Raw genomic sequence first — 43,835 nt, 5'->3', positions numbered from 1 at the left:
CCTTCGTCATCGCCCTCAACGGCTTCGACGGACACCAGCCCTACACCCCCGACGAGGTCCGCGAGGCCCTCCAGATCGGACCCGACACCCCGATCCTGACCACGGACGCGCGCCACCGCGCCGACGCGAAGAGCGCGCTGATCACGCTCGTCGAGCACGCGCTCATGGCACGGCTCCGCTAGGACCGGTCCGGATGCACGGAAGGGCCCCGCACTCCGGACGGAGTGCGGGGCCCTTTCACGCCTTGCGTATCAGCGCTGCCAGGAGTGCGGGGCGTGGAAGCCCGGGCTGCGCTCCAGGCGGCGCCATCCGGCGGTGCTGCGGCCGCGGTGGGCGGGGGGCGCGGTGGGCTGGGCGGCGGCGCGGGCGAGCAGGACCGCGGTTATCGCGGCCAGTTCCTCGGGGTCGGCGAGGCCCTTCTCGACACGCAGCACGGACTCGGCGGCAGTGGTCATGTGGTTTCTCCGTCTTCTCGGCAGGCAGGTCTTCGCGGGCCCGGCAGGGGTGCTGCGCGGCGTGCGGACTACTGCGGGGGGTTGCCGTGCTTGCGGGACGGCAGGTCGGCGTGCTTGGTGCGGAGCATGGCGAGCGAGGCGATCAGCACCTCGCGGGTCTCGGCGGGGTCGATGACGTCGTCGACCAGGCCCCGCTCGGCCGCGTAGTACGGATGCATCAGTTCCGCCTTGTACTCCTTGACCATGCGCTTCCGCATGGCTTCCGGGTCCTCGGCGTCGGCGATCTGCCGACGGAAGATGACGTTGGCGGCGCCCTCGGCGCCCATCACCGCGATCTCGTTGGTCGGCCAGGCGTAGGTCAGGTCCGCTCCGATGGACTGGCTGTCCATCACGATGTACGCACCGCCGTACGCCTTGCGCAGGATCAGCGAGATCCTCGGCACGGTGGCGTTGCAGTACGCGTAGAGCAGCTTCGCGCCGTGCCGAATGATTCCACCGTGCTCCTGATCGACCCCGGGCAGAAAGCCGGGTACGTCCAAAAGAGTGATGATGGGAATGTTGAATGCATCACACATCTGGACGAATCGAGCGGCCTTCTCGGAGGCCTCGATGTCCAGGACGCCGGCCAGGGACTGCGGCTGGTTGGCGACGATGCCGACGACCTGGCCGTCCATCCGGGCCAGGGCGCAGACGATGTTGCGGGCCCAGCGCTCGTGGATCTCCAGGTAGTCGCCGTCGTCGACGAGCTCCTCGATGACCTTGTGCATGTCGTACGGGCGGTTGCCGTCGGCCGGGACCAGGTCGAGCAGGACGTCGCCGCGCCGGTCGGCGGGGTCGTCGCTGGCGACGACGGGCGGGTTCTCGCGGTTGTTCGAGGGCAGCATCCCGATCAGGTACCGGACCTCGGCGATGCAGGTCTCCTCGTCGTCGTACGCGAAGTGCGCGACGCCGGAGGTCTCCGCGTGCACATCGGCGCCGCCGAGCCCGTTCTGGGTGATCTCCTCGCCCGTCACCGCCTTGACCACGTCCGGGCCGGTGATGAACATCTGCGAGGTCTCACGGACCATGAACACGAAGTCGGTCAGCGCCGGGCTGTAGGCCGCGCCGCCCGCGCACGGGCCGAGCATCACGCTGATCTGCGGGATCACGCCCGAGGCCCGGGTGTTGCGCTGGAAGATGCCGCCGTACCCGGCGAGCGCGGAGACGCCCTCCTGGATTCGGGCGCCCGCGCCGTCGTTCAGCGACACCAGCGGGGCACCGGCCGAGATGGCCATGTCCATGATCTTGTGGATCTTCGTGGCGTGGGCCTCGCCCAGCGCACCGCCGAAGATCCGGAAGTCGTGCGCGTACACGAAGACCGTACGGCCGTCGACCGTGCCCCAGCCGGTGATGACACCGTCGGTGTACGGCTTCTTCTCCTCCAGGCCGAAGCCGGTCGCCCGGTGCCGGCGCAGCTGCTCGACCTCCTTGAACGAACCCTCGTCCAGGAGCAGCGCGATGCGCTCACGCGCCGTCAGCTTGCCCTTGGCGTGCTGCGCCTCGGTCGCCCGGTCACTCGGTCCGCGACGGGCCTGCTCACGCAGTGCCAGCAGTTCGGCCACACGGCCACGGGTGTCGCTCGGCTCGCCCGGGGTTTCGTCCACAACGGTCATGTACCGACCCTACGAAGCCGGGCAAGTAAATCCTGCCGTCGACTCCGTACAGTCTCCTGACCCGTTTCCTGGTGGAGCCCGACAGAAGGTGAGCCGGATGCAGGCGAACTACCAGCCGGTACGGGGCACTCTTTGTGCGAGTCCGACAAAGGCTCACTGTGGTCTGCTGCACACCCCGGTCAGCCTCCGGGTGTGGTCCGGTTGGGCGTTCTGTACTCGTTGGACGTCGTCGAGCCGGGTCTTCACCGGGGCTCCGGGGTCGGCGATGGTCAGCAGCACCGCCTCGTAGAAGGCGTCCCGCACGGCGGCGGGCATCACGTCCGACGCGTCCAGGCAGAGCGGCACCCGCTGGTCGGTGAGACGGCCGCTGATCTGCTTCTCGACCGTCCCCTTCCTGGCGGGGACGTCGGGGTCCGGCGAGAATACCCCGGCCCTGCGGCCCCACTCCTCCTGCGCCGGGCGCGAGGTGAGCCGGGTGAGCAGATCGCGGGCCTGTCCGGAGTCGCCGAAGAGCGCGGCGAAGTCGGCGGACACCTCGCGGCCCTTGAGCGTCGGGCCCGAGGGCAGCAGCGCCGCGGAGTCCGTGAAGGCGGCCAGCCCGCTGCGGTCCCGGTAGAAGGACCGGGCGAAGGAGCCCTGGTGCTCCAGGACGCAGCCCTTGTCGTCGAAGAGCAGTCCGTGCTTGCCGGGCTCGCCCCGGTGGTCGTCGAGCAGGGCCCGGCGGGCGGTGTCCGGGGCCTGGGCCAGCAGGCCGGCCCACAGGCTCCAGGCATGGACCACGCGGGCGTCCGTCCAGCTCAGGTCCCCGGTCGCCCAGCGCTCGTACAGCACCGGGCCCGCCGTCTGCAGCATCAGGTCCTCGATCCAGTCGCTGCCCGGCCAGCCCGAGGCCCCGTCGTCGCCCATGCCGATGCACCAGGAGGTCAGCGGCGCGGGGCGGGAGGGCGGCGGCCGGTCCTTGCGGTACCAGACGATGCTCTTGAGGTCTGCCTTGAGCGGCACCCAGAGGTCGGCCTTTATGCCCTCCGCCTCCGGCTGCCAGGGCCTGCCGTACTTCGCGCCGGCGCCCTTGCCCAGCGGGCGCAGCCGCTTTTCCGCGGCGTACTCGACGAGGTCCCCGACGCCGGGCAGGATCGCGATGTCGGGCGGATTGCCGGCCTGCACGGCGGCGAGCAGGACCTCCCGGGTGGCGGCGGTGCCCTGGTAGGTGTAGGGGGTTCCCAGGGTGTCCAGGACGGCCTGGAACTGGGCCTGCTGGTCGTCGGTCCACGGCCCGAGGATCGTCACCTTCGGCTGTTCGCCGCCGCCTGGCGCGGCGAGTCCGCAGCCCGCCGCGGCCAGTGCCAGACACAGGACGAGCAGGACGGCGCGGGCGCGCAGCATCATCCGGTCCTCCAGTAGTCGGCGTTCAGATGCCGGCCGATGCCGACGGCGGGCAGCAGCACGAGCAGGGCACCGACCGCCAGCGCCCCGTAGTAGACCCCGCTCTGCCAGCCCTCGGCGGCCAGTCCGGCACGCGCCCTGGTCGACTCGCCGGTGACGGCCTGCTGGGCTCCGGCCAGGGCGTCGAGGTCGTGGGTCCGTCGGTCGGGGTCCTGTTGTCCGTGGGCCCGCTGTTCGATCCGGATCAGCCGGTCACGGGCGGTGGCCAGCTGGTCCTGGGTTCTGTTCGCCGCGATCAGCGGGACCGTCGCCAGGAGGACGACGGCCAGCAGCGAGAGCAGCAGGCAGGCGTCGAGGCTGTGGCCGCAGCGGGTGCGCAGCACCCACAGCGCGGAGAGGGTGATCAGGGCCATGGCCAGCAGGCCGAGCTCGGCAACCGCCCAGCCGGACCACCGCAGGGGACTCATCGAGGTGAGCGTGCCGATCCGGTCCATCTGGTGTCTCTGGAGGACGTCCAGACGCGGCACCACACCGGTGCCCTTGCGGGTGAGGAGGGTCTCGGCCTCGGTGAACTTCTCGGTCTGCATCGGTTTGTCCGACACGTACTTCACCGCACCGGGGGTGATGGAGCTGCTGTACGAGGTGAGCAGCCCGTTCACGGTTTCGAGCACCCCGCGCCCCCGGTCCCCGTCGATCTGCACGTCGGAGAGCCGGGACAGGCCCTGGTCGGCGGCGGCCAGCTGGTTCTCGTAGCGGGCACCGGCGCCGACCACATCGGCGATGCCGCTCTTCACGGAGAACTCGGCCTCCCCGTGGGCGCGCAGCAGGGCGAGCTGGGTGGCGGCCACGCCCTGCACGGCCGGGGCGCCCCGGTCGCGCATCTCGCCCGCCGAGATCTGCACCTCGCGGTACGAGACGAGCAGGGCGCTCATCGAGACCACCGCGGTCACCAGCATCGCGGCCAGCTGCCGCTCCAGCAGCCGCCGGGTCCTGGAGCGGTAGGCGCGCTCGCCCGGTCGCCGTCCGAACCTCACAGCTGCCTCCCGCAGTGGATGCAGAACACGGCCGCGGGTCCGGCCGGACGGTCGCAGTACGGGCATCGGAGTACCGGTCCGTCCGGGGGTGGCGGGGGCAGCTCCATGGGGTGTCCGGAGGTGATGCTCAGCATCCCCTCCCGGACGGCGCCCGGGTCGACGGACGGCCCGATCCGGATGATCCCGCGAGGACCGTCCACGATGCGGGCGACCTTGCGGACCTCGTCCAGGACCCAGTCGGCGGCGATCTCGGTGGCGAGCCGGACGGCCAGTCCGAGCCGCGCCTCGGCCCGCTCGCGGCTCCCCAGGTCGAGGGCGGCGTACCCGTCGTTGAGCGCGGTCCGCATCCGTGTGGAGACGTTCATGGTGTGGATGTCGCGGCCCGCGGCGCCGGAGATGCGGGCGGTGGCCGCGGCGGTGCCCGACGGCAGCCAGCGGACCACGACCGCTTCGGTGGCGCCGCCGACGGTGACGGCGGCGAGCTGGAGGGGAACGCCCAGCGGGTCGTTGCCCGCGTCGGCCCGGAGGGTGAGCAGGTAGTCGCGGGATTCCGGCTGCCACTGGTGGGTGCGGAACTCCAGCCGTCGCGGGTCGTCCCGGACCGGTTCCGCCGCCAGCCGCTGCTGGTGCGGTGCGGTCTCGATCAGTGTCGCCTCCCGTACGTTCGGACGCATCGTCACCTCGATGGGCAGCTCGGGGCTGCGGACCTTGCGCAGCCTGCCCAGGGCGGTCGCCACGGCGGGGGCGAAGGCGTCGGGCGAGGAGGCGGCGGCGCCGTGCAGCCGTTTCGCGACGGCGATCAGCGGAGCCGGGTCCCAGCCCGCTCCCGGGGCGATGACATCGGCCGTGAACTCCCCTTCGCAGCGCGCCAGTTCCATGCTCAGGGCGCTGTCCGGGCGGGAGGCGTCGCCCTCGCCGGCCCGGCCGGCGCCGTCGGTGACGAGCACGAGATGCCGTACGGGGAGGGCGCGTTCGGCGAAGAGTTCGCGGGCCCTGGCCAGCCAGGTGGTGTATCCGGCCGACGGCTGCCCCTCGTCGGCCGCGGCGATCCGTCCGACGCTGAAGGCGGCGTCCTGACGGTCGGCGGGATCGGCGAGCGCCCACCGGCCGCGCAGCGGGTAGCACTGCGAGGCCCCGCCGCCCAGCACGGTGTAGGAGATCCCGTCGGGCAGGGCTCCCACCGCTTCGGTCAGCGCCGCGACGGCCGCGTCACGCCGCCCGGCGGCCACGTCCACCGCGAGGACCAGGGCGATGTCGACGGCGGGAATCCGGTCGCGCGGCCCGACCGCGACGGCCCGGACCCGCACATGGGCGTCGATCCGGGCGTCCGGGGCCGGCCGCTGCTTCTTCGTGGCCTGGACGGACAGGCTGATCCCGAGGCCGGCCAGCGCGGCGGTGCGGCCCATTCAGCTGCCTCCAGGGGTACGGCGCCGGGGCGGCAACCAGAAACGGGTCTGCGGGCGGACGGCGTGGGAGAGGTCGATGAGCTTCTCGTGGTCGGCGGTGTCCTTGCACTGCCGGGCCATCCAGCGGTAGCACCGGGCCAGTTCCTCCCGTACGGCCCGCTCACCGGGCACCGGTGCCGGTGGCAGTCCGCGCCGCCACCAGCGGCCGTCGGGCCCCGGGCGGCCCGCCTCGGCCCGGACCGCGTCGAGCTTCCACTCGTACAGTTCGGTGCGCAGCAGCCGGGCCGGCTCGTCGCCCGTCACCACGGACGCCGGATGCGGGCCGGGGCCGCCCTCGCGCAGCGGGACGGCGGCGAGCACGGTGTCGATCCGCCGCTTGCCGGGCAGCGGGTGCCCGCCCGCCGCGAGCCGGGCCGCCCGGATGCGCAGCGCGGCGATCCGGGCGACGGCGTGGTCGCGCGACTCGTCGGGCACCAGGTCCAGGACCTCGGCCGCCGCGTCCCGGTCGCCGCGGGCCAGGGCCAGCCTGGCCAGGCCCAGCGCGGCGCCGACGTGGGAGGGGTTGCGGGCGTGCACGGCCCGGAAGAGTTCGTACGCCGAGGGGACCGTACCGGCCGGGCGGTCCGGTCCCAGCTGCTCCGCGGCGTAGGCCAGGGCCAGCTTCGCGGCGTACTCGCCGGGCAGTGCCCGGTGGACGGCGGCGAAGTGTTCCAGGGCGGCCTCCAGCTGCTGCCGCCGCTCGTCCAGGACCTCCGCGCCGCGCAGCGCGACGAGTCCCCGGTGCCAGCTGAGCCGCCACTGCCGCACCGGTCCGGGGCCGGGTATCGCGTCCGCCGCCTCCACCTGTTCGCGCGCCCGGGCCAGCGCCTCGCCGCCTTCCCGGCCGAGCAGCAGCCGGACGTTGTGCAGGCAGATCTCCACCGACCGCTCCCCCTCGGCGGGCTGGGCGAGCAGCCGGCCGGGGTCGTAGCTGCTCACCAGGAACCGGGCCGCCTCCGGGTCCCCGGGGTAGGGCCTGGGGACCGGCAGCCGCCGCGCGATCTCGGTGGGGGTGGGGAGCCCGGGGTCCAGGACGGGCGCCTCGGGCGTCTGGTCGCGGCGGTGCGGGGCGCGGTCCAGCCAGTGCGCGTACTCGGGCACGGTGCCCAGCCGGGCGCCGAGCAGTTCGGTGGACGGGGTGAAGTAGGCGGACGGCTCGGTCCGGTCCCGTTTTCCGCGCAGCGCCCGGATCTCGCGCAGCACTCCGCGCAGCTGGCCGGCCATCTCCTCGGCGTCGGCGAACCGTCGTTCCGGGTCCTCGTCGGTCGCCCGCTCCACCACCAGGCGGAACGAGCTGGTGCCGAGACCGGGTACGTCGTCGCCGACCGCCCAGCCCGCCAGTTCGGCCAGGGTCACCCCGACGGTGTGGATGTCGTGGGCGACGGTCAGCGGAGTGCCGCCGGCCGTCTCGGGCGCGGCGTATCTGGGGGTGATGACGGGCGGCGGCCCGGCGGCACCGCTCTTCCGTACCCCGCCGAGGTCGATGACCTTGACGCCGTCGTACTCGTGGACGACGTTGGACGGCTTCATGTCCCCGTACAGGAATCCCATGCCGTGCAGATGGTCGAGGGCTTCGAGGATCTGGCAGCCGTAGGTGATGACGTGTTCGATGTCGAGGACGAAGTTGCCCTGCCGGGTCGCCTCGATCACGGCGGAGAGCGTGCGGTCGCCGACGTCCTGCATCACGATGTAGCCGCCGGAGACCGTGCCGTCCGCGCTGCTGGTGCTGACGAAGTCCCGGATCTGGACGATGCGTTCGTGCCGGATGGCGACGAGGCTGCGGCGCTCCTCGGCGGCTTGGGCGGCGCCCCGTTCCGCGTACCGGTTCAGCATCCCCTTCACGGCGACGAGGTCTTCCAGATGGGTGTCGCGGGCGAGATAGACCCAGCCCTGGCCGCCGTGGGCGATGGGCCCGAGGATCCGGTACTGGTCCTGGAGGAGCGGCCCGTCCCGGCTGAGCTCGGGGCGGTAGGAGTACGGGGCGCCGCACTTGGGGCAGTGGCCCTCGTCGGGCGGCGGGGCGGCGGTGTACGGGGCGACGAAGTACGTGGCGCAGGACTTGGACGAGCAGCTCATCCGCACCTGCGCCTGTGTCACGGCGGCGCCCAGCCGCTGCTCCGGGGTGCTCGGGCTGAGCGGGGGCAGTTCCAGCAGCCCCTTGGGTCCGCACCGGTCGGGGGCGGTGGGCAGTGGCGGGAGTCCCGGGCCGTCCTCGGAGCGGCCGCAGGCGTCGCAGTAGCCGGTGGACAGCACGGCGCCCTCGCAGGGGGCTCCGGTGAACCGGCGGTGCGGGCAGGGGATCCTCATCGGCTGCCCGCCCGGCCCTGGTCGCCGCGTGGTCCGGGTACGCCCGCCCGGCCGTACCGCTCCAGGTCCGCCCGGAGTTCACGCAGCAGGGCGCGCAGGCCGCGGAGCTGCTCGTGCGGGTCCGGGGCGGCGCGCAGTCGTGCCAGCTGATGGCGGCGGCGGGCCGCGCCGGTGCGTGGCAGGGGGATCAGGGAGCCGGACTCCACCAGGCCGTTCAGCCCGGCCCAGTCCGTCTCGATCGCCTCGACGCGGCGGACCAGCCGTTCGGCCCACTCGTCGAGGGCGGGCGACAGCAGCTGCCGCGCGACCTCGGTGACCTCGTCGCCGTGGCTGTCCCGCACGATGACGAGCAGCCGGAAGCCGAGCGTCCGCACCCGTGCGAGCAGGGGCACCAGCCCGAGCGGGCGCGGGTCCTCGTCGAGTCCGATCACGGCGAGGGTGGGCCCCGCGCCCCCCTGCTCCCCGTCCGCCGGCCGCTCGGGCGGGGTGCCGCCCGTGAGCAGCCACTCCCGGTAGGCCCGGGCGAGGTGGCGGGGCGGTCGCAGCCGGGTCACCAGCTCGTCGGTGAAGTCCTCGGGGGTGGTGCGTCCGCCCCGGTAGACGAGGTGGGCGCGGTGCAGGTGGTGCTTGAGGGTGCGGTCGCGGCCGCCGCCGTGGGGTACGACACTGAAGCGCACCGCGGGCTCGTCGCCCCCGGCGAACCATCTCCGCAGCCGCCGGTCCAGCCCGTGGTCCCATCCGTCCGGGCCGCTCAACTCGGCGACCAGCGGGACGAGTTCGGCGACTCTGTCGATCGGGATCATGTACGAGAACGCCAGGTCGTTGTCGGCGGGCAGCGCCAGATCGAGGTCGCCGCGCCAGCTGACGACCATCCCGACGACCCGCTCGGGCGGTCCGGCCGGCCCGCCGCGCACCTGCACGGCGGCCCCGCTGAACCCTTTTCTCACCACTTGCTCGTTGCGCCCGGCGTCGAGCTGGATCCAGGCGCCGTGCGCTCCGCTGATCCGCCCGGTCAGCCACATCCCGTCGGCGAAGGACCGCGCGTACCCGCCGATCCACACCTCGTCGCCGCGCTCCAGGCTCCGTTCGAGGGTCGCGGGGGTGGCATGGGGGCGTGGGCTGTCCAGGGCGAGTACGGCGATGTCCTCGCCGTTCGCCCCGAGTCCGGGCAGCCAGCCCCCCTCGGCCACGCGGGCCCCGACGGGCGCGATGGCGGGGTTCTCGGCGAATTCCACCCAGATCCGGGCGTCGGGCTCCTTCACGACGTGCGCGCAGGTCAGTGCCCGGTCACGGGTGAGCAGCACCCCGGCGCCGCAGACCTGCCCGTCCGCGCCGCCGCACCGTAATCGGAGCCGCCAGTCCGCCTTCAACTCCCCCATGCCGCAAGAGAATACGCGCGTAGCGGGTACCGCTCCCAGCCTTCGGACACACTCCGGTCACCTGAGGTCCACCGAATGTCACGACCGGAGGCTCCGTTGCCGCACGCGTGTGCGGGGCGGGCGCACCGGTCGGGTGCGTCCGCCCCGCGTCGGGAGGCTTCAGCCGCCGCAGTGGAAGCGTGCGTCGCCCCAGTCCGCGTGGTCGTTGCCGTTGCCGTCGCCGCCGTCGCCGACGACGAGTTCGACGTACTTGGCTCCGGTGACGTCCGCCGTCAGCGACCAGGCGCTGTCGGCCGCCTTCAGCACGGGCGACTTCACCTTCTCGGTGCCGTCGGCCCTGACGGAGAACTGCACGCTGCCGGCGGTCTTCTGTACGTCGTCCACGCCGACCTGGGCGGTGAACGAGGTGCACTTGCCGCCCAGGTAGTAGCGGATCTTCGCCGGTGCGTGGCTGCCGAGGCCCTTGGCGTAGACGGTTCCGCCGATGGTCAGCGGGGAGCCGTCGCCGGTGCCGGTCTCACCGTTGGAGAGGTCCTTCTCCACCGGGCCCCAGCCGTTCTCGGCGGCCGTCCAGTCCAGGTCGCTGGCCCAGCTGTCGGTGGTGGGCGGCGGCGGCAGGGTCCTTACGGAGGTCTGTGCGCCGAGGGTGCGCCGGGCTCCGCCGACGGTGTACGCCGCCTCGGAGGTCAGGCCGTACGTCCGGTACTCGGCGTCGACCGGCGGGGTGACCTGCCAGCTGCCGGTGGCCTCGGCGCCCGCCGCGACCGAGTCGAAGGTGACGGCGCCGGAGGGCTCCGCCTTCCAGCCCTCGGGTACGGACAGGCTCAGGGTGACACCGGTCGCCGCCGTCGCCTCGTAGTTGGTGAACGAGACCTTGACGGTGTTGGCCGTGCCCGGCTCCAGGGTCTCGGCGGCCGGTTCGACGCCGAGGGTGCCGCAGGCGGCCTGCTCGGAGTCGGGCGCCGGGCCGAGGTCGGTCACGGTGAAGGAGTCGAGGACGAAGTCGGCGCCGTCGGGGGCGTCGTCGCGCTTGCGCAGCCCGGTCCAGGTGTCGCCGCAGCCCGCGGTGACGGTCTCGGCGAAGTGGCCGGTGGTGCGCTGCTGTCCGATGGCGGTGGTCCGGGTCTCGACCGAGTCGGGCTTGCCGTCGGCGGTGATCCGGTCGTAGCCGTCGACCCATTCGTAGGCACCGGCGTGGCTGGACTGGTAGTCGTACTCGACCTTGTAGCGGTGCCCGTCGGCCATCGGCACGGTCCACGGGGCGGTGCGGTAGACGAGTCCGGCGTTCTCCTCGTGGGACTTGAGGGACTCCTTGCCGCCGATCACGTCGTCGATCAGCTTTCCGTTCCACCCGGCCTGGGTGTAGGGGGCGTGCAGCTGGGAGATGACGGTGCGGGGGTCGGTGGAGCCGCCCGCGTCGCCCTTGAGGAAGGGGCCCCAGCCCTGGTCCACGGCCTCGAAGTCCTCGTAGGAGAGGGTGTTCTCCTTGGCCTTCGGGGCGTTGGCGACGATGCGTACGTCATCGGCCCGGACGCTCGCGGCACTGCCTCCGGCCGCCTCGATGCGCAGGGTGGTGCGGCCGTTCGCGGGGGCGGTGAAGTTCACCTTGGCCCGCTGGAAGTACGTACCGTGCCGTTCGGACGCGGCGACGTAGTCCTTCGCGGTGGAGCGGTCCACCGAGACGGACTTCCCGCCGGCCGAGAGCGTGGTGTGCCGGGTCTTTCCGGGCTGGACCTCGATGAGCGCGGAGGCGGTGTAGCGCTTGCCGGGGGTGAGGCCGTCGATGCGCTGGGAGAGCGCGGCGGTGCCGCTGCCGGAGAGCTCGGCGCTGTTGAGGCCGTTGGCGTCGGTCTCGCGGGCGACGGTTCCGGTCTTCGACCAGGCGGTCAGCGCCTTGTCGTTGAAGCCCGGGTCGTCGACCGGGGTGCCCTCGCCCCACCGGGGATCGGCGGCCTTCGGCGCCTGCTTCGGGTAGAGGACGTACGGCTGCCCGGCCTTGGCGGTCAGCGTGATCCTCCCGTCGACGGGCTTGACCGTGCCGGTCCTGACCCGCCCGTTGTCGGTGAGCTCGTAGACGGTGTACGTACCGTTCGACGGCACCGCCCAGCTGCTCGTGCCACCGGACCTGCTGTAGTGGTAGAGCTTCTTCCCGCCGTCCCACGGCAGCAGGTAGTCGGTGCCGCTGAGGACCTTGCGGCCGTGGTCGTAGAAGGTCCGCCTGCCGTCCTCGACCGTGCCCCGGACATCGCCGGTGAGGGTGATGTCATTGCCGTCCCAGCGGGTGATCTGCTGCTGCTGGAGGTACTTGGCGGGCAGGTTGCGCTGCCAGATGTTGTCGTAGAAGGCGTTCCAGTCGGTCTCGTTGGTCCAGCCCTCGAACTCCTCGATGGCGCTCTGGCCGAGGACCGGGTCGTTGTTCCAGACGTCCTTCTCGCCGTTGCGGATGAACCGGATGATCTTCGAGTTGAGGCCCTTGTTGGTGGCGCCGCCGTAGTCGAGGTCATTGGCCCAGTGCGACCAGAGCGAGCCGCGCTCGAACTTGTCGGCCCACTCGGTGGCGACGTTCCAGCCCTGCTTCTGCACGGACTGGAGGGTCTTGTCGGCGATCCAGCCGTGCGTGTAGTAGACGTCGATGTAGAGCAGGCTCAGGTTCGGGTCGGTCTCGTCGCGCAGCTGCTGGAAGCGCTTGGCCAGGTCGCCACTGTTGATGTCGCGGCGCTGGTCGATGTAGTAGCTCTGGCCCAGCCAGTTCCAGCCCGGCTTGGTCTTGTCGACGAGCTTCTCGTCGAAGGCCTTGGCCTCCGGGTACGCCTCGGTGGCGTTGACGTGGACGCCGAAGGTGGCGCCCCACTTCTTGCCGTCCTTCAGGAGCTCGTTGAGGTCCTTCAGCCCGCCGGCCCGCTTGTTGTAGTCGCCGCCGTAGTCGGGGTGGGCGGAGTCGTGGCCCTCGGAGGCGTACCCCTTGAGGAGCGCCAGCTGCCCGAGGCCGTCGGTGGCGAGGGAGATCCGCTTGACGTCGTCGAGGGTGCGCAGGAAGGGGTGGGTGGCCTGGCTGGCGAAGTTGAACGGGATGTGGGTGACGACCCGGTCCGGGGTGTCCTTGCTGCCGGGCGCCTCGACGCCGATGGAGCGGAACGCGACGGCGCCGTCCTGCCAGTCGACCGCCTTGTCGCCGTTGGCGTCGGGCGTGACGACGACCTTCGCCCAGGGGAGGTTGTCCCCGCTCTCCGGCTTCGGTGCCCCCTCGCCCCGGTAGGTCCACTGCCCGGACCAGACGCCGACCCGGACGCCGCCGTTGTCGGCCTTGCGGGCCTGGTGCCAGAACCGGGCGTCGTCGCCGCCGGTGGCGCCGGACGGCTTGTCGTACGAGGAGTTGGACTCGACGGCGGCGGCGAGCGCACCCGTGTTGACGATCGCGTACGAGGCACCGACGGGCGCCTTGTCGGCGGCGGTGTCCGCGGTGACCTTCGAGAAGACGTCGGCGGTCTTCGTCGAGTCGTTGTCCAGCCGGGTGAAGGCGGTGGCCCCGCCGGTGTCGGTGGAGCCCACGGAGACAAGGTCGTGGCCGGGTATGTCGATGGTGCCGACGCGGAAGGCCTCGGTGTCGCGGACGGCCGTCACCTTGAAGGTGGTGGCGCGTCCGGAGACGGAGAGCGAGGCGTCGATCTCGATGCCGGGCAGGTCGGTGAAGGTCAGCGTGTAGCGGGCGGCCGAGGCGGTGACCCTGGGGGCGCCCTTGAGCTTCACCGGGTGCGCGGTGCCGTTCAGGGTCACGGCGGTGACCGGCTGGGTGCTGCCGAACAGCCGGGCGCCACTGGCCCTGTCGGTGTACGCCAGGACGCGCGGGAAGTCGTCGGCGACGGCGACCGAGAGCTGCGCGGACCCGATGACGGTGGCGCCCGCGGGTACGGCCGGTCCGACTGCGGCGGGTGAGGGGGCGGAGGCGGCGGTGGCGGGGAGCGCGGTCCCCACCAGCGCCAGGACGGCGGCTGAGGCGGCGGCGACAGCGCCCGCCGAAGTGAATCTTCGCGACATGTGCTCTGAGTAGTCCCAGTGACCGGACACCGTCAACGACCTGCGGCGACTCGGAGCCCTCCAGTCCAACAACCGCGTTGCGTAAGTCCAAGCGGGGCTCCGGACGGGGGAAGTGACCACTCGTCGGGCGCGTGGAGGAGTTCCCCGAAGCCGGCCCTCACCCCGAAGCCCTCCACGTAGCCTGGTGCCGGATGACGAGCGCGCGGTGGGGGCGGTGCGTGTGCGCTGCCGCGGCTCACCGCCGGATGACCTCAGGAGGCGGCATGCTCAAGCTGGACGCTCCGGGCAAGTCTTTCCAATCGGCGATCTCCAACCACGACTATCCGGATACGGAGGCCGAGTGGAACGGGACCGGGCCGGGATGGAGCTGGATGTGGGTCCCGTACCCCTTCAACTCCCAGTACGTACAAGGACAGTTCAGTCGTCAGGTCTTCAGGCGCAACCACACGTCACGCGATGATCTCCAGGCCTTCATCGGCGAGAACCTCGCCGAGAACGACCGACGCTGGTCCAAGGCGGCCGCTGCCGCCCTTCGCGGTGTCACCGCGCAGGAGTTCGTCCTGACCTGCTCGCACGTCTGGGCGTTCGCCTTGTTCGAGGTCAACTCGGGTTCGACCGCGAGTTCCGGAACCGCGTTCTACAACCGGTGGGTCGCAGCGGTGAACGCCGATCCGCAGGCCTCGTACATGCTGATGGCCGCGGAACAGCCGACCGTCATGGCGATGGGCTGACAACGGTTTCACCTCACGGCCGAGCGCCTGCCGGACGGCGTGGAGCCGGCCCGGCAGGCGTCACGGCAGGCGTCAGCGGCGGACGTGGAACGTCACCAGCGCAGGGCGGTGAAGTCGATCGGCCGGGGCCGCAGCAGCGCGGTGCGTTCCGCCAGTGCGTGCAGCCGCCGGGACATCTCGTCGGCGTCCCGGCGCTGCCGGTCGCCGTGGCCGGGCAGCACCCACTCGAACCGCAACCGCCCCGCCGTCCGCGCCAGCGAGGCGGCCAGCTCCTCGATGGAGTACCAGGTCACGCTCTCCGCGACTTCGAGGTCGTCGGTCGTACGCGACCAGTAGAAGCTGTCGCCGCTGAAGCAGTACCGGTCGTCCGCGAGGTAGAGCACGCTGCCCCGGGTGTGGCCGGGCAGCGGATGGGCGGTGACGCCCTCGCCGATCTCCACCGGGTCGAGCCCCCGGATCACCCGGTCCGCGTCCGGCGCCGCGTCGAGGTCGCCTTCGTGGATCCACATCCTGGCCCCGAAGTGGTCGGCGTAGCGGCGCCCGTGCGCGACGTGGTCGCGGTGGGTGAGCAGTACGTCGGTGACGGGCCCCGTCGTCGCCACGTACCGCTCGGCGAGTCCGGGGCTCCACCGCGGGGTGTCGATCATCATGACCGTGCCGGACGGGCGCCGCAGCAGGTAGGAGTTGGCACCGGCGGTGTGCGTGGAGTTGTGCCCGCAGACCAGTACGCCGTCGTCCAGCGCCATCGGGAACGGGTCGAGCGAGGGGTCCGGCTGTCCGGATGCGGGCCGGATCGAGCGGGTGTGACAGGCGAAGACGGCGGCGTGTAAGCGCCGGTTCTCGGCGTCATCGCCGGGCTGCCGCAGAATCCGCGACGCCCCTTCCTCCTCGACGATCAGCTCGGGCGCGAACTGCCGGGCGACGTCGCAGTTGGTGCAGCGGTCGTCCACGTACCAGTCGGTCATGGCAAGGCTCCTTCCACGTCCACTTTCACGGTGACGGGCCCCGTCGAGGGCCGCCGCTCCAGGGATAGCCCACGCGCGGCCGGAACCGGTAGACCCTGCCGATCTTGTGTCTCGATCCCCGGGTCTATCTCGTCGGCAGGCCGCGCCCCGCCCCCGCCACCACTTCGAACTCGCACCACACCACCTTGCCGGGGCTCCGCTCCCCCACCCCCCACTTGTCGGCGAACGCCGCCACCAGCCGCAGCCCGCGACCCCCTTCCTCGCCGGAATCCGCCCAGGAATCTGCGAGCCGGACCTCTCCGTCGCCGCTGTCGTGGACCTCGATGCGCAGGATGCCGTCGGCCGGCTCCAGGTAGAGGTGGAGCCGGAAACCGCGACCGGGCGGGACGCCGTGCAGCACGGCGTTGGTGACGAGCTCGCTCACGCAGAGCAACACATCGTCGGCACGGGCCTCGCACGCCCAGTCGACGAGAGTCTCGCGCACGAACTGCCGTACGAGCGGGGCGGATCGGCGTTCCCGGCGGTGGAACACCTCGCGGAAGAGGGGGAGTCGGGTTGTCTCGTTCACGCTTCCAACGTCACACAAAGTCACTACGGTTGAGCAGCGCGCCGGGTCGTACAACGGAGATGTACGACTTCTGACGGGTCATCCGGGGTTCGTGACGGGGAGAGGCAGTTCATGCAACCGGCAAAGAAGAAGAGCAAGCGGATCACGTCCTGGCACCTGATCGGCGCCCAGCTGGCGATGTTCCGCAAGGCGGCGCGGATGACGCAGACGGCCCTGGCCGATCAATGCTGCGTGGGCGACGACACGATCGCGTCGATCGAGCAGGGGCGCAGAGCGCTGCAATGGGACTTCGCGGTCCTGCTGGACGAACTGCTGGAAACGAAGGGGGCGTTGCAGGTCGCGGTGTCGAAGGTGCCGCAGAAGGAGCGGTTCTCGGCGTTCGTACAGAACTTCGTGGAATATGAGCAGGAGGCGCTGACCCTGCTCTCGTACCAGGACCGGGTGGTTCCGGGGCTGCTCCAGACTGAGGAGTACGCCCGATTCGTCTTCGCCTGCGAATACCCGCCGCTCGAAGAAGATCAAGCTGAGCAGTGGGTCGCAGACCGGCTCGGTCGACAGAAGCTACTCAGCCGCAAACCCCGCCCCATGCTGCACTTCATCCTGGAGGAGAGCATTCTGCGCAGCCGGATCGGCGACCCCACCATGTTGCGGGAGCAGATCCGACACCTACGTCAGTGCATGGAGCTCCCGTTCCTTGGGCTCCGGATCATGCCGATGAAACTCCCGAGGCATGCCGGGTTGGCGGGGCCGATGGTGCTGCTGGAGACAGCCGACCACGACCACCTCGTCTACGTGGAGGGACAGCTGACCAGCTACCTTCACGAAGATCCAGATGACGTCAGTCCGCTCCAGCACAAATATGGGATGCTGCGTTCGCAGGCGCATTCCGTCGAGGAGAGCGCTCGCCTACTGGACGAACTGCTTGGAGAGACATGACCCACGCACGTACCACCGCCCTCGCCTGGTTCAAGTCCAGCTACAGCAGCGACCAGGGCGGCGCCTGCCTCGAAGTCGCCTACGAATGGCGCAAGTCGAGCTACAGCAGCGGCCAAGGCGGTGACTGCGTCGAAGTGGCCACCCACCCTGCCGCCGTGCACATCCGCGACTCCAAGGCGACCGACGGCCCCGTCCTCACCGTTCCCTCCGCCGCCTGGACCGCGTTCCTGGACGCCACGGTCTGATCGCGCTACGGCCCGGTACGCCGGGCCGCAACCTCCCTCGCACTACGTCGAGTTGTGAAGACTTCCCGTTTCTGAGAGCGCTCTCAGTCATAAGTCTTGACGCCTGATGCGGCCCTCACGAGAGTGGTTGACCCCCCACACACTTCGGGAGTCTCTCGTGATCTCGCGCAGAATGTTCCTGACGGGCGGCGCCGCCGCCACCGCGACCGCCCTCACCTACCCGGTCTGGGGAAGCGCCCTCAGCCCGAGCGCGTCCGCCGCCCCCGCGACCTGTGAACTTGCCCTGGAGAACCGTTCGTTGCCGGGCAGGGTCAACGCCTACGTGACCGGCCACGAGCAGGGCACCGACCGCTGGGTGCTACTGCGGGCCGACGGCGGCGTCTACCGCCCCGACTCCCCCGGCGCACCGCAGACCCCACTGCCCGTCGACTGCGCCATCCCGCTGAACGCGGCGGGCGGCGCTCCGGTGGTGCTCACGCTCCCCCAGATGTACGGAGCCCGCGTCTACTTCGTACGCGACGACACGCTCACGTTCTATCTCAACCCGGGCCCCGCCTTGGTCGAGCCGGCGTTCGCGACGTCCACCGACGCCAACTACGGCCGCACCTGGTCGTTCTGCGAGTTCACCTTCAACCCTCAGCAGCTGTACGCGAACATCAGCTACGTCGACCTGGTCACCGCACTGCCGATCGGCCTGACCCTGACCGGCGACGCGACGCACACCGTGGCGCCGCTCCCGGACGGCGCGGTGCAGCGGATCGCGGACGGCCTCACCGCCCAGGCCGCCGCCGACGGCCAGCCGTGGGACAAGCTGGTGATCCGCGGGACGGATGGCAACGTACTGCGGGTGATCTCGCCGCAGAACCTGATGGCACCGTTCTTCGACCGCCCGGACGAGATGCCGTTCCGGGATGTGTTCACGTCGTACATCGACCGGGTCTGGGAGAAGTACCGCTCCACCGACCTGCGGATCGACCTCCAGGGCGGCCGGGGAGTACGCACCGGCCGGGTCAGCGGGGACGTCCTGACCTTCGAGGGCGGGCACACCTTCACCAAGCCCGTCTCCAAGGACGTCTTCACCTGCAACCACGGCCCGTTCGCCAACAACCCGGGTGACCCGGACGACAAGAAGGCCCTGCTGGCCCGCCTGGCTTCCGGCTTCAACCGCTCCCTGATGCTCACCCACCCCGACCAGCCGAACGGCACCTCGGGCGCCGACTACTACCGGGACCCGGCCACCAACCACTGGTCCCGCGTCGTCCACGCCAACACCCCGATCGGCTACGCCTTCCCCTACGACGACGTCCGCCCCGACGGCGAACCCGACGTCTCGGGCGCCGCCAACGACGGCAACCCCCGCCGCTTCACGGTGACCGTGGGGGCCTGAGGCCTTCGGGCCTGGGTGGGTCACGAGGCGCAGACCATGGATAGATAGACCCGCACTTGATCGGTACGCATCTCCTGGATCAGGATCGTGACGCTGTTGTCGCATCCACCGACCCTTTTTGCGTACCTTGCTCTTTCGATCTGCGCTCCCTGCGGGATCTTCTGCCAATCCCGTTCCACTTCCGATGAATCAGCCTTGAAGAACTTCAGCTCCATGGGCGCGGATCCGCGAAGGAAGGAATCCAAGCCTTTGCGGTTGGTATCGAACTGCAACTCCCCGATGGAGCCCTACCATTGCTCCTGTCCGCAATAGCGCAGATTCGCCGCTCCGACCGGGATTTCGAGCCCGTACGTCCGCCGGGTCTCCTCAAGGCTTTGCCCGTCGGTGCAACCCTCGTACAGCCGAGAGTCCCCCTTCCCCGGGGCCTCCCCGCTCGCCTCCACACGAACGGCACCACACCCCCAGCACGACAGTGCGAGCAGCCCCGGCATCACAAGCCCGAGCGTCATTCTGCGCCTGCTGTGCCACTTCTTCATGTTGCCCCATTCCTCATCACCTGAGGCTTGTCCCGTAACACCTGACCGCACTTGAGATTTCGTCGCCATGCCTGCCTCCACGACCTGCTCCTCGAAGCTGAGGTTCTTGCAGGTAGTGGCGGCTGCGGTCGGGCAGAGGGTGGATGCGGATCAGCTCAGGGCTCGAACGAGTCATTCGTGCTGGGCCTCCGAGGGCGTTTGACACCGCTGCACGCCAGGAGCTCGGTCCCGGTGGCGTCGAAGTACAGGTTGAAGAACCAGAGCCGGTCTGCTGCGAGGATGGTCCCGGTACGCAGTTGCTCGCCACGGTGCCGTGCGAGGATCTCAACGGTCTCGTCGAGGCCGATGGTCTCGGGCAGGCCGCGCTTCAACGACCGTCTCAACCTCGTTGCGGCGATGCCGGCGACCATCCAGTGGGGCGCCTCCCCGTCCGAGACCCGTACCTCGCCACCGGCGGCGATGGCGTCGCGTGCTGGCTTGCACGCGCTCGTCTGGTCGGTGAGCATCGCGGCGATGTCGGGGTGCCATGGGGGCTCGTCTTCGGTGGCCATGCGGTGACTCTAGAGACTGCATGTGGGCGTTGCTACAGGATGCGGCGTGACCGGCGCTGGGCGGGGAGACAGAGGATCGCGATGTTGTGCCGGGGATCGTGGAACGATCTTGTGGTGGCTGGTGTGATCACGGCGTCGGAGTCGTCTTGGACAGCCCCGTTCAGCGGGCTGAGCCCGCGTTCCTCCAGGAAGCTGGTGACCGCGCTGCGCCGCGAAGGTGCGGATCCGGTCCGCAAGGGCCGGCCGTGGTCCCTTCCGCTGGAGGACCGGGTACTGCTCGTGCCGGCCTACTGGCGTACGAATTTGACGATGCGCCAACTCGCGCCGCTCTTCGGCATCTCGAAGTCCGCGGCCGACCGGATTATCGACCACCTCGGTCTCGCGCTTGCCGTGCGGCCTCGCAGGCGGTTCGCCAAGGGCACCGCGCTCATCGTGGACGGCACCCTGGTCCCCACCCGGGATCACACCATCGCCGAGCGGTCGAAGAATTATCGGTACTCCACCAACCACCAGGTCGTCATCGATGCCGACACTCGCCTGGTCGTCGTGGTCGGTCGGCCGCTCGCCGGCAACCGCAACGACTGCAAGGCGTGGGAGGAGTCTGGCGCCAAGGCCGCTGTCGGCAAGACCCCCACGATCGCCGACGGCGGCTACCCGGGCACCGGACTCGTCATCCCGCACCGTCGTGAGCGGGGCCAGGCCGAACTCCCGGATTGGAAAGAGGAACACGACAAGTCCCACAAGCAGGTCCGCGCCCGCGTCGAGCACGTCTTCGCCCGCATGAAGACCTGGAAAATCCTCCGCGACTGCCGCCTCAAAGGCGACGGCGTCCATCACGCCGTGCTCGGCATCGCCCGGATGCACAACCTCGCCCTCGCCGGCTAGATCAGAGGGCCGTGCGGCGGCCAACCCTGCCCGAGCCGATCCGGAGATCATTTACGGAACACCTCTTAGAAGTCGTGCAGTGAACTTGTGCCGACCATGTCGTGCTCCTGCGCATATCCATGCTCATGAAGGTCCAGGAACTGCCCCAGGTCGATCGACATGCCGGTGTACGGGATGGCTGCCTTCTTTCCCCTGCCGAAGTTCCAGTTCTTGAAAAGGTCCACACGATACGTCGTGCTGACGCGATCGTCCGAGCCGACGGAAACCGAAGCGCTGATCCGGTACTTCACGTTGGCGATGGCGTTCTTGGCGTCCAGTCCTTTGAAAGCTCTCGACTGCCAGCCACTGTCCGCGCTAGCGTCAGACAGATTCCGCTGCGATGGGCCGTTCCAGGCTTGGTGGACTCCGTCAGGGACTGGAACGCGTGCTCCTCGCGGATGACGAATACCCGGGCAGCCGCATGCAGTTGGCGGCCGCTGATCCCGGATATGTCGCCACACAGGTAGACGTTCTTCTGTGCGAGGTCGGGCGAACCGGAAGCAAGGTCCTCCGGCGTGATCGTGGACCCGAAGAAGTCCTTGATCAAGTCATTGTCCTGCAACATCGAAGGTGCGACCAAGATGTTGCTCGCATTCTCGATGCGGGCTTCTGTCAGCTCTGTTGCGTACATCAAACGGCACCTGCCATTCGCGAACCCTGATGGATCACTCAGAACCGTGGACATGGCAACGGCCCGCATTCATCCGCGGGTGCCCGCTCACGGCCGGACGAGAGGGCCTAGTTCTGCGGTGCGAGGGTGCGCAGGACGCAGAACTCGTTGCCCTCGGGGTCTGCCATGACCACCCAGTTCCGGTCCGGGCCCTGGCCCACATCCGTCCTGGTGGCGCCAAGCCCGAGCAATCTGGTCACCTCGTCCTCGGTGCTGCCGTCGATCGGGCTGACGTCGAGGTGGAGCCTGTTCTTCACGGTCCTGCCCTCGGGCACCTGAATGAACAGCAGAGTGGGCGGCATCTGGCGGGCCCGGACGTCCTCGATGGTCGGCACCCAGGAGCCGATCTCGACCTTGCCCTCGCTCCGGTCGATCACCTTGAAGTCCAGGACCTCGCACCAGAAGGCCGCGAGCCTCTCCGGATCACGGCAGTCAACTGTCAGCTCGGTGAACCTACTTGTCATGACTCTCCCAGATAGCGCGGACGCGCCTCAGGGTACGCTGCCCGGCATTCGGATCCCTTGATGAACGGATCGCTCACGTGCACGTTGAATTCACCGGCCGCGTCATCGAGCGGCGGGGGCCTTCACCGTTCTACTTCGCCGCCGTGCCGGCCGAACAGGCCGCCGACATCCGCGAGGTGGCCGCGCCGGCCGCGTACGCCTGGGGCGCGGTTCCCGTGGACGCGCGCATCGGCGAGACCGCGTTCACCACGTCGCTCGTCCCCAAGGACGGCGGCTACCTGCTGCCGCTCAAGAGCGCGGTCCGTGAGCCGCAGGGGCTCTCGGCGGGTGACGAGGTGACCGTGGCCGTGACCATTCGCGTTTAGCTCAGCGCTCCCGCGCGTACGTCACGATCCACGCGACGGCGAGTACGACACCGGCAACCCCCACGCCGAAGATGCCGACGGCCGTCCAGATCCCCTTTCCGTCCATCGCGGAGCGCACCCCGCCGGCGAGCCCGCCCACGGCCATGCAGAGACCGAGGACGAACGACCGTGAACTCCGGGGACTCAGTCGGTACCACAGGTCCGGGCGGCTGCGATCGGGGGTCGGCGGGCCTGCGGAGTGTGTCACTGATACCTCGCCCTTCCGGGTTCCGGTGATCGCGATGGCTGGTCGGTCCGGGTCAGGACCTCGGCAGTCGACCAGGCTGATCCGGTCACGGAGAGCAGCACGGGGTGCCCCTGTCCGGCGGGCAGGGGCACCCCGTGCGAGGTGATGCGTGCGGAGATCAGCAGCCGCCGCAGTTGTAGTACGTCACGTCCCAGTGGTTGCCCTCGTCGGCGTAGACGTTGCCGGAGCCCGCCTGGTACTGGGGGGCACCGTCACCACGCACACCGATGTAGGTGAAGACGTTGTGGACGTAGTTGGTGAGGCAGGTCGACTTGGCGAAGTCGAGCTTGTAGCCGTTCCAGTGGGAGTACGTGCCGCTGGCGTGGCCGGTCTCGGTGCCGCCGGTGATGTTCAGCGCGCAGCCCGTGGCGCTCTTGAGGGTCTGGGCGCCCTGCGCGGTGGCCAGGTTGAGCTGGTCGAACGAGGTGCAGGTGGCGACGTTGCGGTTGGAGCAGCCGCCGGAGGACGACCAGGTGACCCCGGAGGAGCTGAACCGGGCGGTGGCCTGGGCGTGGGTGAGCTTGGTGTCGGCGTGGGCCTGGGTGGCGCCGCCGCCGAGGACACCGATGCCCGGGGCGAAGAGAACGCCCAGAACGAGGGCGAAAGCGGTCAGCACGGGGCGCAGTCTCATATGGGACAGCATGGGGGGACTCCTCCTGCTCATGACAAGTAAGGGCATGGAGATACTGCCCGAGTTCTACGCGCGTCCGCCAGAGGGGAGCGGCGATCGGGCGCGGGAGTTGCGCCATCGTTCGGCCGCCATTCACGAACACACGCAGCCTTGATGTTGAACATTGAACTAGATCGCGCTACAGTCAATCTCGTTGAAGGTTAAACAACCACTTCGACCACTGCTCGACCCCACCGCTCGACCCCACTGCTCAACCACAGTTCGACCCCCGCTCGATCGCCGCTCGATCACGTCCCCCGAGGAGGAGCCATGGCTCTGTTCAACCGCAAGAACAACAACGCCCCGTCCGCCACCACCGTCGCCCCCGCCGTGGACCCGGCCCTGGCCGCCCTCACCGGCGACTACGCGATCGACCCGGCCCACAGCAGCATCGGCTTCACCGTGCGCCACGCCATGGTCACCAACGTGCGCGGCACCTTCGGCGAGCACGAGGGCAGCCTGAAGCTGGACGGCTCCGACCCGGCCAACTCCACCGCCTCGATCGACGTCAGGATCGGCAGCGTCGACACCGGTATCGCCGACCGCGACGGCCACCTGGTCAGCGGCGACTTCTTCGACGCCGAGAAGTTCCCGCTCATGACGTTCCGCTCCACGCAGGCCGAGCAGCTCGGCGGCGACAAGTACCGCGTCACGGGCGACCTGACCATCAAGGACGTCACCCGTCCGCTCTCCATCGACCTGGAGTTCAACGGCTCCGCCACCGACGTCTACGGCAACGAGCGGGTCGGCTTCGAGGGCAGTGCCGACATCCTGCGCTCCGACTGGGGCCTGACCTGGAACGCGGCGCTGGAGACCGGCGGCGTGATGGTCAGCGACAAGGTCAAGCTCAACTTCGACATCTCCGCGATCAAGTCCGCCGTGACGCAGGGCTGAGGCCCCACCGCCACGACGCCTTCGGCTCCTGGCCCCTCACGCCCGAACCCGAGCGCGCCCGCCCTCCTCTCCCCCGCCGGGGAGGGAGGCGGGCGCTCGGCGTCCGCCCGGTCAGGCCCGGCGGGCGGCGACCGCGCGGTTCACGTCGTCCGTGATCAGCTCGGCGTTGATCGCCATGGCGGCCCGCACCCCGGCGGCGGCGGCCGCGACGACCTTCCCCTTCGGGTCGGCGACATTGCCGGCCACCCGGACGCCGGGCACCTCCGTTTCCCCGTCCGGGTCGGCGGCGACGTACGTCCCGATCACCTGGTCCGCCGCCTTCATCTCGGCCACGCCCAGCCCCAGGCTCGCGAGGAAGTCCGCGCGGGCGGTGAAGCGGGGCTGCACCACGACGGCCTCGGCGGCGACGACCCGGCCTCCCGCCAGCCGGACGCCGGTGAGCCGCTCGTCCGCCACGCCGAGACCGGTCACCTCGCCGTCGACCACGGCGATGCCGCGGGCGGCCAGCTGCTCGTACTCCTCGTCCGTGGGCTCGGGCCCGGTGTGACGGAAGAGGGTGACGTCCTCGCTCCACTGACGCCACATCAGCGCCTGGTGCACGGCCAGCGGCCCGGTGGCCAGGACACCGACCGGGCGGGAACCGACCTCCCAGCCGTGGCAGTACGGGCAGTGCAGGACCTCGTGCCCCCACCGTTCGGCCAGGCCCGGCACCGGGGGCAGCTCGTCGACGAGGCCGGTGGTCACCAGGAGCCGGCGCGCCACGACCGGGGCCCCGTCCTTGCGTACGACGCGGAATCCCTCACCTCCGGGCAGTCGCTCGGCGGCCACCACGGCGTCCTGGACGACCTCCGCCCCGTAACGGGTCACCTCGTCCCGGCCGGTGGCCAGCAGCCGGGAGGGCGGGAGGCCGTCGTGTCCCAGGTAGCCGTGCATGTGCGAGGCCGGGGCGTTGCGCGGCTGCCCGGCGTCGATCACCAGCACCGACCGCCGCGCCCTGGCCAGGGTCACGGCTCCACTCAGTCCGGCGGCACCACCGCCGATCACCACCACGTCGTAGCGCCGTTCCGCGCCGCCGTCCCTGGCCGTCGCCCCGCCGCCGCTGTCCACGCCCTCGTGTCCGGTCATTTCGCTCATGAGGAGCACCTCCCTTTCACCGGAGAGCGTCCGCGAGGACACGCTATTTCAGCAAGAAACATTGCCGTAACGGCAAATAGCGTCTCTCTAGAGGTCGTCCTCCTCCGGTTCGCCGACCGTCTGCTCCGACCAGATGACCTTGCCCGTCTCGGTGTAACGGGTGCCCCAGCGTTCGGCGAACTGGGCGACGAGGAACAGTCCCCGGCCGCCCTCGTCCGTCGTCGCCGCATAGCGCAGATGCGGTGAGGTGCTGCTGCTGTCGGACACCTCGCAGATCAGGTTGCGGTCGTAGAGCAGACGGACCTCGATGGGTGCTGTGCCGTAGCGCACCGCGTTGGTGACCAGTTCGCTCAGGATCAGCTCGGTGGCGAACGCCTCCTCCTCCAGGCCCCGGTCGGTCAGCCACTGGGCGACGTTCTTGCGCACTCCGGCGACGGCCGCCGGATCGGTGGCCACGGCCCACTGTGCGACCTGGTCGGGATCGAGCGTGCGGGTGCGGGCCACGAGCAGGGCGACGTCGTCGTCCGGCCGGTCCGGCAGCAGTGCGGCGAGCACGTCGTCGCAGGTCTCCTCCGGCGTCCGGTCGCGGCCGGCCAGGGCCTCGCGCAGCAGACCGAGACCGGTGTCGATGTCCCGGCCCCGCCGCTCGACGAGGCCGTCCGTGTAGAGGACCAGCCGGCTTCCCTCGGGTACGTGGAACTCGGCCGCCTCGAAGGGCATGCCGCCGATGCCGAGAGGAAGTCCGATCGGGAGCTCGGGGAACGCGACGGTGCCGTCCGGGAGCACCAGCACGGGCCCGGGGTGGCCGGCCCGCGCCACCGCGCAGTTCCCGGAGACCGCGTCGTAGATCGCGTACAGGCAGGTGGCACCGGCGATCTCGGGATCGCCCTCCTCCGCCTCGTCCCGGTCGATCCGGGTCACCAGTTCGTCGAGATGCCCGAGGAGTTCGTCGGGCGCGGGGTCCAGCGAGGAGAAGTTGTGGACGCTGGTGCGCAGCCGCCCCATGGTGGCCGCGGCGTGCAGCCCGTGACCGACCACGTCGCCGACGACCAGCGCCACCCGGGCGCCGGACAGCGGGATGACGTCGAACCAGTCGCCGCCGACCCCCTCGTACGCCGGCAGATAGCGGTGGGCCACCTCAAGGGCGTTCTGCTCGGGCAGGGCGCGGGGCAGCAGACTGCGTTGCAGGGTCACGGCCAGTGCGTGCTCGCGCGTGTAGCGGCGGGCGTTGTCCACACCCACCGCGGCCCGGGCCGCCAGTTCCTCCGCGAAGGACACGTCGTCGTCGTCGAAGGGTTCCGATTCGCCCGAGCGCCAGAAGTTGGCCATGCCCAGGATGGTGCCGCGCGCGTGCAGCGGCACCGAGACGATCGAGTGGAATCCCTGCTCCCTGAGCCGCTCGGCCGTGGTGTGGTCCCAGTTCCGCCAGCCCAGCCTCTCGAAATCGGTCTTCAGATCGGCGTCGTCCCGGTGCACCCGCATGGCCCGGGTCCTGGCCGGGACGAAGCCCACCACATGGCCGACCGGATACAGCGGGTGGTCCGCGCGCACCGCCGCGACGGCGGTGCGGCGCATCTCCAGCAGGCCGCCGTCCGGGACGACCGGTTCGTCCCCGCGTCGTACCGGGTCGGCGAGGTCGACCGTCGCGGCGTCGGCGAATCCGGGGATCGCCACGTCGGCCAGCTCCTGGGCCGTCCGGGTCATATCGAGCGTGGTGCCGATCCGGGCGCCGGCCTCGTACAGGAGCAGCAGTCGTTCGGTCGCGAATTCCGCCTGTCCCGTGACCGCGCGGAGTTCGGTGGTGTCCCGCAGGGTGACCACCGTGCCGAGCGGCCCCCCGTCCGTTTCGGTGGGCCGGAGGTTGACGGCGAGCAGCCGCTTGCCGGCCCGCAGCACCTCGTCCGTGACGGTGCGGCCGGAGACCAGCAGGTCCTCGGTGTCCGGGTCCAGTCCGAGTTCCGCGACGGCCCGGCCCTCGGCGCCCGGGGGCAGGTCGAGAAGTCTGCGGGCCTCGTCGTTGGCCAGGGTCAGCCGCCGGTCGGCCCCGACGATCAGGACGCCCTCGCGGACGGCGTGCAGCACCGCGTCGTGGTGCTCGTACATCCGGGTCATCTCGGCGGCCCCGAGGCCATGGGTCTGGCGGCTCAGCCGTCTGCTCAGGAGCGTGGCGCCGGCTGTGGTGATCGCGAGGGCGACCACCGCGGCGCCCGCGGCGAGCGGGATGGAGCGGTCCGCCACCGCGTTCACCGACTCGACGGTGATCCCGACCGAGACCAGCCCGGCGATCGAGCCGTCCGCCCGGGGCACGGGCACGACCGAGTTGACCGAGGGCCCGTGGTCTCCGGTGAACGTCCAGGTGTACGTGTGCCCGGCCAGTGCCTCCTTGTACGGGCCGGTGAGGTGCCCGCCGATCAGCGCGGGATCGGGGTGGGTGTAGCGGATGCCCTCCCGGCCGGCCACCACGACGTACTCGACCTGGGCCCGTTTGCGCACCTCCTCGGCGCGCGGCTGAAGGATCGCGGTGGGGTTCCTGCTGTCGAGCGCGATGGCGGTCCCGGGCGCGTAGGCGAAGGTCTCGGCGACGCTCAGGGTGTGGGCGCGGGCCTCGGCCATGCTGTCGCGGCGGCCCTGCACCACCAGGGCGATCGCCCCGGCGCAGACCAGCAGCAGCACGAGGCCGAGCACGAAGACGAAGACCTGGCCCGCCACGGTGCGCGTGCTGAACAGGGCGCGCACCGGGCGGTTCGGCGACCGGCCGGTCATGTCCGGTCCGGACGGCGCGGGGGCCGCCCGGCCCGTGCGTCCTCCATCGTGCCGATGTGATCGCCGGACGGAGCGTCGCAGCCGCGCCCGGAATCGGCCGATACCAGACATGTATTCAGGTCTAGCATGAATCACACCTGCCCGAGAGGTCGCTGGTCAGCGGCTCAGAACCCGCCGCCGTCGAAGCCGCCGCCACCTCCGAAGTCGCCGCCGCCCCCGTCGAAGCCCCCGCCGTCGAAGCCGGAAGGGTCGAAGTCGGAGCCGGAGAAGGCGCCACCGCTCCAGTCCGCGCCGGAGCCGAAGTCGCCGCCGCCGTAATCCGCCGCGTCGGCCGGGCTCGACAGCATGGACCCGAGCACCGTGCCGACGAGCAGGCCGGGGAGCAGGCCGCCGCCGAAGTAGCCGCCCGCCCACGGACCGTACGCCGGGCCCGCCTCCCAGTAGGGGCGGCGGCCGTCGCCGGTGTCGACGGTGCGGCTCAGCGGTTCCTCGCCCTCGCGCAGCCGGACTTCATCGGCGGCGCAGACCGGGACCTCGCGGGCCGTGCCGCCGGACGGGGACCACCGGACGTCGGCGACCGATGGGCCGTGGCGCGGGTCGAAGAAGCACGGCGGGCGGCGGGCCGGCAGTTCGCCGCCGGTGCGGCGGGCCTCCAGGACGGCGAGGGAGAAGCGGCCGTCCTCCAGCGCCCGGGTGACCCCGCGCACGTCGGACGGGTGCCGGGCCCGCTCCATCCGGGACTTCGCGGTCTCGTAGGAGTCGAGGGCCCGCTCGTAGTCCGCGCGCATGTTGTCGTCGGCGCCCGGTTCGGCCGGGTGGAAGTCGAGCCGGTCGAGGGTCTCGCCGTACGCGGTGATGTCCTCGTCCACGACGACCCGGAGCCGGTCGAGTGCGGCCCGCTCCTCGGTCTCCTTGCGCCTGCGGCCCCGGCGGACGAGCGCGTAGGCGGTGCCGCCGCCCAGCACCAGGACCGCGCCGGCCGTGATCAGCCCGGCGGCGGGCGAGGACCCGCCGCCCCCGGACGAGCCGCCCCAGGAGTCGGGGGCGCTGCCCCGGGCCTGCTCGACGGCCCGGTCGACGAAGGCGTTCAGCTGCGTGGCGGCGTCGGTGTCCGCGCCGGGCGTCTTCACCGCGGCGGTGAGGTTGTGGACCGCTCGGGTGGACATCACCTGGGGGTCGGCGCCCGCGTCGAAGCCGTCGCCGAGGCGGACCGCGTAGACGCCGGTGATCCCGGTGTCGGTGCGCAGGGTGGCCAGCAGGGTCTTGGCGGGGAACGCGGAGGTCCGGGGCAGCACCGCCACGAACACGGGCTTGCCGGCGTCCTTGATCTTCTTCGCCAGGGCGGCGGCCCGGCCCGGTGGGAGCCGGCCGGACGCCGCCGGATCGACGTACACCGGGCCCTTGCGCAGGGCCTGCGCGACATCGTCGACGGTGGATGCTCCCGTCGCCGCGGGCGCGCCGGGCGCCATACCGAGGCCGGCCGCCGCCAGGATCAGCAGCAGGGCGGCGAGCATCGACGGGAACAGTCTGTTCCGCATACCTCGAAGCTAACCCGGATGGGCACCGCCTGCGACAGCCGTCGCGAGCCTTCCTCACCGGCCCCTGGTGAGCCGGATGGTGTCGCGGTACCACTTGGCGCTGTCCTTGAGCGTCCGCTCCTGTGTGCCGTAGTCGACGCGGACGATGCCGAACCGTTTGTCGTAGCCGTAGGACCACTCGAAGTTGTCCAGCAGCGACCAGGCGAAGTAGCCCCGGACGTCGGCCCCGGCGGCGCGGGCCGCGGCGACGGCGGCGATGTGGTCGGCGAGGTAGGTGGTGCGGTCGGCGTCATGGATCTGCCCGTCCTCGGAGACGGTGTCGTCGAACGCGGCGCCGTTCTCGGTGACCACCGTCGGGACGCCGTACTCCTCCTCCAGGCCCACGAGCAGGTCGGTGAGGGCGGTGGGGGTGATCTCCCAGTCCATCGCGGTACGCGGCAGGTCGCGCTCCACCCCCCGGGTGACGGGCAGCCCCTCGGCGTCGGCCGGGGAGCCCTCCTCCGTGACGCCGGAGAAGAGGGTGCCTCGGTAGAAGTTGACGCCGAGGACGTCGATCGGGGTGGAGATGATGTCCAGGTCGCCGTCCCGGACCGGGAGCTCGGCCCCGTGCAGGGCGAGATCGGCGACGACGTCCTCGGGGTAGGCGCCCCTGACCAGCGGGTCCAGGTAGAGGCGGCGGCCCATCCCGTCGGCGCGGCGGCATGCCTGGGCGTCCTCGGGGCGGTCGGTCTCGGGGGTGGCGGTGCCGAGGTTCAGCGTGATGCCGAGTTCGAGTTCGTGGCCCCGGGCGGCGGCCGTCCCGCGGATGTGCCGTGCGGCGAGGCCATGGCCGAGGAGCAGGTGGTGGACGGCCCTGATCGCGTCGCCGAAGTCCTGCCTGCCGGGCGCCTGGTTGCCGTACGCGTAGCCGAGCATGGCCGAGCACCACGGCTCGTTCAGCGTCGTCCAGTGCTTCACCCGGTCACCGAGCGCGTCGTGGGCGAGCGCGGCGTACTCGGCGAAGCGGTGGGCGGTGTCCCGGGCGGGCCAGCCGCCGGCGTCCTCCAGTTCCTGCGGGAGGTCCCAGTGGTAGAGGGTGATCCAGGGGGTGATGTCCCTGGCCTCCAGCTCGTCCAGCAGGCGCTTGTAGAAGTCCAGCCCCTTCGCGTTGGCCGGTCCGCGCCCGCCGGGCTGGATGCGCGGCCAGGCGAGCGAGAACCGGTAGGTGTCGACGCCCAGGTCCGCGATGAGCCGCACGTCCTCGGGCATCCGGTGGTAGTGGTCGCAGGCCACGTCGCCGTTCTCACCGCGGACGACCATGCCGGGCACCCTGCAGTACGTGTCCCAGATGGAGGGGGTCCGGCCGTCCTCGGCGGCGGCGCCCTCGATCTGGTACGCGGCGGTGGCGACGCCCCAGCGGAAGCCGGGGGGCAGGCCGGGGACGGCCGCGGCGGTGATCTCGCGGGCGTAGGTCTCGGAGGCGGTGGCGGGGGTGGTGTTCACGGGGCTCCTGTGGTGTGGGTGGGGCGCTACGGGCGGGAGGTCATGGCCGGTGCCTGCGCGTGGAGCCAGCAGGCGACCGTGCGGGAGTCGTCGCCGTCCGGTGCGGCGAGCGCCGGGACATGGGTGGCGCAGGCGTCGAGCGCCCGGCCGCAGCGGGGGTGGAAGGCGCAGCCGGCCGGCATCGCGGACAGGTGCGGGGGCGAGCCGGGGATGCCGGTGAGTTCGCGGCGGGCGCCGTGCAGGGCGGGGAAGGAGTGCAGCAGCCCGTCGCTGTAGGGGTGGCGGGGGTCCCGGTAGATCGTGGAGGCCGCCGCCTCCTCGACGATCCGGCCGCCGTACATGATCGCGATCCGGTCCGAGAACTCGATCAGCAGCGAGATGTCGTGGGTGATGAAGACGACCGAGAAGCCCAGCTCCTCGCGGAGTCCGACCAGTTGGCGCAGGATCTGGCGCTGCATGACGACGTCCAGGGCCGTCGTCGGCTCGTCCATGATGACGATCTCGGGCTCCAGCGCGAGCGCCATCGCGATCATCACGCGCTGGCGCATCCCGCCGGAGAGCTGGTGCGGGTAGGCGGGGAGCCGGTCGGCGGAGATGCCGACGAGCTCCAGCAACTCCTTTGCCCGGGCGGTCCGTCCGGCCCGTTTCAGCTCGGGGCGGTGGGCCCGCAGTACGTCGGTGAGCTGGCTGTGGACGGTGTGCACCGGGTTGAGCGAGTTCATCGCGCCCTGGAACACGATGGACAGCTCCTGCCAGCGGAAGGCCCGCAGCCCGGCGGCCGACAGGGCCAGCAGGTCGAGCGCCCCGCCGTCCCGTCGGTGGTAGTGGACCTCGCCGCCGGTGATCACCCCGGGCGGCTGGAGCAGCCGGGTCACCGCGTACGCCAGCGTGGACTTGCCGGAGCCCGACTCCCCGGCCAGGCCGAGGACTTCGCCCCGGTGCAGGGTGAGGTCGACGTCGCGCAGCGCGTGCACGGCGCCGGCCCCGGTGCCGTAGTCCACGTTCAGGCCGCGGACGGTGAGGACGGCCTCGTCGCCGCTCATGAGCCGGTCTCCTTGTCGTCCGTACCGCGGGTCGCGGATCCGCGCGTCACGGGGGTGAAGCCGACCCGCATCCGGACCTTCCGGGACGCGCCGGTCCCGGTGCGCAGGCGCGGGTTGACGAACTCGTCGATGCCGAAGTTGATCAGGGCGAGCGACATGCCGAGCAGGGCGATGCAGAGCCCGGCGGGGACGAACCACCACCAGGCGCCCTGGGCCAGGGCCTGGTTGGACTGCGCCCAGAACAGGACGGTCCCCCAGTTCCAGTCGGAGATGTCGGCGACGCCTATGAAGGCGAGGGTGATCTCGGAGAGGATCGCGAAGATCACGGTGGAGACGAAACCGGAGGCGATGACGGCCGTCAGATTGGGCAGCACCTCGAAGAAGATGATCCGCCAGGTCGGTTCGCCGGTGGCTCGGGCAGCCTCGACGTAGTCCCGGCGGCGCAGCGAGAGCGTCTGGGCGCGCAGCACCCGCGCCCCCCAGGCCCAGGAGGTGAGGGCGATGACGGCGGCGATCAGGATGTCGCCGGTGTCGGAGACGAAGCTGGCGATGATGATGATCAGCGGCAGCCCCGGGATGACCAGGAAGACGTTGGAGAGCAGGGAGAGCAGCTCGTCGGCGGTGCCGCCGAGGAAGCCGGCGCTGACTCCGATCAGTACGGACAGGACCGTCGCGAGTATCCCGGCGACGAAGCCGACGACCAGGACTCCGCGGGTGCCGACGAGGATCTGCGAGAGCACGTCCTGACCGGTCTGCGTGGTGCCGAACCAGTGGGCGGCGGAGGGCGGTCGGAGCAGTTGGTCGCTCATGGTGTCGGGGTCGTACGGGGCGATCCACGGTCCGAGGACCGCGATCACGGCGAAGAAGGCGAGGATCCCGAGGCCGATGACGGTCTTGCGGCCGCGCAGCAGGCGCGTCCCGCGTCTGCCGGGCGCCCGGGTCCCGTCCGGATCGGTCCCGGCCGGGCCGGTCACGACGGCCTCGGCGGCAGCGGTGGCCATGGACTAGGCCTCCCTTCGGGTACGGGGGTCGAGGGCCATGTAGAGGATGTCGGCGAGCAGGTTCGCCGCGAGGACGGAGAGCGTGATGATCAGGAAGACGCCCTGCATCAGGGGGTAGTCCTTGGCGCCCACGGCCTGGAAGAGCTGGTAGCCGATGCCGGGATAGGAGAAGACCATCTCCACCAGCAGGGTGCCGCCGACGATGAAGCCCAGTGAGAGGGCGAAGCCGGAGATGTTGGGGAGGATCGCGTTGCGTGCCGCGTACCCGAACATCACCCGGCGCTCGGAGAGCCCCTTGGCCTGGGCGACCATGACGTAGTCCTCGGAGGACACCGTCACCATCATGTTCCGCATGCCGAGGATCCAGCCGGCCACGGCGCTGAGCACGATGGTGAGGCCGGGCAGTGCCCCGTGGTAGAGCGCGCTGGAGACGAACGGCCAGTCGAAGGCGGGCACGAGCGAGCTGTCGTAGCCCCCGGCGGCCGGGAAGAGCGGCCATTTCACGGCGAACAGGGCGATGGCGATGAGCCCCAGCCAGAAGTACGGGATGGCCGAGATGAAGGTGGTGACGGGCAGCAGGCTGTCCATCCAGGAGCCGCGCCGCCAGCCGGTGAAGACGCCGATGCCGGTGCCGAGCAGGAAGCTGATCAGTGTGGTGATGCCGACGAGCGCGAGCGTCCACGGCAGCGACTGGGCGATCACCTCGCTGACCGGCGTCGGGAAGAAGGTGAAGGAGAGCCCGAGGTCGCCGTCGATCAGATGCGACCAGTAGTCGGTGTACTGCTGCCAGAGCGAGCGCTGCTCGTCCAGGCCGAAGAGTGCCTTGAGCGAGTCGACGGCGTTGGTGTCGAGCTGGCCCTGGAAGCGGGCGAGCAGCGCCTGGACCGGGTCGCCCGGCATCATGCGCGGGATCAGGAAGTTGATGGTGATGGCCGCCCAGGCGGTGACCAGGTAGAAGGCGAGCCGTTGCAGGAGGTATTTCACGCCGCGCTATCCTTCCGGGGCTCGTGGCCGGCTCCCGCTCCGTCCGCGTACAGCCAGCAGGCCGCCCACTGGCCGCCTTCGAGGTCGAAGCGGGGCGGCGCCTCGGTGCGGCAGCGGGCCATGGCCTTGGGGCAGCGGGGGTGGAAGCGGCAGCCCGGGGGCGGGTCGATGAGCGAGGGCGGTTCGCCGCTGCCGGTCTCCTCCCGCTCCGCCTCGGCGACCACCCGGTCCGGGTCGGGTGCCGAGGCGATGAGGAGCTGGGTGTAGGGGTGGGCGGGGCGCTGGGTGACGGTCTCGCTCTCGCCGCCCTCGACGATCCGGCCCGCGTACATCACCAGCGTCGTGTCCGCGAAGTAGCGGGCCGACGCGATGTCGTGGGTGATGTAGAGGACCGCCAGGCTCAGCCGGTCCTTGAGGTCCTTCAGCAGATTGAGCACGCCGAGCCGGATCGACACGTCCAGCATCGAGACGGGCTCGTCGGCGAGCAGCACCCGGGGATCGGCGCCGAGTGCGCGGGCGATGGCCACCCGCTGGCGCTGTCCGCCCGACAGCTCGTGCGGGAACCGGTCCAGGTACTGGTGCGCGGGGGTCAGCTGGACCCGGTCGAGCAGCGCGGTCAGGTTCTCCTCCAGCTCCGCGTCGCCGCTGCCCGCCCGGCCGTGGATCCGCAGCGCGCGGGTGAGGTGGTAGCGCACGGTGTGCACCGGGTTCAGCGAGGCGAACGGGTCCTGGAAGATGAGCTGGACCCGGCGTACGTAGGCGCGGAAGGACCGGCCCGCTCCGGCCTTCACGGGCGTGCCGTCCAGCCGGATCTCGCCGGCGGTGAGCGGATGGAGCCGGGCGAGCAGTCTGGCCACGGTGGACTTCCCGGAGCCCGACTCCCCCACCAGCGCCGTGACGGTGCCGCGCCGCAGTTCCAGCGAGACGTCGTCGACGGCGTGGACGGTACGTCGTCTGCCCGTGACGAGGTCGCGTCCGGTGCGGCGTACGGGGAAGTGCTTGGTGATGGAGCGTGCTTCGAGCACGACGTGGTTCGGTGGGGGCTGATTCGACATGGCCGTTCCCTGTGTCCCGTGTCCCTGGCTCTACTTGGCGGGCTGGAGCTTCAGCACGATCTGGAGCGCGGAGGGCTGGGTGTGCTGCGGCGGCGCGTACGGGTCGGCCTCGGTGGGCCAGCCCACCCAGTTCTTCGTGGAGTACTCGGCTCCGATGGGGGCGGCGGCCGTCGGGATCATCGGCGCCTGCTCGACCATGATCTTCTGGAGGGTGTTCATGGCCGCGGTGCGGGCGGAGTCCTCGGTGGCGCTCGCGAAGTCCTTGAGCGCCGCGGTGGCCTCGTCGTTCTTGAAGCGGCCGAAGTTGCCGAGCTGGGACGCCTTGCCGAGGGGCTGGAGCAGCGCGCCGTCCATGATGTTCTGGTACATGTCGTACGGGGTGGCGCCGCTGTTGGTCCAGTGCAGGGTGGCGTCGAAGTTGCCGTTGGCGACGTCCGCGCCCCAGGCCTCCGCCGTCTGCGTCTTGACCTTGGCCTCGATGCCGAGCTGCTTGATGTTGTCCTTGATGATGGCGAGACCGGTGATGTAGTCGTTCCAGCCGGCCGGGTCGGTGAAGGTGAGCTTCACCGGCTTGCCGTCCGGGTCCTTCAGTACGCCGCCGCTGAGCTCGAACCCGGCGTCGGCGAGCACCTTCCTGGCGCCCGCCACGTCGGGCGCGGTGGTGGCGTTCTTGTACTCGGGGGCGAGGAAGGACTCACCGGCGGGCAGCGGGATTCCGGTCGGGTTGGTGATCTCGGGGTAGAGGGTGGCCTCGGCCTGGGTGTAGATCGCCTTGCGGTCGACGACCATCGCCATGGCCTTGCGCAGCGCCGGGTTGTCGAACGGCTTGCGGGCGGTGTTGAACCAGAGTCCGTGGATGCCGAGCCCGGAGGGGAACCACAGCTTGTGGTTCTTCGGGTCCTTGGCGATGAACAGCTGCTTGTAGTTGGGCATGAAGACGAACGACCACTCGACCTTGCCGTTGGCCAGTGCCGTGGTCGCCGCGCTGTTGTCGTTGTACGCGGTGTAGCGCAGCTCCTTGACCTTGGTCCCGCCCTTCCAGTACGTGGGCGTGGCGGTCAGCGTGGTGGTCTGTGGGGTGAACGTCTTCAGCTTGTACGGGCCCGAGCCGACGGGTGTGCGGTTGGGCCAGGTCTCGGGGTTCTTGACGCCCTGCCAGATGTGCTTGGGCACGATGAACTGCTGGATGATCTTGTTCTGGTTGACGTACTGGGACTCCTTGAAGGTCAGCTCGACCTGCTTGCCGCGCACCGCGATCCCGTCGAACGGGATGCCGTTGCCGTTCAGCGCCGGGTGCTTCTTGAGGAGCTCGAAGGTGTACGCGACGTCGTCGGCGGTCAGCGGCTTGCCGTCGGCCCACTTGGCCTCGGGGTCGAGGGTGAAGGTGACCCGGGTGAAGTTGGACTCCCACTTCCAGTCGGTCGCCAGCCACGGGGCGGCCTTGTCCGCGGGCCGGATCTGGTTCGTCATGGCGAGCGGCTCGTAGATCATGAAGCGGTAGCCGAGCGTGGCACCCGCCGAGGTGCTGAGGAACGGGTTGCTGTTGTCGGTCTGCGGACCGTCCGGCTTGCCCAGGGTCAGCACGCCGGAGGCGCCGCCCCCTTTGCCCGCACCCGAGTTGGCGGACGAGCAACCGGCGGCGAGCGCCACCACTGCGGTGGCGATCGAGAGCGCTCTCAACGTGGCGTGACGTCGTTCGGACATGGCGACTCCAAGAGGGACTGCGGTCGGGAGGATCCGGGGAGTACGAAGGAGCGGTCGGCCGCGGGCTCCGGCCGGACCGCTACGGCGCCGAGTGGCGCACGACCAGTTCGGTGGGCAGCACGACCGGTGCGTCGGGCACGGGCGTGCCGCCGAGGTGGGAGAGCAGCATCCGCGCGGCCGTCTCGCCCATCTGCCGGGTGGGCTGGCGCACGGTGGTCAGTGGCGGTTCGGTGTGCTCGGCCATGGGGATGTCGTCGAAGCCGACCACGGCGATGTCGTCCGGCACCGAGCGCCCGGCCGCGCGCAGGGCCCGCAGCACACCGGCGGCGCTGATGTCGTTGTGCGCGAAGACCGAGTCGAACCGCGCACCGGAGGCGAGGAGTTGCTCCACGGCCAGCCGGCCGCTGCGTTCGGTGAAGTCCCCGTGGACGACGAGATCGGTGGGCAGGACCGTAAGGAATCCGTCCAGCCGGTCGCGTACGCAGCCGAAGTGCCGGGGCCCCGTGATGACCAGGGGTCTGGTGCGTCCGGCGGCCAGCAGATGGCGGGCGGCGCTCGCGCCCCCTTCGCGATTGGTGGTCACGACGGAGGGGAACTCGGGGTGGTGGCCGCGATCGTCGATCAGCACGATCGGCAGCCCGCCGCGGTGCAGGGCGGTGAGATGGTCGAGCGTGTTCTCGGGCTCGACGACCAGGAGCCCGTCGAAGGCGCGCGCCGACACCTGCCCGGTGAAGCGCTGTACGGACTCGGCGCCGCGGTTGCAGGTGAAGAGCAGCAGCCCGTAATCGGCCGCCTCGACGGTGTCCACGACGCCCTGGAGTACTTCGCCCATCCACGGCCAGGTGAGCGAGGGCACCAGCATGCCGACCGTACGGCTGCTGCCGCGGGCCAGTCCGACGGCGCCCGAGCTGGGTACGTAGCCGAGTTGTGCGATCACTTCACGAACGCGGGCGGCCGTGGCACCGTCCACCTCGCCCTTGGCGTTGACGACCCGCGACACGGTCGTCTTGCTGACGCCGGCCGCACGGGCGACATCGGCGATGGTGACGCGCATCGAGGCCTCCGGGACAAGGCGTGGCTACGGAGATGGAACCGGTTCCGGAACCGGTACCGGCGTTGCGGCGTGAGTTAACCCCGCCGGAACAGTGCCGTCAATACTTCACGCCGACATTGGTCCGGACCCATTTTCCTTACCGGCAGGGCGAGTTGTGCGTTCAGTTTCTGAACGCAAGCTCTGCCCGCCGCCGTGTGCGTGGGCCGTCGCCCGGCTTCCGCCCCGCTGCACAACCACTCGCGGCCCCTCGATGCCGGTCCACGCCGACGCCGAGGTCCAGGTGACCGGGGAGGTGGGCGGAGCAGGCAATGAAGTCCGCTCCGCGACTGCCGATGCGTGGCCTACCAGGTGGTGGTGCGCCCGCGTACCGTCGCGCCATGCACTTCGAAGACGACGAACCGGTGTTCAGGAAAAGCCGCTTGGGGACGAACCGCTACGAGTACAACCCCCGCAACCCGGTCGGCTTCGCCCTGATCGTCATCAGCGTCCTGCTCGTGGGAGGGATGCTCCTTCTCATGCATCTTCGCGCGGGCCCGTTCGCGTACCCGTCGTCCCCCTCACCGGTGAGCACGGAGACCGACGACACATGGCGGTATGTGCCAGGGGCGGAGGACCCCGGCGACGGCGGGAACCCCGGGTCCGATCCCTCCACGCTCCCGGAGGGCGACGACCCGGCGCCGTGACGCGGACAACCGGACTACCGGGCGGAGGAATTCCGGGCCCACGGCAGCCGTGCCATGGGCCCGTCCCCCGCGAGGGCTACTCCGTCGGCTCGATCCCCGCCCGCAGCAGGCCGTAGGTGTACGCGTCCTCCAGGGCCTGCCAGGACGCGGCGATGACGTTCTCCGCCACGCCGACCGTGGCCCAGTCGCCGGCTCCGTCGCCCGTGGTGATCAGGACTCGGGTGATGGACTCGGTGCCGGTGCGGCCTTCCAGGATGCGGACCTTGTAGTCGATCAGCTCCAGCTTGGCGAGCTGGGGGTAGATCCGTTCCAGGGCGACACGGAGCGCCCGGTCGAGGGCGTTGACCGGGCCGTTGCCCTCGGCGGTGGCGACGATGCGTTCGCCCTTGGCCCAGAGCTTCACGGTCGCCTCGTTGGCGTGCGTGCCGTCGGGGCGGTCCTCGACGATGGCGCGCCAGGACTCGGTGCGGAAGTAGCGGCGTACCCGGCCCTCGACCTCGGCGCGCAGCAGCAGCTCGAAGGAGGCATCGGCGGCCTCGTACGTGTAGCCCTTGAGCTCGCGCTCCTTGACCCGCTCGACGACGCGGCCGACGAGCTCGCGGTCGCCGCCGAGGTCGATGCCGAGTTCCTTGCCCTTGAGCTCGATGGAGGCGCGGCCCGCCATGTCCGAGACGAGCATCCGCATGGTGTTGCCGACCAGGGCGGGGTCGATGTGCTGGTAGAGGTCGGGGTCGACCTTGATCGCGGAGGCGTGCAGTCCGGCCTTGTGGGCGAAGGCGGAAACACCCACATAGGGCTGGTGGGTGGAGGGCGTCAGATTGACGACCTCGGCGATGGCGTGCGAGACGCGGGTCATGTCGGCGAGCGCGCCCTCGGGCAGGACGGTCTTGCCGTACTTGAGCTCCAGGGCGGCGACGACGGGGAAGAGGTTGGCGTTGCCGACCCGCTCGCCGTAGCCGTTGGCGGTGCACTGGACATGGGTGGCGCCCGCGTCGACGGCGGCGAGGGTGTTGGCGACCGCGCAGCCGGTGTCGTCCTGGGCGTGGATGCCGAGCCGGGCGCCGGTGTCGGCGAGCACCGTGGAGACCACGGCCTGGACCTGGGCGGGCAGCATGCCGCCGTTGGTGTCGCAGAGGATGACGACATCGGCGCCGGCCTCGGAGGCGGCGCGTACGACGGCCTTGGCGTACTCGGGGTTGGCGCGGTAGCCGTCGAAGAAGTGCTCGCAGTCGACGAAGACCCGGCGGCCCTGCTCGCGGAGGTAGGAGACGGTGTCGACGACCATCTCCAGGTTCTCTTCGAGGGTGGTGCGCAGCGCGAGTTCCACATGGCGGTCGTGGGACTTCGCGACCAGGGTGATCACCGGGGCGCCGGACGCCAGCAACGCCTTGACCTGGGGGTCCTCGGCGGCCTTGCCGCCGGCCCGGCGGGTCGCGCCGAAGGCGACCAGCTCGGCGTTCTTGAACTCGATCTCCTGCTGCGCGCGGGCGAAGAACTCGGTGTCGCGGGGGTTGGCGCCGGGCCAGCCGCCCTCGATGAAGCCCACGCCGAAGTTGTCCAGGTGCCGGGCGATGGTCAGCTTGTCCGCGACCGTCAGGTTGATGCCTTCACGCTGGGCCCCGTCGCGCAGTGTGGTGTCGAAGACATGGAAACTGTCGTCGGTGGCCTTGGCCTTGGTGGTCATGCTGGTCTGACTCCTGTCGGATGAGCGGATCCGGACGATCTGGCTCCACTTGCCCCCATCATCCCGTGCGCGCCTCGCCCCGGCCGAGGTGAGGGCCGGAAAACGAAAAAACCCCTCGCGGGTGCGAGAGGTCTGCGCGCGGGTCTGGGGCACGGTGGCCGTGCCGCACATGGTGGTGCGGGACGGTCACTGCGGACCGGCGCGCCTGCTGCCAATAATCATGACGGACGAGGGCACGGAAGCAGTCTTGCACAGGGCTGCCGCCGTGCCCCGCCCCGTCTCAGGATGCGGGCGTGACGGTGGTCGCTCCGGACGGCTCCGCGCCTGCCGGGTCCGCTTCCTCGGCGCCGACCCGGCCCAGGTCGATGTCGCGGGTCTCGCGCATGGTCAGGTAGACGACCAGGGAGACCGCCGCGCAGCCGGCCACGTACCAGTAGAAGCCGGACTCGATGCCCGCCTTCTTGAACCAGAGCGCCACGTATTCGGCGGTGCCGCCGAAGAGCGCGTTGGCGATGGCGTACGGCAGGGCGACGCCCAGGGCGCGGATGCCGGTCGGGAAGAGTTCCGCCTTCACGCAGGCGTTGATCGAGGTGTACCCGGTGACCACGACCAGGGCGAGCAGCGCCAGGCCGAAGGCGGGCCAGAACGTGCCCGCGTGCTTGAGCATCGTCATGATCGGCACGGTCAGGAAGGTGGAGCCGACGGCGAAGGTGATCAGCAGCGGGCGGCGGCCGATCCGGTCGGAGAGGAGACCTGCCAGCGGCTGGATGCACATGAAGACGAACAGGGCGCAGAAGCTGACGAGCGAGGCGGTGGGCTTGTCCATGCCGGCGCTCGTGGAGAGGAACTTGGAGAGGTAGGTCGTGTACGTGTAGTACGCGACGGTCCCGCCCATGGTCAGCGCCATCACCAGGAACGCCTCGCGCCTGTGCTGCCACAGGGCCTTCAGCGTGCCGCGGTCCTCCTGCTCGGCGGCGCCGGACTCCGCGTACACCTCGGTCTCCAGCATCGAACGGCGCAGGTAGAAGACGATCGCGGCGCCGAGCGCACCGACGATGAAGGGGATGCGCCAGCCCCAGCTGTGCAGGGCCGCCTCGGACATGTTGCGCTGCAGCACGATCTGGAGGCCGAGGCCGATCAGCTGCCCGGCGGTCATGGACACGTACTGGAAGCTGGAGGCGAAGCCGCGCCGGTGGGGTGCGGACGCCTCGGTGAGGTACGTGGCGCTGGCGGCGTACTCGCCGCCGACGGACAGGCCCTGGAGCAGCCGGGCCACCAGCAGGACGGCGACACCGCCGTACCCCGCGACGTCGTACGTCGGCGCGGCGGCGATGAGGATCGCGGAGGCCGACATCAGCGTGACGGTGAGGGTGAGCGCGGCCTTGCGGCCCCTGCGGTCGCCGATCCGCCCGAGCAGCCAGCCGCCGACCGGCCGCATGAAGAAGCCGACGGCGAAGATGCCCATGGTGTTCATGAGATTGGCGGTCTCATTGCCTTCGGGGAAGAACGAATCCGCGAAGTAGACCGCGAAGGTCGCGTACACGAACCAGTCGAACCACTCGACCATGTTGCCGGCCGAGCCGACCCAGATTTTCTTCCACTGCTCTCGTCCCATGGTCCGTCACCGTGCCCGAACCGCGGGGACCGGAACAAGGGCGCCGTGCGCAACGATCGCGCGTACTTACGTGCGTTTCGTTCACGGTCCGGTGGGCGCTACCGGACGGCGAGCGATTCCTCGACGAACTCCCTGACCTGCGCGATGACTTGGGAACGTCCGGTGCCGGGGAGGCCGACCGCGACATGGACGCTGAAGCCGTCGAGCAGGGCGCGCAGCCGGGTCGCGAACCGTTCGGCGTCGACCGGCCGGAACTCCCCGGCCGACGCGCCCCGCTCCAGCAGGTCCACCAGGTCGCGGTGCCAGGCGGCCTCGATGGCGGCCTGACGGGCACGCGCGTCGTCGTCCGCTTTCTGCGAGCGGTTCCACACCTCCAGCCAGAGCGTCCAGTGCGGATCGCGGGGGCCGTCGGGGAGGTACAGGTCGATGTACCCGTCGAGCCGCTCGCGGGCCGTCGCCGGCCCCGAGAGCAGGGCGCGCCGCTCCGCGCCGAGCCGTCCCTCGCTCCACTCCAGGGTCTGGAGCAGCAGCTCGTCCTTGGTGCGGAAGTAGTAGAGGAGGTGTCCGCTGCTCATCCGGACCTCGCGGCCGAGTCCGGCCATGGTGAGGCCGTCGAGCCCCCGTTCGGCGATGGTGGCCATGGCGGCGGCCAGCAGTTCCTCACGGGGCGGGGCGGTGTTGCGACGGCGTGGCGCGGGGGGCACGTTTCAGACCTTCGGCTGCTGCTGGGTGATGCAGTGGATGCCTCCACCGCCGGCAAAGATCGTACGGGCGTCGACGAGGGTCACCGTACGGTCGGGGAACAGCTCGCCGAAGATCTCCGCCGCTTCCTTGTCGCGCGGGTCGTCGAAGGCGCAGAGGACCACACCGCCGTTGCAGAGGTAGTGGTTGATGTAGGAGTAGTCGACCCACTCCCCGTCCGCCTGCAGCACGGTGGGCGCCGGGACCTCGACGACGTTCAGCGAGCGGCCCCTGGCGTCGGTGGCCTCGCGCAGGATGCGCACGGTCTCGCGGGTGATCTCGTGGTCGGGGTGGGCCGGGTCCGGCTGGACGTGGGCGACGACGGTGCCGGGACGGGCGAAGGCGGCGACGATGTCGACATGGCCGAGGGTGCCGTACATGCCGTAGTCACCGGCCAGTCCGCGCGGCAGCCAGATGGCCTTCTCGGTGCCGAGCCGGGCGTGGATCTCGGATTCGACCTGCTCACGCGTCCAGTCGGGGTTGCGCTCGTTGCCGAGCTGCACGGTCTCGGTGAGCAGTACGGTGCCCTCGCCGTCCACGTGGATGGCGCCGCCCTCGTTGACCAGCCGGGAGCTCTGCACGGGTACGCCGGCGAGCTCGGCGACGGAGCGGGCGATGTGCTGGTCGTGCTCCCAGCGGGCCCAGTCCTGGGCGCCCCAGCCGTTGAACGTCCAGTCGACGGCGGCCAGCCGGTTCCCGTCGGTGACGAAGGTGGGGCCGATGTCCCGCATCCAGGCGTCGTCGAGGGGGCGGACGGCGAGCTCGACGTCCGGGCCGAGGAGCGCGCGGGCACGGTCCTCCTGGCCGGGGCCCACCACCATCGTGACGGGTTCGAAGCGGCGCACGGCGCGGGCGACGGTGGCCCAGGCGGCGCGGGCCTCGTCCAGTTCGGCGTCGGTGTCGAAGGTGGGGTTGGGGCCCGGCCAGGCCATCCAGGTGCGTTCGTGCGGGGCCCACTCGGGCGGCATGCGGAAGGTCACTGCGGGTCCTTAGAGGAAGTAGAGGCGGTTGAGGGAGACGGATTCGGCGGGCTCGGAGCGCAGCGGGTCGCCGTCCAGGGTGACCAGACCGCTGCGGGCGTCCACGGCGACCTCTCCGGTACGGGAGTTGTGGATCAGGTCGCCGGGGCCGATGCCCCGGGTGCCGCGCACGCCGACGCGGCGACGGCGGGTGGGCATCGAGTCGGCGCCGAGCTGGGTGGCCGCCTGCGAGACGAAGGCCACGGAGATGTCGGCGGCGGTGGCGCCGTACGCCCCGAACTGCGGCCCGAGGACCAGGGGTTCGCAGGTGTCGGTGGCGGCGTTCGGGTCGCCCGTGACCCCGTACGCGGGGAAGCCGGACTTCAGTACGAGCTGCGGCTTCGCGCCGAAGAACTCCGGGCGCCAGAGCACGATGTCGGCGAGTTTGCCGGTCTCGATGGAGCCGACCTCGTGGGCGAGGCCGTGGGCGATGGCGGGGTTGATGGTGAGCTT

General features: G+C 70.7%; 39 protein-coding genes and 2 pseudogenes. 9 read left to right on the top strand and 32 right to left on the bottom strand.

Annotated elements, in window-relative coordinates; all coding sequences use genetic code 11:
* A pseudogene (locus tag AB0D53_RS39425) lies at positions 1-182 on the top strand (ATP-binding protein); the annotation flags it as partial.
* A gap of 69 nt (positions 183-251) precedes the next feature.
* On the opposite strand, the gene AB0D53_RS39420 reads toward AB0D53_RS39425, so the two are convergent.
* From AB0D53_RS39420 to AB0D53_RS39385, 8 genes are all read right to left on the bottom strand, one after another.
* Complete coding sequence (locus AB0D53_RS39420) at positions 252-455, bottom strand: acyl-CoA carboxylase subunit epsilon (RefSeq protein WP_362454181.1); 204 nt, start codon at positions 453-455, stop codon at positions 252-254.
* 68 nt (positions 456-523) lie between these two features.
* Positions 524-2,107: an acyl-CoA carboxylase subunit beta gene (locus tag AB0D53_RS39415; RefSeq protein ID WP_362454180.1), complete on the bottom strand. Its 1,584-nt coding sequence runs from the start codon at positions 2,105-2,107 to the stop codon at positions 524-526.
* A 153-nt stretch (positions 2,108-2,260) separates the two neighbouring features.
* Entirely contained in the window at positions 2,261-3,493 is a 1,233-nt protein-coding gene (locus tag AB0D53_RS39410; RefSeq protein WP_362454179.1) for a carbohydrate ABC transporter substrate-binding protein, read from the bottom strand.
* Positions 3,490-4,524: a hypothetical protein gene (locus tag AB0D53_RS39405; RefSeq protein WP_362454178.1), complete on the bottom strand. Its 1,035-nt coding sequence runs from the start codon at positions 4,522-4,524 to the stop codon at positions 3,490-3,492. Before AB0D53_RS39405 ends, AB0D53_RS39410 begins: the two co-directional genes overlap by 4 nt.
* The gene (locus tag AB0D53_RS39400) at positions 4,521-5,930 is read right to left on the bottom strand and encodes a hypothetical protein (protein WP_362454177.1); all 1,410 of its coding nucleotides are present in this window, start codon (positions 5,928-5,930) and stop codon (positions 4,521-4,523) included. Before AB0D53_RS39400 ends, AB0D53_RS39405 begins: the two co-directional genes overlap by 4 nt.
* A complete protein-coding gene (locus AB0D53_RS39395) occupies positions 5,931-8,276 on the bottom strand; it encodes a tetratricopeptide repeat protein (protein ID WP_362454176.1) in 2,346 nt (781 codons plus the stop codon).
* Positions 8,273-9,655 (bottom strand): serine protease, encoded by a 1,383-nt coding sequence (locus AB0D53_RS39390; RefSeq protein WP_362454175.1) that lies wholly within the window; start codon positions 9,653-9,655, stop codon positions 8,273-8,275. Before AB0D53_RS39390 ends, AB0D53_RS39395 begins: the two co-directional genes overlap by 4 nt.
* Positions 9,656-9,814: 159 nt before the next feature.
* Positions 9,815-13,690, bottom strand: coding sequence for an endo-alpha-N-acetylgalactosaminidase family protein (locus AB0D53_RS39385; RefSeq protein WP_362454174.1), 3,876 nt, complete (start codon positions 13,688-13,690; stop codon positions 9,815-9,817).
* Between the two features lie 263 nt (positions 13,691-13,953).
* On the opposite strand from AB0D53_RS39385, the gene AB0D53_RS39380 reads away from it, so the two are divergent.
* Positions 13,954-14,421, top strand: a complete 468-nt coding sequence (locus AB0D53_RS39380; protein ID WP_362454173.1) for a hypothetical protein — start codon at positions 13,954-13,956, stop codon at positions 14,419-14,421.
* Between the two features lie 92 nt (positions 14,422-14,513).
* Here AB0D53_RS39380 and AB0D53_RS39375 read toward each other — a convergent pair whose 3' ends face one another.
* A complete protein-coding gene (locus AB0D53_RS39375; protein WP_362454172.1) occupies positions 14,514-15,386 on the bottom strand; it encodes an MBL fold metallo-hydrolase in 873 nt (290 codons plus the stop codon).
* Positions 15,387-15,510: 124 nt separating this feature from the next.
* Positions 15,511-15,954, bottom strand: coding sequence for an ATP-binding protein (locus AB0D53_RS39370; RefSeq protein ID WP_362454171.1), 444 nt, complete (start codon positions 15,952-15,954; stop codon positions 15,511-15,513).
* Positions 15,955-16,065: 111 nt separating this feature from the next.
* On the opposite strand from AB0D53_RS39370, the gene AB0D53_RS39365 reads away from it, so the two are divergent.
* The 3 genes from AB0D53_RS39365 (at position 16,066) to AB0D53_RS39355 (ending at position 18,522) form a co-directional block, all read left to right on the top strand.
* The gene (locus tag AB0D53_RS39365; protein ID WP_362454170.1) at positions 16,066-16,890 is read left to right on the top strand and encodes a helix-turn-helix transcriptional regulator; all 825 of its coding nucleotides are present in this window, start codon (positions 16,066-16,068) and stop codon (positions 16,888-16,890) included.
* Positions 16,887-17,135 (top strand): DUF397 domain-containing protein, encoded by a 249-nt coding sequence (locus AB0D53_RS39360; RefSeq protein WP_362454169.1) that lies wholly within the window; start codon positions 16,887-16,889, stop codon positions 17,133-17,135. The genes AB0D53_RS39365 and AB0D53_RS39360 overlap by 4 nt, the downstream gene beginning before the upstream one ends.
* A gap of 172 nt (positions 17,136-17,307) precedes the next feature.
* Positions 17,308-18,522, top strand: coding sequence for a glycoside hydrolase family 64 protein (locus AB0D53_RS39355; protein ID WP_362454185.1), 1,215 nt, complete (start codon positions 17,308-17,310; stop codon positions 18,520-18,522).
* 20 nt (positions 18,523-18,542) lie between these two features.
* Here AB0D53_RS39355 and AB0D53_RS39350 read toward each other — a convergent pair whose 3' ends face one another.
* Positions 18,543-18,737: a hypothetical protein gene (locus AB0D53_RS39350; RefSeq protein ID WP_362454168.1), complete on the bottom strand. Its 195-nt coding sequence runs from the start codon at positions 18,735-18,737 to the stop codon at positions 18,543-18,545.
* Positions 18,738-19,213: 476 nt separating this feature from the next.
* Positions 19,214-19,609 (bottom strand): hypothetical protein, encoded by a 396-nt coding sequence (locus AB0D53_RS39345; RefSeq protein ID WP_362454167.1) that lies wholly within the window; start codon positions 19,607-19,609, stop codon positions 19,214-19,216.
* 114 nt (positions 19,610-19,723) lie between these two features.
* On the opposite strand from AB0D53_RS39345, the gene AB0D53_RS39340 reads away from it, so the two are divergent.
* Entirely contained in the window at positions 19,724-20,494 is a 771-nt protein-coding gene (locus AB0D53_RS39340) for a transposase (RefSeq protein WP_362454166.1), read from the top strand.
* Between the two features lie 65 nt (positions 20,495-20,559).
* On the opposite strand, the gene AB0D53_RS39335 is transcribed toward AB0D53_RS39340, so the two are convergent.
* From AB0D53_RS39335 to AB0D53_RS39325, 3 genes and pseudogenes are all read right to left on the bottom strand, one after another.
* On the bottom strand, positions 20,560-20,784 hold the full coding sequence (locus AB0D53_RS39335) for a hypothetical protein (RefSeq protein WP_362454165.1): 225 nt from the start codon (positions 20,782-20,784) through the stop codon (positions 20,560-20,562).
* Positions 20,785-20,852: 68 nt separating this feature from the next.
* Positions 20,853-21,164 (bottom strand): annotated as a pseudogene (locus AB0D53_RS39330) (hypothetical protein); the annotation flags it as partial.
* A 107-nt stretch (positions 21,165-21,271) separates the two neighbouring features.
* Positions 21,272-21,667 carry a VOC family protein gene (locus AB0D53_RS39325; RefSeq protein ID WP_362454164.1) on the bottom strand — a complete coding sequence of 132 codons (396 nt, stop codon included), beginning with the start codon at positions 21,665-21,667 and terminating at the stop codon, positions 21,272-21,274.
* A 77-nt stretch (positions 21,668-21,744) separates the two neighbouring features.
* Between AB0D53_RS39325 and AB0D53_RS39320 the strand changes: the two genes are divergently transcribed.
* Entirely contained in the window at positions 21,745-22,032 is a 288-nt protein-coding gene (locus AB0D53_RS39320) for a DUF1905 domain-containing protein (RefSeq protein ID WP_362454163.1), read from the top strand.
* Position 22,033: 1 nt separating this feature from the next.
* Here AB0D53_RS39320 and AB0D53_RS39315 read toward each other — a convergent pair whose 3' ends face one another.
* On the bottom strand, positions 22,034-22,177 hold the full coding sequence (locus AB0D53_RS39315; protein ID WP_362454162.1) for a hypothetical protein: 144 nt from the start codon (positions 22,175-22,177) through the stop codon (positions 22,034-22,036).
* A 259-nt stretch (positions 22,178-22,436) separates the two neighbouring features.
* Positions 22,437-22,961: a hypothetical protein gene (locus AB0D53_RS39310; RefSeq protein WP_362454161.1), complete on the bottom strand. Its 525-nt coding sequence runs from the start codon at positions 22,959-22,961 to the stop codon at positions 22,437-22,439.
* A 297-nt stretch (positions 22,962-23,258) separates the two neighbouring features.
* Here AB0D53_RS39310 and AB0D53_RS39305 point away from each other — a divergent pair, with 297 nt between their 5' ends.
* Entirely contained in the window at positions 23,259-23,882 is a 624-nt protein-coding gene (locus tag AB0D53_RS39305; protein ID WP_362454160.1) for a YceI family protein, read from the top strand.
* Positions 23,883-23,993: 111 nt separating this feature from the next.
* Here the strand turns inward: AB0D53_RS39305 and AB0D53_RS39300 are convergent, their stop codons facing one another.
* From AB0D53_RS39300 to AB0D53_RS39255, 10 genes are all read right to left on the bottom strand, one after another.
* Positions 23,994-25,007: an NAD(P)/FAD-dependent oxidoreductase gene (locus AB0D53_RS39300; protein WP_362454184.1), complete on the bottom strand. Its 1,014-nt coding sequence runs from the start codon at positions 25,005-25,007 to the stop codon at positions 23,994-23,996.
* Positions 25,008-25,103: 96 nt separating this feature from the next.
* Positions 25,104-27,779, bottom strand: a complete 2,676-nt coding sequence (locus AB0D53_RS39295; protein ID WP_362454159.1) for a SpoIIE family protein phosphatase — start codon at positions 27,777-27,779, stop codon at positions 25,104-25,106.
* A 164-nt stretch (positions 27,780-27,943) separates the two neighbouring features.
* A complete protein-coding gene (locus tag AB0D53_RS39290) occupies positions 27,944-29,317 on the bottom strand; it encodes a hypothetical protein (protein WP_362454158.1) in 1,374 nt (457 codons plus the stop codon).
* A gap of 54 nt (positions 29,318-29,371) precedes the next feature.
* Complete coding sequence (locus AB0D53_RS39285; RefSeq protein ID WP_362454183.1) at positions 29,372-30,754, bottom strand: GH1 family beta-glucosidase; 1,383 nt, start codon at positions 30,752-30,754, stop codon at positions 29,372-29,374.
* A gap of 71 nt (positions 30,755-30,825) precedes the next feature.
* A complete protein-coding gene (locus AB0D53_RS39280; RefSeq protein WP_362454157.1) occupies positions 30,826-31,842 on the bottom strand; it encodes an ABC transporter ATP-binding protein in 1,017 nt (338 codons plus the stop codon).
* A complete protein-coding gene (locus AB0D53_RS39275) occupies positions 31,839-32,843 on the bottom strand; it encodes an ABC transporter permease (RefSeq protein ID WP_362454156.1) in 1,005 nt (334 codons plus the stop codon). Before AB0D53_RS39275 ends, AB0D53_RS39280 begins: the two co-directional genes overlap by 4 nt.
* Positions 32,844-32,846: 3 nt before the next feature.
* Entirely contained in the window at positions 32,847-33,827 is a 981-nt protein-coding gene (locus tag AB0D53_RS39270; RefSeq protein ID WP_362454155.1) for an ABC transporter permease, read from the bottom strand.
* On the bottom strand, positions 33,824-34,882 hold the full coding sequence (locus tag AB0D53_RS39265) for an ABC transporter ATP-binding protein (RefSeq protein WP_362454154.1): 1,059 nt from the start codon (positions 34,880-34,882) through the stop codon (positions 33,824-33,826). Before AB0D53_RS39265 ends, AB0D53_RS39270 begins: the two co-directional genes overlap by 4 nt.
* Positions 34,883-34,912: 30 nt before the next feature.
* Positions 34,913-36,586, bottom strand: coding sequence for an ABC transporter substrate-binding protein (locus AB0D53_RS39260; RefSeq protein ID WP_362454153.1), 1,674 nt, complete (start codon positions 36,584-36,586; stop codon positions 34,913-34,915).
* 79 nt (positions 36,587-36,665) lie between these two features.
* Positions 36,666-37,640, bottom strand: a complete 975-nt coding sequence (locus AB0D53_RS39255; protein WP_362454152.1) for a LacI family DNA-binding transcriptional regulator — start codon at positions 37,638-37,640, stop codon at positions 36,666-36,668.
* 377 nt (positions 37,641-38,017) lie between these two features.
* Here AB0D53_RS39255 and AB0D53_RS39250 point away from each other — a divergent pair, with 377 nt between their 5' ends.
* Entirely contained in the window at positions 38,018-38,323 is a 306-nt protein-coding gene (locus AB0D53_RS39250; RefSeq protein ID WP_362454151.1) for a hypothetical protein, read from the top strand.
* 76 nt (positions 38,324-38,399) lie between these two features.
* Here the strand turns inward: AB0D53_RS39250 and cimA are convergent, their stop codons facing one another.
* The 5 genes from cimA to AB0D53_RS39225 form a co-directional block, all read right to left on the bottom strand.
* Positions 38,400-40,007 carry a citramalate synthase gene (cimA, locus tag AB0D53_RS39245; RefSeq protein ID WP_362454150.1) on the bottom strand — a complete coding sequence of 536 codons (1,608 nt, stop codon included), beginning with the start codon at positions 40,005-40,007 and terminating at the stop codon, positions 38,400-38,402.
* Positions 40,008-40,287: 280 nt separating this feature from the next.
* A complete protein-coding gene (locus tag AB0D53_RS39240) occupies positions 40,288-41,622 on the bottom strand; it encodes an MFS transporter (RefSeq protein WP_362454149.1) in 1,335 nt (444 codons plus the stop codon).
* Positions 41,623-41,720: 98 nt separating this feature from the next.
* A complete protein-coding gene (locus AB0D53_RS39235; RefSeq protein WP_362454148.1) occupies positions 41,721-42,326 on the bottom strand; it encodes a TetR family transcriptional regulator C-terminal domain-containing protein in 606 nt (201 codons plus the stop codon).
* A 3-nt stretch (positions 42,327-42,329) separates the two neighbouring features.
* Positions 42,330-43,331: an agmatine deiminase family protein gene (locus AB0D53_RS39230; protein WP_362454182.1), complete on the bottom strand. Its 1,002-nt coding sequence runs from the start codon at positions 43,329-43,331 to the stop codon at positions 42,330-42,332.
* Between the two features lie 21 nt (positions 43,332-43,352).
* On the bottom strand, positions 43,353-43,835 hold a 483-nt coding region (locus tag AB0D53_RS39225; RefSeq protein ID WP_362454147.1), incomplete at its 5' end, for an amidohydrolase family protein.

Source organism: Streptomyces sp. NPDC048295 (genome assembly GCF_040652135.1).
Lineage (GTDB): Bacteria > Actinomycetota > Actinomycetes > Streptomycetales > Streptomycetaceae > Streptomyces.
The sequence above is the reverse complement of the archived record's forward strand: the minus strand, read 5'-3'. Positions and strand labels throughout refer to the sequence as shown.

Coding starts and splice junctions, on each gene's coding strand:
- AB0D53_RS39350 (WP_362454168.1), bottom strand. CDS start 18,737: ATGGAGCTGAAGTTCTTCAAGGCTGATTCATCGGAAGTGGAACGGGAT.
- AB0D53_RS39365 (WP_362454170.1), top strand. CDS start 16,066: ATGCAACCGGCAAAGAAGAAGAGCAAGCGGATCACGTCCTGGCACCTG.
- AB0D53_RS39355 (WP_362454185.1), top strand. CDS start 17,308: ATGTTCCTGACGGGCGGCGCCGCCGCCACCGCGACCGCCCTCACCTAC.
- AB0D53_RS39395 (WP_362454176.1), bottom strand. CDS start 8,276: ATGAGGATCCCCTGCCCGCACCGCCGGTTCACCGGAGCCCCCTGCGAG.
- AB0D53_RS39260 (WP_362454153.1), bottom strand. CDS start 36,586: ATGTCCGAACGACGTCACGCCACGTTGAGAGCGCTCTCGATCGCCACC.
- AB0D53_RS39295 (WP_362454159.1), bottom strand. CDS start 27,779: ATGACCGGCCGGTCGCCGAACCGCCCGGTGCGCGCCCTGTTCAGCACG.
- AB0D53_RS39305 (WP_362454160.1), top strand. CDS start 23,259: ATGGCTCTGTTCAACCGCAAGAACAACAACGCCCCGTCCGCCACCACC.
- AB0D53_RS39410 (WP_362454179.1), bottom strand. CDS start 3,493: ATGATGCTGCGCGCCCGCGCCGTCCTGCTCGTCCTGTGTCTGGCACTG.
- AB0D53_RS39310 (WP_362454161.1), bottom strand. CDS start 22,961: ATGCTGTCCCATATGAGACTGCGCCCCGTGCTGACCGCTTTCGCCCTC.
- AB0D53_RS39420 (WP_362454181.1), bottom strand. CDS start 455: ATGACCACTGCCGCCGAGTCCGTGCTGCGTGTCGAGAAGGGCCTCGCC.
- AB0D53_RS39380 (WP_362454173.1), top strand. CDS start 13,954: ATGCTCAAGCTGGACGCTCCGGGCAAGTCTTTCCAATCGGCGATCTCC.
- AB0D53_RS39390 (WP_362454175.1), bottom strand. CDS start 9,655: ATGGGGGAGTTGAAGGCGGACTGGCGGCTCCGATTACGGTGCGGCGGC.
- AB0D53_RS39255 (WP_362454152.1), bottom strand. CDS start 37,640: ATGCGCGTCACCATCGCCGATGTCGCCCGTGCGGCCGGCGTCAGCAAG.
- AB0D53_RS39400 (WP_362454177.1), bottom strand. CDS start 5,930: ATGGGCCGCACCGCCGCGCTGGCCGGCCTCGGGATCAGCCTGTCCGTC.
- AB0D53_RS39375 (WP_362454172.1), bottom strand. CDS start 15,386: ATGACCGACTGGTACGTGGACGACCGCTGCACCAACTGCGACGTCGCC.
- AB0D53_RS39415 (WP_362454180.1), bottom strand. CDS start 2,107: ATGACCGTTGTGGACGAAACCCCGGGCGAGCCGAGCGACACCCGTGGC.
- AB0D53_RS39290 (WP_362454158.1), bottom strand. CDS start 29,317: ATGCGGAACAGACTGTTCCCGTCGATGCTCGCCGCCCTGCTGCTGATC.
- AB0D53_RS39275 (WP_362454156.1), bottom strand. CDS start 32,843: ATGGCCACCGCTGCCGCCGAGGCCGTCGTGACCGGCCCGGCCGGGACC.
- AB0D53_RS39265 (WP_362454154.1), bottom strand. CDS start 34,882: ATGTCGAATCAGCCCCCACCGAACCACGTCGTGCTCGAAGCACGCTCC.
- AB0D53_RS39345 (WP_362454167.1), bottom strand. CDS start 19,609: ATGGCCACCGAAGACGAGCCCCCATGGCACCCCGACATCGCCGCGATG.
- AB0D53_RS39280 (WP_362454157.1), bottom strand. CDS start 31,842: ATGAGCGGCGACGAGGCCGTCCTCACCGTCCGCGGCCTGAACGTGGAC.
- AB0D53_RS39385 (WP_362454174.1), bottom strand. CDS start 13,690: ATGTCGCGAAGATTCACTTCGGCGGGCGCTGTCGCCGCCGCCTCAGCC.
- AB0D53_RS39240 (WP_362454149.1), bottom strand. CDS start 41,622: ATGGGACGAGAGCAGTGGAAGAAAATCTGGGTCGGCTCGGCCGGCAAC.
- cimA (WP_362454150.1), bottom strand. CDS start 40,007: ATGACCACCAAGGCCAAGGCCACCGACGACAGTTTCCATGTCTTCGAC.
- AB0D53_RS39360 (WP_362454169.1), top strand. CDS start 16,887: ATGACCCACGCACGTACCACCGCCCTCGCCTGGTTCAAGTCCAGCTAC.
- AB0D53_RS39230 (WP_362454182.1), bottom strand. CDS start 43,331: ATGCCGCCCGAGTGGGCCCCGCACGAACGCACCTGGATGGCCTGGCCG.
- AB0D53_RS39325 (WP_362454164.1), bottom strand. CDS start 21,667: ATGACAAGTAGGTTCACCGAGCTGACAGTTGACTGCCGTGATCCGGAG.
- AB0D53_RS39315 (WP_362454162.1), bottom strand. CDS start 22,177: ATGGCCGTGGGCGGGCTCGCCGGCGGGGTGCGCTCCGCGATGGACGGA.
- AB0D53_RS39250 (WP_362454151.1), top strand. CDS start 38,018: ATGCACTTCGAAGACGACGAACCGGTGTTCAGGAAAAGCCGCTTGGGG.
- AB0D53_RS39300 (WP_362454184.1), bottom strand. CDS start 25,007: ATGACCGGACACGAGGGCGTGGACAGCGGCGGCGGGGCGACGGCCAGG.